This window comes from Mycolicibacterium sphagni, from assembly GCF_002250655.1.
GTDB lineage: Bacteria > Actinomycetota > Actinomycetes > Mycobacteriales > Mycobacteriaceae > Mycobacterium > Mycobacterium sphagni.
Genome location: NZ_NOZR01000020.1, coordinates 1 through 57332, shown reverse-complemented (window position 1 = coordinate 57332; position 57332 = coordinate 1). Strand labels below are relative to the sequence as shown.

55 protein-coding genes, 1 tRNA gene and 1 pseudogene (1 of these 57 running past the window's edge) are annotated in these 57332 nt (G+C 66.0%); 25 read left to right on the top strand and 32 right to left on the bottom strand.

From position 1 onward, the window contains the following. The 4 genes in view from CG716_RS21135 to CG716_RS21120 are tightly spaced (each overlapping or abutting the next) and all read left to right on the top strand, a layout consistent with a single transcriptional unit that may run on beyond the window. Positions 1-526: the end of an MCE family protein gene (locus tag CG716_RS21135; RefSeq protein ID WP_094483072.1), read on the top strand. It extends 902 nt beyond the left edge of the window; only the last 526 of its 1428 coding nucleotides appear in the window; the start codon falls outside the window, past its left edge; the stop codon is at positions 524-526. Next, a complete protein-coding gene (locus tag CG716_RS21130; protein WP_094483071.1) occupies positions 523-1716 on the top strand; it encodes an MCE family protein in 1194 nt (397 codons plus the stop codon). Before CG716_RS21135 ends, CG716_RS21130 begins: the two co-directional genes overlap by 4 nt. After that, complete coding sequence (locus CG716_RS21125; RefSeq protein ID WP_094483070.1) at positions 1717-3273, top strand: MCE family protein; 1557 nt, start codon at positions 1717-1719, stop codon at positions 3271-3273. Continuing rightward, complete coding sequence (locus CG716_RS21120) at positions 3270-3776, top strand: Rv2253/PknI dimerization domain-containing protein (protein ID WP_094483069.1); 507 nt, start codon at positions 3270-3272, stop codon at positions 3774-3776. The genes CG716_RS21125 and CG716_RS21120 overlap by 4 nt, the downstream gene beginning before the upstream one ends. Positions 3777-3788: 12 nt before the next feature. On the opposite strand, the gene CG716_RS21115 is transcribed toward CG716_RS21120, so the two are convergent. Both CG716_RS21115 and CG716_RS21110 read right to left on the bottom strand, forming a co-directional pair. Beyond that, a complete protein-coding gene (locus CG716_RS21115) occupies positions 3789-4988 on the bottom strand; it encodes a cytochrome P450 (protein WP_094483142.1) in 1200 nt (399 codons plus the stop codon). 47 nt (positions 4989-5035) lie between these two features. Then, complete coding sequence (locus tag CG716_RS21110) at positions 5036-6256, bottom strand: CaiB/BaiF CoA transferase family protein (RefSeq protein ID WP_094483068.1); 1221 nt, start codon at positions 6254-6256, stop codon at positions 5036-5038. Positions 6257-6377: 121 nt separating this feature from the next. On the opposite strand from CG716_RS21110, the gene CG716_RS21105 reads away from it, so the two are divergent. Genes CG716_RS21105 through CG716_RS21075 form a run of 7 tightly spaced genes read left to right on the top strand, consistent with a single transcriptional unit; the run spans position 6378 to position 13769 of the window. After that, on the top strand, positions 6378-6809 hold the full coding sequence (locus tag CG716_RS21105) for a Zn-ribbon domain-containing OB-fold protein (protein WP_094483067.1): 432 nt from the start codon (positions 6378-6380) through the stop codon (positions 6807-6809). Continuing rightward, positions 6806-7942, top strand: coding sequence for a thiolase family protein (locus CG716_RS21100; protein ID WP_094483066.1), 1137 nt, complete (start codon positions 6806-6808; stop codon positions 7940-7942). The genes CG716_RS21105 and CG716_RS21100 overlap by 4 nt, the downstream gene beginning before the upstream one ends. A 12-nt stretch (positions 7943-7954) precedes the next feature. Continuing rightward, on the top strand, positions 7955-9463 hold the full coding sequence (locus tag CG716_RS21095; protein ID WP_094483065.1) for an aldehyde dehydrogenase family protein: 1509 nt from the start codon (positions 7955-7957) through the stop codon (positions 9461-9463). 52 nt (positions 9464-9515) lie between these two features. Beyond that, positions 9516-10376, top strand: a complete 861-nt coding sequence (locus tag CG716_RS21090) for a mycofactocin-coupled SDR family oxidoreductase (RefSeq protein ID WP_094483064.1) — start codon at positions 9516-9518, stop codon at positions 10374-10376. Between the two features lie 46 nt (positions 10377-10422). Further along, positions 10423-11265 carry an LLM class F420-dependent oxidoreductase gene (locus CG716_RS21085; protein ID WP_094483063.1) on the top strand — a complete coding sequence of 281 codons (843 nt, stop codon included), beginning with the start codon at positions 10423-10425 and terminating at the stop codon, positions 11263-11265. Positions 11266-11293: 28 nt separating this feature from the next. Then, on the top strand, positions 11294-12400 hold the full coding sequence (locus CG716_RS21080) for a Zn-dependent alcohol dehydrogenase (RefSeq protein ID WP_094483062.1): 1107 nt from the start codon (positions 11294-11296) through the stop codon (positions 12398-12400). Position 12401: 1 nt separating this feature from the next. Beyond that, a complete protein-coding gene (locus tag CG716_RS21075; protein ID WP_094483061.1) occupies positions 12402-13769 on the top strand; it encodes a lipocalin-like domain-containing protein in 1368 nt (455 codons plus the stop codon). A gap of 603 nt (positions 13770-14372) precedes the next feature. On the opposite strand, the gene CG716_RS21065 is transcribed toward CG716_RS21075, so the two are convergent. The 3 genes from CG716_RS21065 to CG716_RS21055 all read right to left on the bottom strand — a co-directional run bounded on the left by CG716_RS21065 (position 14373) and on the right by CG716_RS21055 (position 17178). Next, on the bottom strand, positions 14373-15539 hold the full coding sequence (locus tag CG716_RS21065) for a cytochrome P450 (protein WP_094483060.1): 1167 nt from the start codon (positions 15537-15539) through the stop codon (positions 14373-14375). 83 nt (positions 15540-15622) lie between these two features. Then, positions 15623-16189 carry a TetR/AcrR family transcriptional regulator gene (locus CG716_RS21060; RefSeq protein ID WP_094483059.1) on the bottom strand — a complete coding sequence of 189 codons (567 nt, stop codon included), beginning with the start codon at positions 16187-16189 and terminating at the stop codon, positions 15623-15625. Beyond that, positions 16186-17178, bottom strand: coding sequence for an NAD-dependent epimerase/dehydratase family protein (locus tag CG716_RS21055; RefSeq protein ID WP_094483058.1), 993 nt, complete (start codon positions 17176-17178; stop codon positions 16186-16188). The genes CG716_RS21060 and CG716_RS21055 overlap by 4 nt, the downstream gene beginning before the upstream one ends. Before the next feature lie 80 nt (positions 17179-17258). Here CG716_RS21055 and CG716_RS21050 point away from each other — a divergent pair, with 80 nt between their 5' ends. Further along, the gene (locus CG716_RS21050) at positions 17259-18071 is read left to right on the top strand and encodes an SDR family NAD(P)-dependent oxidoreductase (RefSeq protein WP_094483057.1); all 813 of its coding nucleotides are present in this window, start codon (positions 17259-17261) and stop codon (positions 18069-18071) included. Positions 18072-18086: 15 nt separating this feature from the next. On the opposite strand, the gene CG716_RS21045 is transcribed toward CG716_RS21050, so the two are convergent. From CG716_RS21045 to CG716_RS21020, 6 genes and pseudogenes are all read right to left on the bottom strand, one after another. After that, entirely contained in the window at positions 18087-18890 is an 804-nt protein-coding gene (locus tag CG716_RS21045; protein ID WP_094483056.1) for an SDR family NAD(P)-dependent oxidoreductase, read from the bottom strand. A gap of 14 nt (positions 18891-18904) precedes the next feature. After that, positions 18905-19564 (bottom strand): TetR/AcrR family transcriptional regulator, encoded by a 660-nt coding sequence (locus tag CG716_RS21040; protein ID WP_094483055.1) that lies wholly within the window; start codon positions 19562-19564, stop codon positions 18905-18907. Positions 19565-19587: 23 nt separating this feature from the next. Next, complete coding sequence (locus CG716_RS21035; RefSeq protein ID WP_094483054.1) at positions 19588-20733, bottom strand: sulfotransferase family protein; 1146 nt, start codon at positions 20731-20733, stop codon at positions 19588-19590. Further along, a complete protein-coding gene (locus CG716_RS21030) occupies positions 20730-21932 on the bottom strand; it encodes a DUF1214 domain-containing protein (RefSeq protein WP_094483141.1) in 1203 nt (400 codons plus the stop codon). Before CG716_RS21030 ends, CG716_RS21035 begins: the two co-directional genes overlap by 4 nt. 319 nt (positions 21933-22251) lie before the next feature. Continuing rightward, complete coding sequence (locus tag CG716_RS21025; protein WP_094483053.1) at positions 22252-22599, bottom strand: VOC family protein; 348 nt, start codon at positions 22597-22599, stop codon at positions 22252-22254. A gap of 71 nt (positions 22600-22670) precedes the next feature. Then, positions 22671-23072: pseudogene (locus CG716_RS21020) on the bottom strand (RtcB family protein); the annotation flags it as partial. On the opposite strand from CG716_RS21020, the gene CG716_RS21015 reads away from it, so the two are divergent. Continuing rightward, positions 23068-23373, top strand: coding sequence for a hypothetical protein (locus CG716_RS21015; protein ID WP_207760732.1), 306 nt, complete (start codon positions 23068-23070; stop codon positions 23371-23373). The pseudogene CG716_RS21020 and the gene CG716_RS21015 sit on opposite strands and share 5 nt — an antisense overlap. A gap of 44 nt (positions 23374-23417) precedes the next feature. On the opposite strand, the gene CG716_RS21010 is transcribed toward CG716_RS21015, so the two are convergent. Beyond that, positions 23418-23504: transfer RNA gene (locus tag CG716_RS21010), tRNA-Leu, on the bottom strand. An 880-nt stretch (positions 23505-24384) separates the two neighbouring features. Here CG716_RS21010 and CG716_RS21000 point away from each other — a divergent pair. Both CG716_RS21000 and CG716_RS20995 read left to right on the top strand, forming a co-directional pair. Continuing rightward, positions 24385-24777, top strand: coding sequence for a hypothetical protein (locus tag CG716_RS21000; RefSeq protein ID WP_094483052.1), 393 nt, complete (start codon positions 24385-24387; stop codon positions 24775-24777). Beyond that, on the top strand, positions 24774-25127 hold the full coding sequence (locus CG716_RS20995) for a DUF3817 domain-containing protein (RefSeq protein ID WP_094483051.1): 354 nt from the start codon (positions 24774-24776) through the stop codon (positions 25125-25127). Before CG716_RS21000 ends, CG716_RS20995 begins: the two co-directional genes overlap by 4 nt. Here the strand turns inward: CG716_RS20995 and CG716_RS20990 are convergent. Genes CG716_RS20990 through clpS form a run of 12 tightly spaced genes read right to left on the bottom strand, consistent with a single transcriptional unit; the run spans position 25124 to position 34012 of the window. Further along, positions 25124-26572 (bottom strand): MFS transporter, encoded by a 1449-nt coding sequence (locus CG716_RS20990; protein ID WP_094483050.1) that lies wholly within the window; start codon positions 26570-26572, stop codon positions 25124-25126. The genes CG716_RS20995 and CG716_RS20990 overlap by 4 nt on opposite strands. A gap of 48 nt (positions 26573-26620) precedes the next feature. Beyond that, positions 26621-27232, bottom strand: a complete 612-nt coding sequence (rdgB, locus tag CG716_RS20985; RefSeq protein WP_094483140.1) for an RdgB/HAM1 family non-canonical purine NTP pyrophosphatase — start codon at positions 27230-27232, stop codon at positions 26621-26623. Next, positions 27229-28008 carry a ribonuclease PH gene (gene rph, locus CG716_RS20980; RefSeq protein WP_094483049.1) on the bottom strand — a complete coding sequence of 260 codons (780 nt, stop codon included), beginning with the start codon at positions 28006-28008 and terminating at the stop codon, positions 27229-27231. The genes rdgB and rph overlap by 4 nt, the downstream gene beginning before the upstream one ends. Before the next feature lie 18 nt (positions 28009-28026). Continuing rightward, positions 28027-28800 carry a cyclic nucleotide-degrading phosphodiesterase gene (locus CG716_RS20975; protein WP_094483048.1) on the bottom strand — a complete coding sequence of 258 codons (774 nt, stop codon included), beginning with the start codon at positions 28798-28800 and terminating at the stop codon, positions 28027-28029. Positions 28801-28857: 57 nt separating this feature from the next. Continuing rightward, positions 28858-29679 carry a glutamate racemase gene (gene murI / locus CG716_RS20970; protein ID WP_094483047.1) on the bottom strand — a complete coding sequence of 274 codons (822 nt, stop codon included), beginning with the start codon at positions 29677-29679 and terminating at the stop codon, positions 28858-28860. Beyond that, a complete protein-coding gene (locus CG716_RS20965) occupies positions 29676-30347 on the bottom strand; it encodes a rhomboid family intramembrane serine protease (protein WP_094483046.1) in 672 nt (223 codons plus the stop codon). Before CG716_RS20965 ends, murI begins: the two co-directional genes overlap by 4 nt. Positions 30348-30366: 19 nt before the next feature. Beyond that, positions 30367-31338, bottom strand: coding sequence for a PLP-dependent cysteine synthase family protein (locus tag CG716_RS20960; RefSeq protein ID WP_094483045.1), 972 nt, complete (start codon positions 31336-31338; stop codon positions 30367-30369). A gap of 12 nt (positions 31339-31350) precedes the next feature. Beyond that, the gene (locus CG716_RS20955) at positions 31351-31623 is read right to left on the bottom strand and encodes a MoaD/ThiS family protein (protein ID WP_094483044.1); all 273 of its coding nucleotides are present in this window, start codon (positions 31621-31623) and stop codon (positions 31351-31353) included. A gap of 20 nt (positions 31624-31643) precedes the next feature. Then, entirely contained in the window at positions 31644-32057 is a 414-nt protein-coding gene (locus CG716_RS20950; RefSeq protein ID WP_094483043.1) for a M67 family metallopeptidase, read from the bottom strand. Positions 32058-32083: 26 nt separating this feature from the next. Further along, positions 32084-33118, bottom strand: a complete 1035-nt coding sequence (locus CG716_RS20945; RefSeq protein WP_094483042.1) for a P1 family peptidase — start codon at positions 33116-33118, stop codon at positions 32084-32086. Continuing rightward, complete coding sequence (aosR, locus tag CG716_RS20940) at positions 33115-33702, bottom strand: oxidative stress transcriptional regulator AosR (RefSeq protein WP_094483041.1); 588 nt, start codon at positions 33700-33702, stop codon at positions 33115-33117. The genes CG716_RS20945 and aosR overlap by 4 nt, the downstream gene beginning before the upstream one ends. 4 nt (positions 33703-33706) lie before the next feature. Next, the gene (gene clpS / locus CG716_RS20935) at positions 33707-34012 is read right to left on the bottom strand and encodes an ATP-dependent Clp protease adapter ClpS (protein ID WP_094483040.1); all 306 of its coding nucleotides are present in this window, start codon (positions 34010-34012) and stop codon (positions 33707-33709) included. Positions 34013-34117: 105 nt separating this feature from the next. On the opposite strand from clpS, the gene CG716_RS20930 reads away from it, so the two are divergent. The 3 genes from CG716_RS20930 to CG716_RS20920 all read left to right on the top strand — a co-directional run bounded on the left by CG716_RS20930 (position 34118) and on the right by CG716_RS20920 (position 38921). After that, positions 34118-35374, top strand: coding sequence for a nicotinate phosphoribosyltransferase (locus CG716_RS20930; protein ID WP_234817940.1), 1257 nt, complete (start codon positions 34118-34120; stop codon positions 35372-35374). A gap of 20 nt (positions 35375-35394) precedes the next feature. Continuing rightward, the gene (locus CG716_RS20925; RefSeq protein ID WP_094483139.1) at positions 35395-37392 is read left to right on the top strand and encodes an ATP-dependent DNA helicase; all 1998 of its coding nucleotides are present in this window, start codon (positions 35395-35397) and stop codon (positions 37390-37392) included. 86 nt (positions 37393-37478) lie between these two features. Beyond that, on the top strand, positions 37479-38921 hold the full coding sequence (locus CG716_RS20920) for a neutral zinc metallopeptidase (RefSeq protein WP_094483138.1): 1443 nt from the start codon (positions 37479-37481) through the stop codon (positions 38919-38921). A gap of 21 nt (positions 38922-38942) precedes the next feature. Here the strand turns inward: CG716_RS20920 and CG716_RS20915 are convergent, their stop codons facing one another. Then, positions 38943-39674, bottom strand: a complete 732-nt coding sequence (locus CG716_RS20915; RefSeq protein ID WP_094483038.1) for an MspA family porin — start codon at positions 39672-39674, stop codon at positions 38943-38945. Positions 39675-39795: 121 nt separating this feature from the next. Continuing rightward, entirely contained in the window at positions 39796-42384 is a 2589-nt protein-coding gene (glgP, locus tag CG716_RS20910) for an alpha-glucan family phosphorylase (RefSeq protein ID WP_094483037.1), read from the bottom strand. A gap of 251 nt (positions 42385-42635) precedes the next feature. Here glgP and CG716_RS20905 point away from each other — a divergent pair, with 251 nt between their 5' ends. After that, positions 42636-44723, top strand: coding sequence for an alpha-1,4-glucan--maltose-1-phosphate maltosyltransferase (locus CG716_RS20905; protein WP_094483036.1), 2088 nt, complete (start codon positions 42636-42638; stop codon positions 44721-44723). Between the two features lie 25 nt (positions 44724-44748). Beyond that, the gene (glgB, locus tag CG716_RS20900) at positions 44749-46944 is read left to right on the top strand and encodes a 1,4-alpha-glucan branching protein GlgB (protein ID WP_094483035.1); all 2196 of its coding nucleotides are present in this window, start codon (positions 44749-44751) and stop codon (positions 46942-46944) included. Positions 46945-46947: 3 nt separating this feature from the next. Here glgB and CG716_RS20895 read toward each other — a convergent pair whose 3' ends face one another. From CG716_RS20895 to CG716_RS20885, 3 genes are read right to left on the bottom strand one after another with little or no spacing between them, the layout of a single operon-like run. Then, positions 46948-47844, bottom strand: a complete 897-nt coding sequence (locus CG716_RS20895; RefSeq protein WP_094483034.1) for a tetratricopeptide repeat protein — start codon at positions 47842-47844, stop codon at positions 46948-46950. Positions 47845-47857: 13 nt separating this feature from the next. Further along, the gene (locus tag CG716_RS20890; protein ID WP_094483033.1) at positions 47858-48232 is read right to left on the bottom strand and encodes a DUF3817 domain-containing protein; all 375 of its coding nucleotides are present in this window, start codon (positions 48230-48232) and stop codon (positions 47858-47860) included. Positions 48233-48282: 50 nt separating this feature from the next. Then, the gene (locus CG716_RS20885) at positions 48283-49464 is read right to left on the bottom strand and encodes an acetyl-CoA C-acetyltransferase (protein ID WP_094483032.1); all 1182 of its coding nucleotides are present in this window, start codon (positions 49462-49464) and stop codon (positions 48283-48285) included. A 93-nt stretch (positions 49465-49557) separates the two neighbouring features. Here CG716_RS20885 and mce point away from each other — a divergent pair, with 93 nt between their 5' ends. Next, the gene (gene mce / locus CG716_RS20880) at positions 49558-50028 is read left to right on the top strand and encodes a methylmalonyl-CoA epimerase (protein WP_094483031.1); all 471 of its coding nucleotides are present in this window, start codon (positions 49558-49560) and stop codon (positions 50026-50028) included. Between the two features lie 103 nt (positions 50029-50131). Here the strand turns inward: mce and CG716_RS30850 are convergent, their stop codons facing one another. After that, positions 50132-50425, bottom strand: a complete 294-nt coding sequence (locus CG716_RS30850; RefSeq protein ID WP_094483030.1) for an Rv1322 family protein — start codon at positions 50423-50425, stop codon at positions 50132-50134. Then, complete coding sequence (gene nucS, locus CG716_RS20870; protein ID WP_094483029.1) at positions 50425-51099, bottom strand: endonuclease NucS; 675 nt, start codon at positions 51097-51099, stop codon at positions 50425-50427. Before nucS ends, CG716_RS30850 begins: the two co-directional genes overlap by 1 nt. A gap of 49 nt (positions 51100-51148) precedes the next feature. Here nucS and CG716_RS20865 point away from each other — a divergent pair, with 49 nt between their 5' ends. Together CG716_RS20865 and CG716_RS20860 are read left to right on the top strand one after the other, a co-directional pair. Further along, a complete protein-coding gene (locus CG716_RS20865; protein ID WP_094483028.1) occupies positions 51149-52753 on the top strand; it encodes an adenylate/guanylate cyclase domain-containing protein in 1605 nt (534 codons plus the stop codon). A 136-nt stretch (positions 52754-52889) separates the two neighbouring features. After that, positions 52890-53531 carry an HD domain-containing protein gene (locus CG716_RS20860; RefSeq protein WP_420093213.1) on the top strand — a complete coding sequence of 214 codons (642 nt, stop codon included), beginning with the start codon at positions 52890-52892 and terminating at the stop codon, positions 53529-53531. Here CG716_RS20860 and CG716_RS20855 read toward each other — a convergent pair. Beyond that, the gene (locus CG716_RS20855) at positions 53477-55063 is read right to left on the bottom strand and encodes a methyltransferase regulatory domain-containing protein (protein ID WP_094483026.1); all 1587 of its coding nucleotides are present in this window, start codon (positions 55061-55063) and stop codon (positions 53477-53479) included. The genes CG716_RS20860 and CG716_RS20855 overlap by 55 nt on opposite strands. Before the next feature lie 141 nt (positions 55064-55204). Between CG716_RS20855 and CG716_RS20850 the strand changes: the two genes are divergently transcribed. Together CG716_RS20850 and CG716_RS20845 are read left to right on the top strand one after the other, a co-directional pair. Further along, entirely contained in the window at positions 55205-56695 is a 1491-nt protein-coding gene (locus tag CG716_RS20850) for a DNA-3-methyladenine glycosylase 2 family protein (protein WP_094483025.1), read from the top strand. Then, positions 56695-57201: a methylated-DNA--[protein]-cysteine S-methyltransferase gene (locus CG716_RS20845; RefSeq protein WP_094483137.1), complete on the top strand. Its 507-nt coding sequence runs from the start codon at positions 56695-56697 to the stop codon at positions 57199-57201. The genes CG716_RS20850 and CG716_RS20845 overlap by 1 nt, the downstream gene beginning before the upstream one ends. Positions 57202-57332 lie beyond the last annotated feature (131 nt).

Genomic DNA, 57332 nt, shown 5'->3' with positions numbered 1-57332 from the left:
CATCTACGGTCCCGACAATGGCGCACCTCTTGGCGCCTTCGTGTTCAACAACTTCTCCAACCCGGTCCAGTTCATCTGCTCAATAATCGGTGCGGTCCAGAACACCACCGCAGACGCAACGGCCAAGGCCTGCTCGCAATACCTCGGCCCCGCGCTGCGGCTGTTGAACTTCGATTACCTGCCGTTTCCGGTCAATCCGTATCTGATGAAGTCCACCGATCCCGACAAGCTCATCTACACCGACCCGAAGCTGGCCCCCGCCGGTAGCGGACCCCAGCCCGGACCCGTCGAAGAACCCCCGGCAATCTCGGCCTACACCGGGCTGAACGGAGACGTTCCCGCGCCGCCGGGTCTGGGCCAACCGCCCGCCGTCGCCCCCGGATCGTCTGCGCCCGATCACCTTCCGGCCTCGCCGTCCCCGGCGTTGTTCCCGGGAGCGCCGGTTCCGCAGGGAGCGCCCCCTGGCCCAGCACCGGCGGCAAACCTGCCCGCAATGCTGCTACCCGCCGAGGGATCAACGCCATGAGCGAACTCAGGCCGGCACGCCGCATCGTCGCCGTCGCCACCGCCGCGCTGATCACCGCAGGGTGCGGCTTTCACGGACTCAATTCGCTGCCGCTGCCCGGTACGGTCGGGCAAGGGCCCGGCGCCGAGGTCTACCACGTCGAAATCGCCAACGTGGGCACCTTGGAATCGAATTCGCCGGTGATGATCAACGACGTCGTGGTCGGCAGCGTCGGGCAGATGAGATTCACGAACTGGCATGCCGACGTTGAAGTTTCGCTCCGTCCAGGCAGCGCGGTGCCGGCAAACGCGGTAGCCCGGGTCGGTCAAACCAGCCTGCTGGGATCGATGCACCTGGCCCTTGACCCGCCCGCGGGCCAGTCCCCGCAGGGACGCCTGCAACCCGGCAGCACCCTGACGTTGAACCAGTCCTCGACCTATCCGTCCACCGAACAGACGCTGTCGGCGTTGTCAGCTGTGGTCAACGCGGGCGGACTTGGCCAAATCGGTGACATCATCCACAACTTCAACGCCGCATTGTCGGGCCGAGAACCGCAGATCCGAGATCTGCTGTCCCGCCTGAACGACTTCATCGGCACCCTGGCGCGTCAGCGCGATAACATCATCGCCACCATCAACGGGCTGGACCGGCTTTCGGGCACCCTAGCTGGCCAAATCGCCGACATTGACACTGCCTTACACAAGATTCCGCCAGCCCTGGATGTACTCATCCGCGAGCGCCCCAAGATCACTGATGCTTTGGACAGGCTGCGTGTGTTCAGCGATACGACCACCACTCTCGTCAACGACACTCAGGCCGACCTGGTGCGAAACCTGACCAACCTCGGCCCCACCATCGCGGCCCTCGCCGACGTCGGCCCCGGCCTGCCCCGGGCATTGGCGTACCTGTCAGCCTTTCCCCTGGGCCAGGACCTCATCGACCGGGGAGTCAAGGGTGACTACATGAACCTGTTCACCATCCTCGACCTCACCGTTCCCCGGCTGAAGCGCTCCCTGTTCCTCGGAACCCGCTGGGGTGATGCCAATGCGCAACTGGTCGCTGCGCCGGGTGAGCCTGGGTATTTGAACTACACCTACAACCCACTGGGTGTCGGTGTGCTACCGCCGGACGCGCCACCACCGCCATCTCAGCCGCCGAGCCAGGCACCGGCCCCGCCCGCTATCGCGCCGACCGACGAAGGCGGCCACTAGATGCTCACCCGTTTCGTCCGCATCCAGCTGATCATCTTCACGATCGCCTCGATCGTCGGGCTGACTGTGATCGGGGTCAAATATCTGCAGGCCGCGACACTGCTAGGGGTGGGCCGACTCACCGTCACCCTGCAATTGCCCGCGAGCGGCGGACTCTATCGGTTCAGCAACGTCACCTACCGCGGTGTTCAAATCGGCAAGGTCACGGACGTCAAAGTGGTCGACGGCCGGCGCGTGGATGCCACTCTCTCGCTGGATGATTCGCCGCGGGTGCCCGTTGATCTGGTGGCGCATGTCCGCAGCATCTCCGCGGTCGGCGAACAGTTCGTCGACCTGCAGCCCAACACCGAGGGGCCGCCCTACCTATCCGACGGATCAGTGATCCCGCTGAGCAAAAGCACTGTCCCGCAACAAGTCGGGCCGATGCTCGATCAGCTCAGCAACCTCGTGAGCAGCATTCCCAAAGAACGAATGCAGGACCTGCTCGACGAATCCTTCAAAGCGTTCAACGGTGCCGGATACGATTTCGGGTCGCTGATCGACTCCGGCACCACGCTGACGCATGCCCTCAGCGGTATCGCCGACCGCAACCGCACCCTCGTTGATGACAGCGCTCCGCTGCTGCGCTCCCAGGCTGACAGCGTCGACGCGATCCGGACCTGGGCGCACAGCATCGCTGGCCTGACCGGCCAACTCGCCCAGAATGATTTGCAGATCCGCACCGTGCTGGAGACCGGCCCCGGATTCGCCGATGAGGTATCCCGACTGCTCGCCGAAGTCAAGCCGACCCTGCCGGTGCTGCTGGCCAACCTGACCACGATCGGCCAGATCGGCGTCACCTACCACGCGTCGATCGAGCAGCTGCTGGTTCTGCTCCCACCCACGGCGGCCAACTACATCTCCATTACTCCGAGCAACAACCCCACTGGGCTTCCCATGGGTGATTTCGGCATCTCGATCGGCGACCCGCCGGCCTGCACGGTCGGATTTCTGCCGCCATCGCAATGGCGTTCCCCCGCGGATCTGACCACCGTCGACACCCCTGATGACCTGTACTGCAAGCTGCCCCAGGATTCGCCGATCGCCGTTCGCGGCGCGCGTAACTACCCCTGCATGGGCCATCCCGGCAAGCGGGCACCGACCGTGCAAATCTGCGACAGCGACAAGCCGTACGAGCCGCTGGCGATGCGTCAACACGTGGTCGGCCCCTATCCGCTCGACCCGAATCTGATCGCGCAGGGCGTTCCGCCCGATACCCGAGTCAACCCCGATGACAACATCTTTGGGCCATTGCAGGGCACTCCCGCGCCAGGCGGCCCTGCCCCGGACCCTGCGCCGGCCGCCGCACCGCCGGACCCGACACCGCCGACCGCGGCACCATCGGCGGCACCAAGTGCCTTCCATGACAACGCCACCGTCACGCCATCGGTGGCGATCGCCCACTACGACAGCCATACCGGCGCCTACATGGCACCCGACGGCCATCTGTACCGCTCGGCGGACGTGGTGAACGCCGCGCCGAAGGCGTGGACCGATCTGGTGAGTGGGCCTCAATGACCGGCCGCGCGGCGACGATCGCCGTAGCGGTCGCCATGGCGATGGGCGAGGCAGCAGCGCCCGCAGGTGCGCAGTCGAGCGCACCGCTCAACGGTCGGTACATCGCGATCTCCAACGGCGACTGGGCCCAAACCAACGACTCCTATCACAACGAGGTCACCGTGCGCAGCACGTGGACGATCAGCTCGACGTGCACCCAGGGCGACGAATGCACCGGACAGGTCAGCAGCGACCTGGGCTGGACAGCGCCGCTACGCAAGCAGAACGACACCTGGATCGTCGACCGCGATCTTCCCGACTGGGAGACGTGTGCCGATGGCACCACCGCCCCCGGCCACCAGAAGATCCGGTTCTGGCGAGTCAACGCCGCTGGCATGCAAGACTACTCCGACCAGTCACCGATCTTCGCCGGCGAAGACAAGACGGTCGGACCCAGCGGCGCCTGCGGCAAGAATCAATGGCTGACTATTCGGATGCCGTTCTCGCTCCAGCAGATTGACTAAGGCGGGCAGCGTCTAGCGCAGCACCCGCACCGGCGCGTGGTGCCAGCCGACCACGTTGGTCATCGCCACTCGCGTCAGACGATCGCGGTCAACTTCGAAGCGCGGCATGAAATCCAGCAGCTTGTCCAGCGCGATCACGCATTCCATGCGGGCCAGCGCGGCGCCCAGGCAACTGTGTATGCCATAGCCCAGTCCTAGGTTCTGCGCTTCGGTACGGCCGCGGGTGATGTCAAAACTGTCGGCGTTGGCGAACGCGCGCTCGTCGCGATTGGCCGAGCCCAGGCACAGCAACACCGGATTGTTCGCCGGAATGATGTTGTCGTGCAAGGCGATATCACGGGTGCTGTACCGCACGAGATACTGCGCGGGCGCCTCCCAGCGCAGGAGCTCCTCGACTGCGTTGGGGATCAGGCTGCGGTCGTTGCGCATCATCTCCCATTGGTCGGGATGATCGGCGAACGTCACGATGGCATTGCCCACCAGCTTGGTGACTGTCTCGGCGCCCGCACCGCCGAGCAAGGAGGCGAAGCCGGTGATCTCGATATCGTCGAGTTTGGTCATCTCGCCGTCGCGGTCGAGTTCGACGTTGATCAGGTCGGTGATCATGTCGTCCTGCGGGTTGGCGCGATGTTCCTGAATGACCTCGTAATACATCATGCCGGTCTCGATTCCGGCAGCGATACCCTCTTCGGGCATCTCCACTTTCCCGTATTCCCTGGCAAGTTGCTTATCGAGCAACAACCGAACCTTTTGTCGCAGCTCGACGGGGACTCCCAGCATCTCGGTGATGACCTCGACGGGAAACAACGCCGAAAAGTCCTGCACCACATCGAAATTCTCCGGATCGACGGCGCCGAGGAACCGGTCGATCTGGGTGACGACGGTCTGGCGCTGCCGTTCGATGGCCCGCGGGGTGAACACCTTGTTGACCAGGCTGCGCATCCGCCGATGGTCCGGCGGGTCCATCATGATCATCAGCGGCGGAACCGGGTCATTGGACCGCACCATCTGCAGGTCGATGCCACGGGCCGAGGAGTAGGTGACGTGATCCTTCATGGCCGCCGACACGTCGGCGTGGCGGGTCAGCGCATAGAAGTCGTACTTCTCGCTGTAGTACACCGGCGCTTCGTCGCGCATCCGCCGGTAGGTGTCGTAGGGCGAGTTGAAGAAGTCATCCGAAAACGGGTCAAAGACCACTGTCGATGTTGTCATCATGTCCTCCTACTGCGCTGCGCTTTTCGACGTTGAGATTACGGTGGTCATAGGATCGCCCCGGCCTCTTTGGCCTTCTCGATGTCGTCCCAGTCGATGCCGAGCTCCATCAGAATCTCCTCGGTGTGCTGGCCGTGTTCGGGCGAACGGGCCGGCGGTGGCGGAGTCTCGTTGAATTGCACGGGTGCGGCGACTGTGCGGTATTCGGTGCCACGATCATCGACGTTGGTGATGACGTACCCGTTGGGTTCGACCTGAGGGTCGTTGAGGGCTTCCCGCGAGGTGGCGTAGCTCGCCCACACCCCGGGTTCGTCGGCGAGAGCCTTCTGCCAGTGCTGCAGGTCTTCCTCGGCGAATCGCTTGTTGAGGATGTCGATGCCCTCGGCGCAGTTGGCGAGGAGGTTGGCCGACGGGACGAACCGCTCATCGGTGGCGAGCTCGGGCAGTCCGATGCGATGGCAGAAGCCGGCCCAGAACTTGTCGGGTTGCAGGAACACCAATTGCAGCCAGCGCGCGTCGCGGGTTTTGTACCGGTTGACCACCGGGTTGAAGGCAATCCCCGGCGGTGCGCTGGGGATACCGTCGGCATCGAAGAGGTCGGCGACCGCGATCGACGGCGCGCCCGCCCACATCGCTTGTGCCAGAAGGGAAGAATCCACTATCGAGCCCTCCCCGGTGCGCTCCCGGTGAAACAGCGCCGCGCACACACCGCCGGCCAGGGTCGCCCCGGCCTGCAAGTCACCGAAGGCCGGCCCCTGACTGGCGGGGTATTCGGCGCCGAAGGGTGTGAGCGTGTAAGCGACACCGCCGCGGGCCAGGTAGGTCGCCCCGTCGAAACCGCCTTGATCGCTGTCCGGCCCGCGAACACCCAGGCCAGAGCCACGGGCGATGATGATGTGGGGATTGAAGGCACGGATGTCGTCGACGGTGAGCCGGGCTCGTGCCAGCGCTCCCGGCAGCCAGTTGGTGAGCAAGACGTCGGCGGTGCCCAGGAGTGTGCCGAACAGTTCACGACCCAACTCGGACTTGAGATCCAGGGCCAGGCTGCGCTTTCCGCGATTGCCCAGTTCCATCATGAAATCGACGTCGGCCCTGGCAGCGTCGCGGGTGAAGCCACCGACGACCAGCGCCCGGCTCGGATCGCCGAATTCGACGCTCTCCACCTTGATCACGTCGGCGCCCCAGTCGGCCAACGCGGCACCGGCGGATGGCACATAGGTCCACGACGCCATCTCCACAACTCGAATCCCGGCGAGCACCCCTGGCATAGACATCCCTTCTCCGGTGAGCGTTGACACAACGTTACCGTAAGACATACGGTTGCAATCCACAACGGTGGTGGTCGCTGAATCATGCGGCTCCGCAGGTGGAACGAGCTAAGGACGGGGCATGGAACTGAACGTCAAACCCGTTCCGATTCCCGACCCGGTGAGTGCCTTCTACTGGGAGAACGCCAAGAACGGCAGGCTCACCGTGCAGGGTTTCGAGGGCCTCGACATCCGCCAGCATCCGCCGGGGCCGACCCCCGAGATTCCCGGCGGCGGACCCGCGGGGGCCGTCCCGATCGCGGTCGAGGTCAGCGGTCGCGGCACGCTGTATTCGTTCACGGTGCTTCGCCAGCCGTTCCACCCGGGATTCCTGGACGCGGTCCCGTTGCTGATCGGGCTGACCGAGCTCGACGACGCCCCCGGCGTCCGGATCATGACCAACATCGTCGAGGCCGATCCGGACGAACTGGTCATCGGCATGCCGATGGAGGTGGTGTTCGAACCGCGCGCCGACATGGCGATACCGCAGTTTCGACCGGTGCGGACACCGTGACGCACGACAGGGCCGCTATCGTCGGCATCGGCTATTCGAGTGTGCACCGGTCCAAGGGGGTTGACGGGCGGGGCCTCGCCGTCGACGCCGCCCGGGCCGCGATCGCCGATGCGGGTCTGCGGATCTGCGATGTCGACGGGATCTTCGAGTACGCCGGAAACGAACAGTCCTACGACATCGCCAAGATGCTGGGCGTCGAAAACCTGGCCGTCTTCGGTGATTTCGGCCCGTGGGGCCCCTCGGCGATGAGTTCGGTGGCCGGGGCCCACATGGCGGTCCAATCCGGCGCCTGCGAAGTCGCGCTGGTGGTGCGTTCAGTCACCAGAGAGTGGGGCCAGCAGTCCGCGGAGAAGATGCTGCCGCCACCGTCCGGCATGTGGCAGTGGGATCTGCCCTACGGCATTGCCGGCGGGATGATCCCGGTGATGGCGATGAAGATGCGCCGCAGATTCCACACTCTCGGCGGCACACCGGAAGACTACGGTCATATCGCGGTCAACGCGCGGCGCTGGTCGAGCCTCAACGAACGCGCCGTTCTTCGGGACCTGATCACCATGGACGACTACCTGAACTCGCGGATGGTCTCGGATCCGGTGCACCTCTTCGATTGTGACTATCCGGTCACCGGTGCGTGTGCTGTCGTCATCACCTCCGCCCAGCGGGCTCTCGATACATCCAAGGCACCGGTGTGGATCGACGCGATCGCGATGGGCACCGGGTGGAAACCGGACTGGACCTACACCGACGACTTTCTCTTCGGCGGAACCCAACGCTGTGCCGAGACCATGTGGAAGCGCTCGTCGGTGACAGCCGCCGATGTCGACGTCGCGCAGCTCTACGACGGATTCACCCACATCACCGTGTCGTGGCTCGAGGCGATGGGGTTCTGCGGCATAGGGGAATTCGGCGATTGGGTCGACGGGGGCTCAGCGATCGGGCCCGGCGGCGTGCTGCCGCTGAACACTCAGGGGGGTCAGCTGGCCGAGGGCCGGCTGCACGGTTTGAGCTTCCTGGCCGAGGGGGTGGCTCAGCTGCGCGGCGAGTGCGGCACCCGCCAGGTCCCCGACGCCCAGGTAGCCGTCGTCGCCAATGCCCATGGACCACACTGCGCCTCACTGGTGCTGACCACATAACCAGGAGCAGCAATGACAACGACGTCCACCGAATCCACCGCGTTGAACCAGCGTGCCGCCGGGCGCGCGGAAACGCGGATGTACATCGACGGCGAACTCCGTGATGCCCGCTCCGGCAAGCAGTTCGACAACACCAGCCCCGCCACCGGCGAGCTGCTGGGCACCACCAGCGCGGCGGGTCCCGAGGACATGGTGGCAGCCATCGCCGCGGCGCGGCGCGCGTTTGACGAGACCGAGTGGAGCACCAACCACGGCCTGCGCAAACGGTGTCTGGTGCAACTGCAGGAGGCGCTAGAGAGCGAGTCCGAGGAGCTGCGCGAGGAAATCGTCGCCGAAGTCGGCGCTCCGCTGATGACGACGATGATGGCGCAGGTCGATTGGCCACTGGCCGACGCACTGCGGTTTCCCACCGAGCTCATCGACTCATTCGCGTGGTCGCGCGAGCTGGGTGTCGGCAAGGCCGGCGATGGCCAGCGCCGCGTGGTCAAGGAGCCCGTCGGTGTGGTGGCGGCGATCGCCCCGTGGAACTACCCGTTCGAGATCGTGTCCAACAAGTTGGGTCAGGCGCTGGCGACCGGGAATACCGTTGTGCTCAAACCGGATCCGAACACGCCGTGGACCTCGACGCGGCTGGGCCGGCTGATCGCCGAGCACACCGACATCCCGGCCGGGGTGGTCAACGTGGTCCCGACACCGGACAACGAGGTGGCCGAACTGTTGGTCAGCGATCCGCGGGTCGACCTGGTGTCCTTCACCGGTTCGACTCAAGTGGGGCGCCGGATCGCCGGCAGGGCTGCCGAAACACTGAAGCGGGTGTTCCTGGAATTGGGTGGCAAGTCCGCACTCGTCCTGCTCGACGACGCCGACCTGGACGCGGCCATCCCCTCGACCCTGCAGGTGTGCTTCCACGCCGGTCAGGGCTGCGCGATCAACTCGCGCCTGCTGGTGCCGGCGCACCGCTACGACGAGGTGGTCGCCCGGGTGGCCGAGCTGTTCGAGATGATCAGGCCCGGCGACCCGGCGCGCGGCGATACACTGCTCGGTCCGGTGATCAATACCCGCCAGCGCGATCGCATCCTCGGATTCGTCGACCGCGCCAAAGCTGCTGGCGCTCAAGTGCTCACGGGCGGAGCGGCTCCGACCGATCTGCACCCTGAGCTCGCCGGCGGCAGCTACGTCCTGCCGACGTTGGTCGCCGGGACAGACAACTCCGCGGAAATCGCCCGGCAAGAGGTGTTCGGCCCGGTGATGGTGGTGCTCCCCTACTCCGACGACGCCGAGGCACTGGCCGTGGCCAACGACAGCGACTACGGGCTGTCGGGGTCGGTCTTCACCTCCTCGCCGGACCGGGGCATGGAGTTCGCCAATCGGATCCGGGCCGGATCGTTCAGCGTCAACGGCGGGCTGTTCTACGGGGCCGACGCTCCGTACGGCGGCTACAAGGCCAGCGGCATCGGAAGGCAGAACGGCATCGAGGGCTTCGAACAGTATCTCGAGACCAAGACCATCGGCTACCTGTGAGCCATCGAAAGCACAGTAAATAAACAGCATTCACCGACATTAGGAGAACCCCATGGGACGAGTTGAGGGCAAGGTCGCCATCATCAGCGGCGCAGCACGCGGCCAGGGCCGATCGCACGCGCGGTTGTTGGCCGCCGAAGGCGCCGACATCATCGCGATCGACATCTGCGCCGACATCGAGACCAACGACTACCCGCTGGCGCGGCCTGAAGACCTCGACGAGACGGCTCGCCTGGTCGAAAAAGAAGGCCGCAGCGCGTATGCCGCCATCGTCGACGTCCGCGACCGCAATGCAGTGGCCCAGGCAGTGGACGCCGGGGTGGCCGAATTCGGCAAGCTCGACATCGTCGTCGCCAACGCCGGTATCGCCCCGCTGACCAAAGGTGGCCCCCGCCAAGCCTTCGTCGACGCCGTCGACGTCGACCTGGTCGGCGTGCTGAACCTGGTGCACGCCAGCCTCAAACACCTCACGGCGGGTGCATCGATCATTGCGACGGGATCACTGGCCGCGTCGCTGGCCTCGCAGAACACCAGCGGGATGGACGCCGGACCCGGCGGCGCCGGCTACGGGTTCGCCAAACAGGTGGTGGCGCACTACGTCAACAACCTTGCGCTGCAGCTGGCCCCGGAATTCATCCGGGTCAACGCCGTGCACCCGACCAACGTCAATACCGCTATGCTGCACAGCGCGCCGATGTACGCCGCGTTCCGGCCCGACCTGGAGAACCCGACCCGCGAGGACGCCGAGCTGACGTTCCCGTTCCTCAACGCCATGCCGGTGCCCTACGTCGAGCCCGAGGACATCAGCGAAGCGGTGCTGTATCTGGCTTCCGATGCGGCGCGCTACGTCACCGGCCAGCAGCTGCGCATCGACGCCGGAGGGACCATCAAAGCGGTTGCCTGGTCGGGCTAGCCTCCCCATCACGAGCGCACCTCTCGAGCGACAGGACACCACAGCAGTGAAGTTCGGCATCACCCTGGCCAGAGCGAACCCGGGGATCTGGAGCACCCTGACCCAGCGTGCGGACGAACTGGGCTTTGAATCCGTCTGGATCCCAGAGCATCTGGTACTGCCGGCGAACATCAGCGGCAGCCCGCACCATGGGGCCGAACATCCGCCGATACCGCCGCAGACGCCGGTCTTCGACGCGCTGAACTACCTGTCGTTCCTGGCCGCCCAGACCAGCTCCATTCGGTTGGGCACTCACGTCTACAACATCGGGTTGCGCCACCCGTTCGTCAGCGCCCGCGCCGCGGCCACCCTCGACGTGTTGTCGGCGGGCAGGCTGGAATTCGGGATCGGGGCAAGCTGGCTGCGTGAGGAATGGGACGCGGTGGGATGGGACTTCGACACCCGCGGCGCCCGCGTCGACGAGGCACTGGAGATCTGCCGGGCATTGTGGACCGAGCCGAAGGTGGCGCTGCAGGGCCGGTTCTTCAGCTTCGACGAGGTTATGTTCGAACCCAAGCCGGTGCAGCCCGGCGGTCCGCCGATCCACGTCGGGGGCGACGGCAAGGCGGCTCTGCGGCGCCTGGCCCGCTACGGCGACGGCTGGATACCGATGAATCACACCCTCGACATGCTGCCGGCATCGTTGCGCACGCTGGATGAGCTGTGGATCGAACACGGCCGGCTGGGTCGCCCCCAGGTCACCATGAGCTACACGGTGACCAGCCGCGACGACGTCGAACGGCTCGCCGATGCCGGCGTCGACCGGGCGATCGTCGACCCATGGCAGCGCACCAGCGGGGCACTTGACGGAATTGCCCGGTTCGCCGACGAAATCATGAGCAAGATGTGAGGGCACCGATCCGACTGAGGGGGCGGCAATGAGTGAACACGGCGCGATTCTGCGCGCGATTTCCGAACCCCTTCGACTCGAAGAGATCCACCTCGCCCCGCTGGCAGCCGGCCAGGTCCGGGTGCGCATCGCCGCAAGCGGTGTCTGCCATTCCGACCTGTCTCAGGCCACCGGCGTGCTGCCTGCCGGTACACCGTGCGTGCTGGGCCATGAGGGTGCCGGAATCATCGAGGATGTCGGGTCGGAGGTGACCCACGTCAAGCCCGGCGACCACGTCGCAATCGCCTGGATCGCGTCGTGTGGCCGGTGCTGGTATTGCTATCGCGGCGAACTCCACCTGTGCCGCAATGCGATCCGCGATGTCTATTCAATGCCGTACGCCACCGACACCGAGGGAACGCCGTTGTTCACGTCGATGGGAGTGTCGAGTTTCGCGACAGCCACCAACTGTCTGGCGCGGGCGGTCGTCAAGATCGACGACGACGTTCCGTTTGATATCGCCGCACTGGTGGGCTGCGGCGTGGCCACCGGCGCGGGGGCCGCACTCAATACCGCTCCGGTCGAACACGGCAGCGCGGTGGCGGTGATCGGCCTTGGCGGAGTGGGCCTTGCGGCTTTGATGGGCGCACGGGTACGGGGCGCAGCCGAGCTCATCGCGGTCGACCCGGTGGCGTCCCGCCGCGAGATCGCCATCGAGCTCGGCGCCACGCACGTGATCGATCCGAGCACCGAAGATGTTGTCCAACAAATCAAGGCGATCACCGGACGCCGCGGTGCCGACTACGTGTTCGAGGCCGTCGGGCGCGCCCCGACGATCGAGACATCCTTCCTCGCCACCCGGCCTGGCGGCGTCACCTGCGTGGTGGGTGCCGCCTCGCCGACCGAAAAGATCTCCCTCTCGGCAAATGACCTGTACATCCAGGGCAAGACCGTGGTCGGCTGCCAGTACGGGTCGATGGTGCCGGGGCGCGATTTCCCGATGCTGCTGAATCTGTGGCGCTCGGGCGCACTGCCGTTGGACAAGCTCATCACCCGGCGTATCGGGCTCGGCGAGGTCAACTCTGCGTTCGACGACCTGATGAGCGGCAGCGGGATTCGATCAGTGATCGTCAACGACGAAGTGAAGGCGAACTGAGATGAGCGATTCGTGGCGGAGCTACCCCTACGAGTTGGTGCCCGGCGAGCCACTGCTGCAATTCCCGGCCGCCGAAGGCACCCATCCCGAATTCCAGTCCGACACCTGGTATCTCGCCGGACATCTGACCGGAACCGATTCGGACCGCCGCTTCGCATTCATCACGATCTTCAACCGCAACCGGCCAGCCGGGGACGTGGTCGCTGACTTCTACACGTTCGCGCTGTTCGATACCGACCACGGCGTATACGGCACCTACACCGACTACGACATGCCGCCGAAGAACATGGTGGCGGGCGCGGTTCCCAAGTTGACCAGCGCGCAGGGCCATCTCGATCTGCGTTACGACAGCACCGCCGGCACCGTCACCTGGTCGGCCAACCGCGACGGTGACGGCGAATTGGTGCCCTATACCTACGATTACAACGCGGTCGGCACCGACAGGGACGGTGCGCCCATGCAGCTCACCCTCCATCTCAGCCCGACGCAGGGTCCCGTGCCGGTCGGTGGCTCGGTGCACAACGGCCGGATCGACGCGTGTCTACAACCAGACACCTACTCCTACTTCCAAACCGGGCTGACCATGACCGGCACCTTGCGGTGGGGCGATATCGAGGAACGGGTACACAGCGATTCGGCCCACATCGACCGACAGTGGTTCCCCCGCTATGCCGGCGGTGGCGGTACCGGCGGGGACCCGCGTGGGCAGGCTCATGAATGGCACACCATCGCCCTGGACAACGGTGTCGATCTCAGCGTGTGGCGTCAGTACGACCGGCGCGGCGCGAATGTGTTGGTGCCCTTCACCGGTATAACCGCGACGTACGAGGATGGGACAGAACCGGACTGCGTCGACGACCTCGACGTCACCACCACCAGCTACGTGCGCTGGCCCGACGAGGTACGCAGTCTGATGAAGCCGATCGCCAAAGCGCGGTATATGCCCGAACGCCACGTCGTCCGCTCCAAGAGCCTCGACCTGGAACTCTTCGGCGAACCGCTGGTGCGGGCACCCGGGCACGCCCTGCCCATTGAATACCTGGAGGGCCCTTACGCCTACATCGGCACCATGGCAGGTGAACCGGTCACCGGCGTCGCGTTGTATGAAGCCTCCAACGCCATGTATCGCGACTGGGAACTCATCGACGTCCTCGACACTCAAATCGCCCACCACCAAGCCGAATCCACGACACTTAGTGATGGCGTGACGACGGCCCGCACGCTGATCGCCGACGGGGACACCGCCGCGACGGTGGCACATCTGGAAACGCTGCGACCGCAATTGGCCGCACTGGACGCGCCCGCGTCGACCGAACTGCTCGAGCTGCTCGACGGCCTCATCGAGGCTGTCCGCAACGAGATTCGCTAGCCGAGAGGTCTCGCAGCGCATGCCGACGCTCCCGCGGTCCCAGCTGGCACGCCTCTGTTCATCCGTTCACCCCACCACGAGAACCCCTGGGCAGGGTGACGTGCACGCGATGATCGCCATTGTCGATGACGTCGCCGATGCGGTCCGAGATGCCGGCGGATGGATGTGTGACCGCGTCTGGGCTGGGTGGGATGTCACCGCATGGGTGCCCTCCGGATGTGACACAACTCCCCTGCGAATCCTTGGCGTGACAGCGGTGCCGCTGGAAGGAGAACTGACTGATCTCTGGCCAAGCCGGCGGCCCGCCGCGATCGCCATCGGAAGTGACGTGACTTCGCTGCCGTCTCGGATTCGCACGCGGGTCGATGCGTTAATGCGTGATCCCGGAACTGAAGTCACCGTGTGGGGCGCTTGTCGATCTGTACCCGGCGACCGCCTTCACGACGTACACCACCGACTCAGTGCCGCCGCGATCGCGTTCAAAGCCCATGCCATGCATGCCGCGTCGCTGTCTGAGGCTTGCGGGCCGACCGAGAGCTTTCGCAGTCGCGCGCCCTGGTTTCCGCTGCCCGCCGGGGCAAACCGGCAACGCGCCACCGGCTCCTAACTGTTGGGCTGCAACAGGATCGGCAGTCTGGTGATCTCTCGCAGCAATGTCGAGGCACCGACTTCCACACCGTCGAGGATCTGGTAATTCGGCCAGCGGCGCAGGATCTCGGTGAACACGACCTTGGCCTCCAGCCGAGCCAGCTGGGCTCCCAGGCAGAAATGCTCGCCGATGCCGAAGGCTAGATGCGGGTTCGGCGAGCGAGTCACGTCGAAGGAGTCGGCGGTCTCACCGAAGACGGTCTCGTCACGATTGGCCGCGGTGTACAGCATCACCAGATAGGCGTCTTGCGCGACAGCTGTGCCCCCGAGGTCGACGGGGCACGTGGCGGTACGCCCCATCGCCAGAATCGGTGTGACCCAACGCAGCATCTCTTCGACGGCCGTCGGGATAAGCGACTCATTGGCGGCCAGCGCGGCACGTTGTTCGGGGTGCTCGGCCAGAGCCACCAGCCCGCCGCTGATCAGGTGCCGAGTGGTCTCGTTGCCTGCCACCAGCAAGCTCATGCAGAAGCCGAGCTGTTCGGCGCGGGTCAGTTCGGCGTCGGCAGTGATGGCCGTCAGAAGATCCTCGGGCGGGTCGGTCTCGGCTGTCCGGGCGTCGAGTTTGGCGTTGAAGTAGCCGAAGAAGTCGATGGCGGCCATAGCGCGCGGATCGGTCGGATCCGTGGCGGCGATGGCGATCGCGTCCGACCACTTGCGGAAGGTCGGAATGTCCTCGCCTGGCACCCCGAGCATGTGGGCGATGATCAGCAGCGGCACCGGGGCGCTGATCGCGTCGACGGCGTCGACCGGCTCGGTCGGATCGATCTCGTCGAAGACCGTGGCCACGATCGACTCCGCTAGCTCGGCGAGCTGGGCCACTCGGCGAACAGTGAAGCCCCTGTTGACGATTCGGCGCATTGTGACGTGTCGAGGCGGGTCGACGTAGAGGATCGAGTCATTGCCGGAGACTTCACGTTTGACGTCGCCGATCAGCACGCCCTTGGACGAGATGAAGGTGGCAGGGTCCTTGCTCATCTCGGTGATCTGCGCGTGTCCCGTGACGGCCCAGAACCCGGCGTCGGGCAGTTCGGCGACCGGGCAACGACGACGGAATTCGGCCAGTTCGCGGTCCGGGCCGCTGCGCCAGAAGTCCGGGTCGTCGATCTTCGGAGCCGTCATCAGGTACCCTCCTCGGGGCCGAGCTCATCAACCGTATTGATTACGGTAAGCATACAAAACGGCGTCGGCGGCCGACAGGGGTGCTAGGTCGTCGGCAGCCCGACGATCGCGCGGATCTGCCGGCGCGCGGCCGCGGCGTCCTGGTCGGGAAATGTGTAGTGGCTCAGCACCGTGCGCGCGATCGCCGCAGCGAGGTCCCGCGGAGCGGCCGCCAAGGGCATACCGTCGCGCTGACACCGCCGTATCACGCCAATCAGCCCTTCGGTGATCACCGGCAGCGCCCCGACGATCTGCTCGTGAGCGAAGCGGGGATCCAGATCCACGATGCGCCGGGGCGGTTGATCCTGCAGCACCGTGGCCACCACATCGAGGGCGGCCTCCATACGAGCCTGGCCGGCCAGCCCCTCGATCGCACGCTCCATCGCGGCGTTGAATCGTTGATACTCGTTCCGACCGAGCGCATCGATGAGTTCTTCCTTGGACAGGAAGTATCGATAGATGCTTTGTCGCGACACTCCGGCGACGGCAGCCACTTCGGTCAGGGACAGCTTGCGGGTCCCGGACTGCAGCACCAGGCGGCGGGCGGCGTCGAGGATTCGTCCGGTGAGATCACCATGATCCGACCGGGCGTTCTCAGCGGCGCTTGTCATGTCAATCGACCGATATTACGCAACCAGGAGATATAGGCGCGCAGTCCATCGTCGAACGACATCGGGTCGTAGCCGAGCCGGCGACTGGTGGGGTTGTCCGGTGAGCGCGGCGATCGAACATCCTTGGCTGCCGCCTCGGCGATCGCCATCAGCGTCGGACCGAACTCGGCGGTGAGCCGGTCGGGATCGGAGCGGTAGTCGAGATCCTCGACCCGGTGCTCAACCCCGGCGATCTCGCACGCGCGGTTGATACCGGCAGCGGTGCTGATGGTGTCCTCGGGGCGCCCGATCAGCAGGTAACGCTCGCCTGCGATGCCGCGGTCCAGCGCCGCGATCGAGCCACGCGCGACGTCCGCGCCGGCCACCCAGGTGACCGGGAACGCCAGGTAACGGGCGATACGACCTCGCATCCCCGCCAACAGAACACGGTTGAAGCTGGTGCGGTGCAGCGCCCGCTCGACGACGACACCGGGCCCGAAGATCGCACCGGGGTGGCAGGTGAGCACGTCCTCGCCGGACGCTGCGCGCTGTTGAGTCTCAAGGAAGGCCGCCAGCTTGGTGACCGTGTACGGATCGTCAGGCGGATCGGCGAGCACCGGAGCCTCTTCGAACTGTTTGTCGGTGGTCAGGTCGATGAAGGTGGCGGTGCTCAACGCGACGACACGACGCATGCCCAGCTTCTTGCCCGCGTCGAGAACATTGGTGGTGCCGGTTATGTTGACTGCCCGGAAATCGTCGAGGTCCTGGCTGGCTCCGCCGAGCAAGGCCGCGCAGTGGATGGCCGCTTCGGCGCCGGCGGCCGCGGACAGGACGTCGCCGGCATCGCTGATATCACCCTTGACCAACTCCACGCCGAGGTCGGCCAGGGCCTGAGCCTCGTCGGGGTTGCGGACCAGTGCCCGTACGTGATCGCCGCGTTCGATCAGCTGCTCACACACGTTGGCACCGGTCTGGCCGGTGCCCCCTGTGACAAAGATCGTCGCGCTCATCCGAGCCTCTCAGCATTACACATGTGACATTTGTCGTCCTGAATGTAACAGCTGATCTGGCCTTGGTCTACAGTCCTCGTATGACCATCGATCCTTCTCAGATTCTGCTGACCGACCGGGTCGCCGTCGTCACCGGTGGCGGAGCGGGTATCGGCCGCGGCATTGCGGCAGGGCTCGCCGCCTTCGGGGCCCGGGTGGCGATTTGGGAGCGTGACGTCGACAGCTGCGCGTCAGCGGCGCAAGCCATTGGGGCACTCGGGATTCCGGCCGACGTACGCGACAGCGCCCAGGTCGACGCCGCCCTGAAGCGGACCGCGGCGGAGCTGGGCCCAGTCACCATCCTGGTGAACAATGCGGGCGGAGTGTTCTACTCAAGCATCCTTGAGACATCCGAAAATGGTTGGGATGCTTTGTACAAAGCCAATCTGCGTCACGTGTACCTGTGCACGCAGCGAGTGGCCAAGGGCATCGTGGCGCAAGGGTTGAAGGGCAGCATCATCAACATCACCTCGATCGAAGGTGTGCGCGCCGCACCTGGCTATGCGACATACGCCGCGGCGAAGGCCGGAGTGATCAACTACACCAAGACCGCCGCGCTGGAGCTGGCGCTAAATGGTATCCGGGTCAACGCATTGGCACCCGACATCACGCTCACCGAAGGGATTATGCAGGTCGCACCGCCCGGTGGCGAGCAGCGCTTCGGATTCACGGTGCCGATGGGCAGGGCCGGTCATGTCGACGAAATGGCCGGCGCTGCGGTATTTTTGGCGTCCGACCTGTCGAGCTATATCACCGGCCAGACCATCCACGTCGATGGCGGAACCGAGGCCAGCAGCGGCTGGTACCACCACCCCGAGACTGGGAACTACGCACTGGGGCCCAGCTCGCACTGACTGGTCGCGGACGGCTCAGACGAAGTCCGAGCCGCCGTCGACATTGACAGTGGCACCGGTGACATATCCGTTGCGCCGAGACGCCAGGTACGTGGTGATCGAGGCGATCTCCTCGGGCAGACCGGCCCGGCCGAGATCGCAGGGCTGGTGGAAGTTGTCATCGATCCACGTCATCACGTCCACGGGATTGCTGGCATCCAGACCGTCAGCGGCCAGGATGTCTTTGAGGTTTTCGGTGAAACTCGACGTGACGATCGTGCCCGGGCATACGCAGTTGACCAAAATGCCGTCTTTGGCAAGGCTTTTCGACAGGTTCTTGGTGATGCTCGTGAGCGCGGCCTTCGACGCGGTATAGGCCACGATGCGGGGGTTCTGGCGCTGGATCGAGTGCGCCGCGAACGTCACGATCCGGGCCCAATCAGCCTGGCGCAGGCTGGGCAACGCGGCACGGATCGAGCGCACACCGGACATCGTGCCGAGCCCGAATGCCGAGTCCCAGTCCGCATCGGTCATGTCTTCGAAGTAGCCGTCCCCGGGGCCGATGGTATGCACCAGGCTGTTGAGACTGCCCCACCGCGCGGCAACCTCGGCGAATGCGGCGGCGATGGAGTCTGCGTCGTTCATGTCGACGGAAATCCCTATCGCATCAGGAGATCCGGCCGCGAGCAGTGACTCCGCGGCGGCATCCAGTGGGCCTTGGTCGCGGGCCATCACCGCCACTCGGGCACCCTCTTCAGCCAGTGTCCGGGCGATCGCCAGCCCCATCCCCTTGCTTCCGCCCGTGACCACCGCGGTTGCTCCAGCCAGTCCCAAGTCCATTGGTGTTCCTTTCGTCAGGTTTGATCAAAATCCCGTAGTACGTCCGCGATGGCCTGCGGCGCCACCCCCAGCCCGCGCAGGCAGAACCGCAAGACGCGCTCACGCAGACCGGTCAGCTCGCAATCCCCGGTGGCCCAGTGCCGTTCGACATTCGCCCATACCGTGCCCTGAATGCACAGCGCCTCGGCGTCAGGATCGATGTCGGGGAAAGCGCCGCTCTCACTGCCGCGCTCGAGCTGCTCGCGGAGCGGCAGCAGGATCTCGGTGTAGGCGGGGCCGACGAGTCCGGGTTCGGCGAACATCTGCGACTGGGCTTCAAGAGACATCGTGCGCAGATCCGAGCGAATCTGTTCGTTGAAGGCCAGATCCAGCCGACCGTCGATCCACTCGGCCACCGCACGGACCGGGTCGTCGTAGGCGTCCATCCGATTGCGCAACCGCAGCTTCTCGACACGAGCCATCTCGACGAACACCGCGGTCACCAGCTGATCCTTGGAGTCGAAGTGACGGTAGAACGCTCGTGTGCTCAGGTGGGCGCGCCGCAGCACGCCGGCGATACTCAGTGCTCCAACGCCCTCTTCGCGCACCAACTTCGATGCGGCAGAGAGGATCGCGATGCGGACGCGCGGGTCGGGGTCAAGCTTCTTGCGCCCAGCCGTGGTTGTCGGTTGCATGTCCAGTAATTACCACGGTGCCGCTACGCCGAGGCGTCGTAGGCACCTAGATAGTCGCTGAACACCTCGTGCACCTGATCGGGTGTCAGGCCGTAGTCGGCGAGGTCGTAGCTGTGGGTTCCACGCTGTCCCGGCTGGTGACCATCGGCCCAGTGCTGAACCCGGGCACGCGACTCGGCCGAGAATTCCAGGCCGAGCTCGCGGTAGCTGTTGGCCACCGTGCCTACCGGATCGCTTTGGAGATCGGCGAACGACACGTCGACGAAGCGGTCGTCACCGAACTTCGTCCGGAAGTCCATGGCCCGCTTGATGCCTTCGGACCACCACGCCAATTGTTCGGCGCCCAGTTCAGCGTTGTTCTTGTAGTCGCTACTCCAGCTTCGGACGTACGCGATGAGACTGCAGACCGATCCGAGCACCTTGGCCGGATCCCGATGGCTCCACAGGAATTTGGCACCTGGATACGTTTCGACGAAGGCGTCGAGCGCGAACATGTGCACCGGTGTGCGCAGCAGCCAGAGGTTCGGCTTGCAATGCCACTGCAGCAGTTTGAGCGCCTGTTTGTGGAAGGCGTACGTCTCACGCATGTCGCAGTCCAGCAGCCACTCGACGTAGCCGGGCACCCGAACCACACCATCGAAATGGAAGGTCCGGAAGCTCATCCCCATGAGGTCCTGGCATTCGGTGGCTGCTTCGGCTTCGGAGTTGATGATGGCCTTGAAGTCGGGGAACATCTGCTCGATCATCCCGATGCCCTCGGCCGCCTGCGCGATCCGGGGATCGGTGCGCTGGGTGGCCGCCTCGGGTGGCGGGGTCGGCGCTTGAGACTCCCAGGTGCGCAGGAACCGGAACTGCGGGTCGGCCGAAACCAGTTGGCCCAGAGCAGTTGTCCCGGTGCGGGGCAGACCGAGGACCACGATGGGTCCGTCGACGACCTCGTCGGCGATCTCCGGATTCTGCTTGACGGTGTCGATGATCCGCAGCCGTTGGATCAGCGCGTTGCTGATCGTCGCATGCTGCATCACCCGCCCGAGGTCGTTGAGCTCAGCTTCGGTGTTGAGGCCGTCGACGGTGCGTTCGAGGCCCTCGCGGTAGTAGGGCGAACCAAAATCCGACAGACCGGTGGCAGCGCGGGCACCGGCTTCGAGTTCATCGGCGGAAAAACTCATCGAGAGAACCTTTCGTGGACGGCGCGACGCCGGCGCGCGATGACGTCGGCACGTTCGGCTTGGGTGGTCATCGTGGTGCCGGCGGGCAGCTCCGCAAGCACTTCATTGGCGGCCACCACACGAGTCGCAGGCACAGGTGCGGTCTCGGTGCGGACGCAGCGCAGCAGGATGGCCCCGTTGCTGTGGCCTGCGGTGTCCAGCCAGTTGGCCACTCCGGGGTCGTCTGCGGACAGCACGAAGCGGGCGATCCCGTCGGGGTCGACGACTGCCTGGTGGCCGTTGAGGCTGGACTGATGCCGCCCGTAGTGGATGGTCTCCAACCAGGGGTTGCCCAGCGAGATGCCCCAGTACACGCCCGTGGGCGGCTCGAACTCGACGATCAGCGCCTGCCCCGGTTCGAGCGCGAACCGTCCTATGACAGGCCGGTTTTCGGCCGCCGCACCCATAGAGCTCATGTCGGCCGGCTCAAGGAAGCCGTTGCTGGGCGGCATCGCGCCGAAATCGAGGAAGAACTTCAAGTTGTCGTAGATGAAGTCGCCCAGGGCGAAAATCTGACGGGACACGAACGTCGTCGGCTCCACGGCGGCGTTCTCGACATCCACCTTCGGGCTGATTCGTTCGATGCGCAGTGAGGCGGGTTCTTCGGTGTCCCAGTCGTAGAGGAAGTTGCGCACCGTCAGCGTCGGATGCTCACCGATGAGTTTGATCCAGTTGCCCTCGTGTTCGTCCCCGGACAGGACGGCCTCGAAGGTGCCGTCCGGATTCACGTCGAGATCGTCGACCAGGTAGTTGGCGGTCGCGGCGATGCCGTCCATGGCTTGGATGCCCACGTAGCGGGCGGTGCCCCGGGATCCGTACAGGCGGTAGGTCTCCCCCGCACGCAGGCTGGAGTTCAGGTAGACGCAGTCGGGGCATTCCAGGCCCCATGTGACGATGTCGTCCATGCTGGCGCGTTGGACAGCGAGCACCGGATCGGGATCGACGCGCAACGCCATATCGATACCGACGGTCAGCAGGATCATCAGGTGCCGCATGCCGGCGGCGAAGTCAATGTTGTTCTTGTTCACCGGATCTGACATCACCAGCTGCGCGGCGGCTTCGAGCCGCTCTTGCAGATGGGCCCACGCTGCCGGCAGTTCGACATCGTTGCCCGTGCCGGACAAGGCCGCCTCGGCAATGGCGTGCGGCAGCCAGGACAGTGGGTTCTTCCACGCTGGCTGGTCCGGTTCGGCGGCCACGGCGCCCTCCTTCGATCCAGCAACTCGGCGTCGAGATTTTGAAAACGCCATTTTCGATTTAACGAGCTGATCGTTACACCGGGAGGTCGTCGTGTCAATGGGCCAACGGAAATCGCTCGATAGAACACCTGGTGAGCGCCGCACCAATGCTGTTAAATCACAGCGATATTGAACGACATCGACCCACAAGAACGCCGGGCTGCCCCGTCAGCGAAGGCGGGGCAGCCCGGTGACGGCGCGGCCTAGCCCGCGCCAATAAATCTGGGTAGAAACTACCAGGTTACGTGCGTGGCGCGACGCAGAAGGCATTCCCCTCGGGGTCGGCGAGCACCACCCACCCGAAGTCACCGAAGCTGTTGCGACCGGTCTCGGTGGCTCCGAGCTCGACGAGCCGCGCGACTTCGGCCTCGACGTCATCGGTGGAAAAGTCGAGATGCACCTTGTTCTTGCCCGGCGTCGGATCCTCGACCTGTTGGAAGGCCAGCCCCGGCCCTTCGGTACGGCTGACGACGACGAAGAAAGGTGGGGCGATGGGCGTTACGTCACTATCGAGCGCGCGGGCCCACCACGCGGCGAGTCCTTCGGGATCGGTGGTGTCGAACGTGATGTTCTCGGTCTTGAGTGCCATGGTCCGACGCTAGCCCCGGCATGTGACAGGTCTCCATGATGCGGGCGTACCGCACCATGGAGAGTCCGCCACTAGGTGCCCTTGACGTTGAGCACCTGCCTCAGCTCGTGCACGACCTCCACCAGGTCCGCAGCATCGGCCTTCACAGCGTCGATGTCCTTGTAGGCGTCGGGGATCTCGTCGACCCACTCGTCGCCGTGCCGGTACTCGATACCCTGCATGCGCGCGGCCAGGTCGCCGGCCGTGAAACGCCGTCGTGCCTCGACCCGGGAGAACCGTCGCCAGCGCCATGCGGTGCCGAGCACAATCCCTTCGGGTTGCCCTTGCCCCGCACGATGTACGAACGCGTGCCCATCGAACCAGGAATGATGGCGAGCCGGCCCTCGTGAGCGGTCGATCGCACCCGTACGGGTCAGTCACACATCCTTGCCGCCATGCTTCTCCTTGGCGGTGTAGTTGTGGTGCGTATTGACCGTCGTCTCGACGAAATCGCTCGCATCACCCTGCGTCCTACCCGTCGACGCCTTCCGCATCCGTCATGACATCGTCGACGCCTTCGGCAAACTCACCCTGCGACACGGCAGCCGCCTGCACCACCTCGGCATCGGACGCGCGCACGCCCAGACACCCGTACTGATCCTGGTCACCACCAGCACCGTCACCGTGATCAGCAAAACCCGCCACCACGACCTAGCCAGCCACGAGATCAATCCCAACAAAAATTACTGGCCCAACAAACACAAAAACCCCGGCCAAAGGCCGGGGAATCTGTAACCCATGACGCGACTCATCTGTAACCGATGACCCGACTCATGACATGGTGCGGGCGGGGGGACTCGAACCCCCAAGCTCTTCCGAGCACCGGCACCTAAAGCCGGCATGTTTGCCAATTTCATCACGCCCGCGGTCGGGACGATTCTAGCGTCGGCTGCACGGCTTTCTTGTCGGTGGCGGCTCATACGTTCGTTCTGGGGCACCAAGACAGGACGCAACGTGCGCTCAGCCAAGGAATTCGAGATCGTACGCGGCCTCATCGCCGCTGGTTTGAACGATTGCGCGATCTCGAGACAGACCGGGATTCCCCGGCGCACAGTGCACGTTTGGCGTACCCGATCTCCCAGGTGGGATCGCAAACAGCAGTCGGGTGTCTGTGCTGGCGCCCACGACTTCGACAATCTGCCGGCCAGTGATTACTGCTATCTGCTGGGTCTGTATCTCGGAGATGGCTTCATCTCGAATGCCGGACGCGCTTGGATGCTCAGGATTACTTGCGATACGCAGTATCCCGGAATCATCAATGGTTGTCGCAGAGTGATCGACACCCTGATGCCGGGACAACGGGCCGGCGTGTGGACGAGGCCGAGCGGCACGTGCGCGGATGTGTACCTCTACTCCAAACACTGGCCATGTCTCTTCCCTCAGCACGGACCCGGCCTCAAGCACCGCCGGCCGATCACATTGGAGCCGTGGCAAGAGCAACTCGTCGAGCAAGCACCCGAGGACTTCATCCGCGGACTGATACACAGCGACGGGTGCCGCGTTGTCGCCAACGACCGCGGCGTGAAGAGCATCCGCTACCACTTCACGAATCACTGGAGAGGACATCCTCGGCCTCTTCACCGGCACGCTCGATCAGCTGGGCATTCCGTGGACCAGGTTCGACGAAGTACGTCGTCTCGATCTACCGCAAGGCGGCTACCGCGAGACTCGACAACTTCATCGGCCCGAAGTGCTGAGCGTCACGCGCGCGTGAACCTATAACCGCTGGCACGGTACCGTTGTTGTGTGTCCACGACGCGCCGACGCCGGTTCGCGCTGATCATCGGAGTGATCATCGCCGCCTGCGGCTGCCTTGCTCTGGGCTGGTGGCAATGGAACAGATTCGAGTCGACGTCAGGCACCTTCCAGAACCTCGGCTACGCCCTGCAATGGCCGATGTTCGCGGGGTTCTGCGTGTACGCGTACCGCAAGTTCATCCGCTACGAGGAAGCCTCGCCCGAGCCGCCGTCGACAGCGGAGTCCCTCACCGAGGTCCCCGCCGGACTGTTGCCCGAACGGCGAACGGCGCCAGCCACTTCCGATGACCTCGACCCTGCACTGCGCGAGTACAACGCCTACCTCGCCGAACTAGCCGCCGCCGACAAGGCCCAAGAAGATCAGAACAGGACCACCGCATGAGCGCACCCGAGTCGCCCGAAGCCCCAACGGGCGTCCCGAACGAGACGATCCGCAAAGCCCTTCTCGGCTACCGGGTCCTGGCCTGGACTACCGGGCTCTGGCTCATCGCGCTGTGCTACGAGATCGTGCTGCGCTACGTCGTGAAGGTCGAGGACCCGCCCACCTGGATCGGCGTGGTGCACGGCTGGGTCTACTTCGTCTATCTGCTGTTCACCGCCAACCTCGCGGTGAAGGTGCGCTGGCCGATCGCCAAGACCATCGGGGTGCTGTTGGCCGGCACCATCCCGCTGCTGGGCATCATCGTCGAGCAGGTACAGACCCGGGAACTCAAAACCCGGTTCAACCTCTAGACCGGATCGGCCTCGAGCTCGAGTTCTTCGGCAGACCACTCCGGGACCGTCGCCTTGGCGGGAGCCGGCAGCGTCAGCGCGATCACCGCAGCCAGCGCCGCGACACCGGCGGCGATGAGCAGGGCGATCCGCAGACCGTGCAGCGATGGCATCACGTGTCCGGCGTAGGTGATCGTCATCGTCGCGAGCACCACGCCGATCACCGCGCTCGCTATCGAAGTCCCCAACGACCTGGCGAGAGCATTGATTCCATTGGCTGCCGCGGTCTCCGAGATGGGCACCCAGGCGTTGATGAGCGCGGGCAATGACGAGTACGCAAATCCCACGCCAAGGCTGATGGCGATGTTCACCACCATCACCGCCGCCGGACTGCCGAGCAACCACACCGCGCCCAGGTAGGCGGCCGCAATGATCGCGGCACCGCAGACCAACGTGAACTTGGCGCCGCGGCGGCCGGCTATGCGTGCCGCCAGTGGTGACGCGACCATCATCGCCAGCCCACCGGGCGCCATCCACAGCCCCGCCTGCAACATCGACTGTCCCAACCCGTATCCAGTTCCCTTGGGCAGCTCGAGCACCTGCGGAGCGACCAAGGAAAGCGCGAACATCGAAAAGCACACCAAGATGGCCGCAATGTTGGTGGTCAGGACGGGCCGGCGCAGGGTCGTCCGCAGATCAACCATCGGCGCCGCCGTCCGAAACTGCCAACGAGCGAAGACTGCGAACACCACGACGGAGACGACGAACATCGACAGCGTCGTCGAACTCGTCCACCCCCACGTCGAACCCTTCGTGATCGGCAGAAGCAGCGTCACCAACCCGGTAGTCAGCAATACGAAACCCAGCGGGTCGAACCGATCGGCCGAAGTGGCCGGAATGTTGGGCACCAGGAAATAGAACAACAGCATGGCCATGATGCCGAGAACGCTTGCGCCCCAAAACAATGCGTGCCAGTCAGTCTTTTGGGCGACCACCGCCGACAGCGGCAGACCCAGCGCGCCACCGACCCCCAGTGACGAACTGATCAACCCCATCGCAGAGCCGACCCGGTCGGCCGGTATCGAGGCTCGCAGCACGCTGATCGCCAGCGGGATGATCGGGATGCCCAGACCCTGCAGGCCGCGGCCGATGATGAACGGCAGCAGCGAGCTGGTCATCGCCGCGATCAACGACCCGACCGTCAGTGTCGCCGCGCAGACCATGAGCATCGGCTTGGGCCCATAGATGTCGCCGAGCCGGCCGAACACCGGAGTCGTCACCGCGGCGGTCAGCAGCGTCACCGTGATCGCCCACGACGCATTCGACGGGCTGGTGTGCAGCAGCAGCGGAAGTTCGGGAATCAGCGGGATCATCAAGGTCTGCATGAGCGACACACTGATTCCGGCGGCTGCCAAGACAGCGATCAGGACACCGGGGTGCGCCGCCCGGACCGAATGACGACCCACCCGAGCATCATGACACAGTTAGATGCGCTAGAAAAACACGGCAGATACTCAGCTGACCAGCGCACGCAGCGCTGGAATCAGCGCGGACAGCGCGCGGCCGCGATGCGAAGCCCGGTCTTTCTCCTCGGGACTGAGCTGCGCCGCGCTGCGGGTCTCCCCGTGCGGGACGAAGAGCGGGTCGTAGCCGAACCCGCCGTCGCCGCGCGGCTCGCGGGCGATCGCGCCGGACCACTCGCCGCGCACGACGGCTCCGTCGGCGTCGCCGGGCCCGTAAACCAGGGCGCAGGCCGACACGAACGACGCCGAACGCCGCTCGTCGGGCACGTCCCGGAGTTGGGCCAGCAGGAGCGCGTTGTTAGCGGCATCGTCACCGTGCACGCCGGCCCAGCGCGCCGACAGCACACCCGGCATCCCGTTGAGCGCGGCGACCGCGAGCCCCGAGTCGTCGGCGACGGTCGGCAGTCCAGTGGCGGCATAACCGTCGCGCGCCTTGGCCACCGCGTTCGCCTCGAAGGTGGCGCCGGTTTCGGGGGCCTCCTCGAACGGCGGCACATCGTCGAGCGACACCAGGGTCAGCCCGGACACGCCTGCGGCGTCGAGAACCCGGCGGAGTTCGGCCAGCTTCTTGGCGTTGCGGCTGGCGACGAGTAACCGAGTCAGGACCCGAAGGCCTTCTTCGAGGGCGCACCTTCCGGGAGCACGCCGGGATAGGGCAGCTCCAACGCTGCGCGCTGCACGGTGAACAGCGTCTCGCAGGCGCCGAGGGCGGCGTCGAGCATCTTGTCCAGCGTCGAGCGCGGGAACGTCGCCCCTTCCCCGGTGCCCTGGACCTCGACCAGCGTCCCGGTGTCGGTGGCGACGACGTTCATATCGACCTCGGCGCGCGAATCTTCTTCGTAGGGAAGGTCGACGCGCACCCGGCCGTCTACGACGCCGACGCTGACCGCCGCGATCGCACACGACAGCGGCCGCGGGTCGGACAGCTTGCCGGCCGCCGCCAGATACGTGACGGCATCGGACAGCGCCACGTAGGCGCCGGTGATCGCGGCGGTGCGGGTGCCGCCGTCGGCCTGCAGCACGTCGCAGTCGATGGCGATGGTGTTCTCGCCGAGTGCGGCCAGATCGATGCAGGCCCGCAGGGAACGCCCGACCAGCCGGCTGATCTCCTGGGTGCGCCCGCCGAGGCGGCCCTTCACCGATTCGCGGTCCGACCGGGTATGGGTGGATCCGGGCAGCATCGCGTACTCGGCGGTGAGCCAGCCCTGCCCCGAGCCCTTGCGCCAGCGCGGCACGCCTTCGGTGACGCTGGCTGTGCACATCACCCGGGTCTCGCCGAAGGCGATCAGGACCGAGCCAGCCGGGTTGGAGGTGAAGCCGCGGGTGATGGTGACCGGCCGCAGCTCGTCGTCGAGCCTGCCGTCTTGTCGTCGGGACACGAATGAACCCTATCGGAGTCAGTGCCGACTGACGTCGATCGTCTCTCCGCATACGACCGCGTGGACCGGGCCGTCGAACTCCGCCTTGGCCTCGCTGATCACGTCCTCGCGTGAGGTCCAGGGCGGGATGTGGGTCAGCAACAGTTCGCCGACGCCGGCGCGCTTGGCGATCCGCCCGGCCTCGGTGCCGGACAGATGTAGGTGCGGCGGGCGGTCCGGCGCGTGGGTCCAGGACGCTTCACACAGGAAAACGTCCGCGCCGCTGGCCAGTTCGACGAGCGACTCGCAAACACCCGTGTCGCCGCTGTAGACCAGGGTGGCGCCCGACGGGTCGGTGATCCGCATGCCGAACGACTCGGTCGGATGCGTCACCAGTCGCGGCAGCACCTGCAGCGCGCCGAACTGCACCGGCTGGTTGTCCTGCCAGTGATGGATTTCGAAGATGTCGGAGAAGTCATCGAGCTCGCCGCCCAGCGGCGAAGACGCCGCGGCCAGCCGGCTCCAGGTGTCACTGGGCCCGTACATGACTCCGCGGCCTTTAGCCGGGCTCGGATGATAGCGACGCCAGACGAACAAGCCGGGCAGATCCAGACAGTGGTCGGCATGCAAATGCGACAGCAGGACGTGGACCTCGTTGGGGTCGGCGTAGCGCTGCAATGCGCCGAGTACCCCGCCGCCGAAATCGAGAACGAGCGGCGGCGTATCGGGTGCCGTCAACAGATAACCGGACGCCGGCGAATCAGGCCCGACAACGCTGCCGGAGCAACCAAGGATGGTGATTCGCACAGCCACTAGCTTGCCATGCCCGATTGCCGCAAGAGGAAAACATGACGGGTTTGGATGTGAGAATCACTTCGCCGCGCCGACGTGACGCTGAACAGGGTGTACACCAGTGATCGCCGGCCCCAGGAAGCGAGACGCCAGGGCTGTGAAAGCCTCCGGATCGCCCGTCGCCTCGAACACCCGCGTCACCGGCGGAGCCTCGTGCGGGCGCAGCAAATCGTTCTCGGTCAGCACTTTCAGCAAGTCTTTGGCGGTCTCCTCGGCGCTGGATACCAGGGTGACCGAATCTCCCATGGCCAGCTGAATCAGACCGGACAACAACGGGTAATGCGTGCAGCCCAGAACCAGGGTGTCGACCTGCGCGCGCTGCAGCGGCTCGAGATAGCCCTCGGCCAGATTGAGCACCTGCCGGCCGCTGGTGACGCCGCGCTCGACGAAGTCGACGAACCGCGGACACGCCACCGCAGTGATGTCGACGTCGCGGGCCGCGGCGAACGCATCTTGGTAGGCACCCGAGGCGACGGTCGCCTGCGTCCCGATCACGCCGATCCGCCCCGTCCGGGTAGTCGCCACGGCGCGTCGCACCGCCGGCAGGATCACCTCGACAACGGGCACGTCGTACCGTTCACGGGCATCGCGCAGGCACGCCGACGACGCGGTGTTACAGGCGATGACGAGGGCCTTCACTCCGCGCTCGACGAGGTCGTCGCCGATGGCGAGGGCATGCGCGCGGACCTCGGGGATGGTCAGCGGGCCGTACGGTCCGTTGCCGGTGTCACCGACGTAGATGACGTCCTCGTCGGGCAGCTGGTCGATGATCGACCGGGCCACCGTGAGCCCGCCCACGCCGGAGTCGAAGATGCCGACCGGCGCGAAACGGTCGCTCATGAGGTGAGGCCGGGAAGTTGGCCGGTCTTCTTGCGTTCCCTGGCTTTGCGTTCCGGGCCGGACAGCCAATAGGCCGCCAGTACCCCGGCGATCCCCCCACACAGGTGCCCCTGCCAGGACACACCGCCACAGCGGTTCAGCTCGGGCACCGCCCCCCACAGAACACCGCCGTAGACGAGCAGCACGACGAGGCCGGTCACGATCTGCCAGACGTGCCGGGTGAAGAAGCCGAACACCAGCAGGAAGGTCAGCCAGCCGAAGATCAGCCCGGAGGCCCCGATGTGGTTGGTCGGCAGCGGGCAGCCGCCGACATCCCCGATCAGCCAGGTGCCGAAGCCGCCGACGATCCAGATGATCGCGGTGGCCCAGACGAACCGCGCCATGCCGGTCAACGTCACCAGGAAGCCGAGCACCAGGGCCGGCAGCGTGTTGGCGGCCAGGTGCTGCCAGCTGGCATGCAGCAGCGGCGCGAAGATGATGCCCCACAGGCCGTCGGATTCCAACGGCCGGATGCCGTTGCGATCCAGCGAGTGACCGGACAGCTGGTCGATGAGCTCGATGAGGTAGAGCAGAGCGACGAACGACAAGATGGTGGCGCCGCCGACCTTCCAGGCCGCGGGCTTCTTGGGCTGCGGCGGGGTCGGTGAGTAGCCCAACGGCTGGTTCATCCGTCCTCCGCGTTCGCTGTCACGCCCAGAGCTGGCCTTCCAAAGCCTCCTCGGCTTCGTCCAGGCTACCGGCGTAGGCGCCGGTCGACAGATACTTCCACCCCGCGTCACACACCGTGAACGCGACGTCAGCGCGCTGACCGGCCTTCACCGCCTTCGCCGCGACCCCGAGTGCGGCGTGCAGGATCGCCCCGGTCGAGATGCCCGCGAAGATGCCCTCGACCTGGATGAGCTCCCGGGTGCGCCGCAGTGCATCGATCGAGCCGACCGAGAACCGGCTGGTCAGTACCTCGGGGTCGTAGAGCTCAGGAATGAAGCCCTCGTCGATATTGCGCAGGGCGTAGACACCCTCGCCGTAGCGCGGCTCGGCGGCGACGATCGCGATGCCGGGGACGTGCTCGCGCAGGAACCGGCCGGTTCCCATCAGCGTGCCGGTGGTACCGAGTCCGCCGACGAAATGCGTGATCTCGGGTAGGTCTTTGAGCAGCTCCGGCCCGGTGCCGTAGTAGTGGGCGGCGGCGTTGGCCGGATTGCCGTACTGGTAGAGCATCACCCAATCGGGGTGTTCGGCGGCCAGCTCCTTGGCCCGGGCGACCGCGGTGTTGGAGCCACCCTCGGCGGGTGAGTAGATGATCTGGGCGCCGTACAACTCGAGGATCTGCCTGCGCTCGACGGACGTGTTCTCCGGCATCACGCAGATCAGCCGGTAGCCCTTCACCAGTGCGGCCATCGCCAGCGAGATGCCGGTGTTGCCGCTCGTAGGTTCGAGGATCGTTGTCCCCGGCGTGAGCAGGCCGTCGCGCTCGGCCTGCTCGATCATCCGCAGCGCAGGGCGATCTTTGATGGATCCGGTGGGATTGCGGTCCTCGAGTTTGGCCCACAGCCGCACGTGTGGACCGTCGTCGGTGTCGTCCCAGCGCGGCGACAGCCGCGGCAACCCGACCAGCGGGGTGTCGCCGACCGCCTGGATCAACGAGCCGTAGCGAGTCAATGCGCGTCCAGCTCAGCCGCCGGCCACGGCGGGCAGGATCGTGACCGAGTCGCCATCACCGATCTCGGTGGCCAGGCCGCCGGAGAAGCGGACGTCCTCGTCGTTGACGTAGATGTTGACGAACCGGTTCAGCTTTCCGTTGTCCACCAACCGCTCTGAGATCCCGGAGTAGTTGGCCTCCAGGTCGGCGATCACGGCCTCTAGTGTCGCGCCGTCGGCGGTCACGCGCTTTTCGCCGCCGGTGTGGCTGCGCAGGATGGTCGGAATCGACACCTCAACAGACATGGGTGGCTCCTTCTTCTGCTCTAGTACTGCTCAACGATGGTGACAGGTTCTTCGGTGACCACACCCTCGAGAATCCGATAGCTCCGCAGTTCGTGCTCGGCGGGATCCCGGGTCGACACCACGACGTAGTGCGCATCGGGCTCGGAGGCATACGAGATGTCGGTGCGGCTGGGGTAGGCCTCGGTCGCGGTGTGCGAGTGGTAGATGACGACCGGAGCCTCGCCCAGATCTTCCAGGGCCCGCCACACCTTGAGGTGCTCGCCGGAATCGAACCGGTAGAACGTCGGCGAGCGCTCGGCGTTGATCATCGCGATATGCCGCTCGGGACGGTCGGATCCCTCCGGCCCGGCCAGCACACCGCACGCTTCGTCGGGGTGGTCGGCACGGGCGTGGGCGACCATGGCGTCGACCAAGTCGGCACGGATCACCAACACGGCGGGGAGTCCTCCTGTGGTCGAGCTCAGTGGGCCGATGCGTCGAATGCACCGGGCAACATGTCGCGGTAGGTCGGTATTCCGGCCGCCGACTCGGCGGCCAGCACGGCGACCACCACCGCACGCGCCAAACAGTCTGCTCCGGCCGCGCCGAGCTTCGCGAGCGGCTTGGTCTCCGGCAGCATCTGCGCCGGGGTGTCCGGCGCCGGTTCGAGCTCGATGGCGCCGGTGGCCAACGCGAAGACCGTGTCGCCGTCCAGCGGGGTGTGCGCCGGCCGGATGGTGTGCGCCAAACCGTCCTGGGCGGCCACCGCGAAACGCCGGCAAGCGGCCGGCGAGAGCGCGGCGTCGGTCGCGACCACCGCGATCGTGGTGTTCAGCGGGCCGGATTCGGCGTCCAGGGCGGTGAGCGCGGCGATCTGCTCAGCGGGCGGATTGACCAGCCCGAATTCGTTGATCAGATGGTTCATCCATGGCAGCCCGGTGGCCGGGTCGACGACGTTTCCGGCGCTGTTGACGATGACGATCGCCCCGACGGTTATCCCGGAGTCAAGCGTCATCGACGCGGTGCCGACACCACCCTTGAGCACGGCGGCGCGCGCACCGATGCCTGCGCCGACGGTGCCGACCGCCACGTCGACACCCGCGGACTGAGCCGCCACGTAGCCGAATTCGGCGGTCGGCCTGCACCCCCAGCCGCCGACCGGAAGGTCAAAAATCACCGCGGCCGGAACTATCGGGACAACACCGCCCTCCATCGCCACGCCGCGGCCCTGTTGCTCGAGCCACGTCATGACGCCGTCGGCGGCGGCCAGCCCGTACGCACTGCCCCCGGTCAGCACCACCGCATCGACGTGCCGGACGCTGTTGGACGGGTCGAGCAGGTCGGTTTCACGACTGCCGGGCGCACCGCCGCGAACGTCGACCGCTCCCACCGTTCCCGGCGGCGCGACGATCACGGTGGTGCCGCACGCCCAGCCCGAGCCGAGGGTCGCATCGGCGTCGAGGCGCCCGTGATGACCGACCAGGATGCCCGCGACATCGGTGATCGAACCCGTCATCGGATGGGCTTGCCCATCAGCCCGAGCACCAGATACTCCTGCAGCACCGTCAGCCACTGGTACACATCGAGGTGCCCGGCCAGCGGGTGGTCGACAGGCAGCCGGTCGGGACCCTCCGGTCCGATCTCGAGCATGGCGCCCAGGGCCAGCCGAACGTCATTGATCGCAGAGATCCAGGCGTTGGCGTCGTCCTCGGTGATTTCGAACCGGCCGCCACCGTCGGGCACCGTGTCCAGAACACGCTGTGCCGCAGCCTTTTTAGCGTCGATAATGGTGGGCTCGTGCAGGCTGCGCAGGGCGCCGTTGAGACTTTCGGCGGCGGCCGAGCCGGCTGGGTGTTCACGCTGCGGTTTGAAGAAGTCGGGCAGCAGCCGGCGCATCGTGGTGTCCTCGGGCGGCTGCGGGTTCCCGGCGCGGATACCGGTGATCTGCTCCAGCGGATCCGACGGTGTCGAGGCTTCCCGCTCGTCGAGCATGTCCTGCACCGAGGAAACCATGTTCTTCAGCAAGGCCGCTTCGTGCGGGGCCAACGCCGAACGGAACCGAGGCCCCTCAGCGGTGTCGACCCGCTTCCATTTCCGCACGCGCTCAGCGGTCCTGCTGCATGGTCGCCCACAAACCGGCGGCATGCAGTTTGGACACGTCTACCTCCATGGACTCCCGGCTACCTGCCGATACCACCGCCTTGCCCTCCTGATGAACCTGCAGCATGAGCTTGGTTGCGTGCGGTTCGCTGTAGCCGAAGAGCTTCTGGAACACGTAGGTCACGTAGTTCATCAGATTGACGGGGTCGTCCCAGACGATCGTGACCCAGGGGTTGTCCAGAGCACCGAGTGAATCAGTGCGTTCCTGTCCGCTGGCGTCCGGTCGGGTCGGAGCTGCTTGCGAGCCCATGGGGACAAGGATAGCGAGCCGGTCCTTTGGCTATCCAGCCCGTGGGGCGGCCGATACGGTTGCGCTGTGACCGCCGCCCTGCTGACGGACAAATACGAGCTGACGATGCTGGCCGCCGCGCTGCGCGACGGCTCGGCCGAACGCACGACCACCTTCGAGGCGTTTGCCCGTCGACTGCCCGACGGCCGCCGCTACGGCGTGGTGGCCGGAACGGGCCGATTCCTGGAAGCCTTGGGCGAGTTCGTCTTCGACGACGAGGCGCTGGAATCGCTGGCGTCGTTCCTCGACGCCGCCACGCTGGACTACCTTCGCGACTTCCGTTTCACCGGCGATATCGACGGCTACGCCGAAGGCGAGCTGTACTTCCCCGGCTCCCCCGTTTTGTCGGTTACCGGCACATTCGCCGAATGTGTATTGCTGGAGACGCTGGCACTGTCGATCTTCAATCACGACACCGCGATCGCTTCGGCTGCTGCCCGGATGGTCAGCGCGGCTGCCGGCCGGACACTGATCGAGATGGGTTCGCGGCGCACCCACGAACAAGCGGCGGTGTCGGCGGCCCGCGCGGCCTACATCGCCGGTTTCACCGGGACGTCGAACCTCGAAGCCAACCGTCGCTACGGCATACCCGCGATGGGGACCAGCGCGCACGCGTTCACGATGGTGCACGCAGGCGCCGACGGGCCGGACGAGAAGGCGGCGTTCCGCGCCCAGGTCGACGCGCTGGGCGTCGGGACGACGCTGCTGGTGGACACTTACGACGTGACGACCGGCGTGGCCAACGCGATCGCCGTCGCCGGGACCGAACTCGGCGCGGTCCGCATCGACTCCGGCGACCTCGGCGTGCTCGCTCGACGGGTTCGGGCTCAGCTCGACGAGCTGGGCGCGACCGGCACCCAGATCGTCGTATCGGGCGATCTCGACGAGTTCTCGATCGCGGCGCTACGGGCCGATCCCGTCAACACCTACGGCGTCGGCACATCGGTGGCGACCGGCTCGGGCGCCCCAACCGCCAGCATGGTCTACAAGCTGGTCGAGGTCGATGGCATACCGGTGGAAAAGCGCAGCAGCCGCAAGGAATCCCACGGCGGCCGTAAAGCCGCGCTGCGGCTGTCCCGCGCGACGGGCATCGTCACCGAGGAGGTGATCTATCCGGTGACCGCACGCCCCGAGGTGACCGAACCCGCCCGGCCGCTGACCGTGCCGCTGATGCGCGCCGGGCAACCGGTCGCCGGACCCGACCTGGCCGCAGCCCGCGCCTTGGTGGCCGACGGTCTGCGCAGCCTGCCGTGGGAGGGCTTGGCGCTGTCGCAGGGCGAACCGGCGATCCCGACCCGGCAGGTGGCGGTGCGACCGCGGTGAGCTCAGACGAATTGCCGCCGGTGACCGACTTGCTGGCGACGGCGGTGGCCGCTTTGGGCGGCGCGGAACGGCCGGGTCAGGTGCAGATGGCCGAGGCGGTGGCCCGTGCGTTCGAGGGCGGCGAACATCTGGCCGTGCAGGCCGGCACCGGCACCGGCAAGTCGCTGGCCTACCTCATCCCGGCGATCGCCCGGGCGGTCGCCGAGGAAACCCCCGTCGTGGTGTCCACCGCGACGATCGCCCTGCAACGCCAACTCGTCGACCGCGACCTCCCGCGGCTGGTCGACGCCCTGGCCGCCGTGCTGCCCCGGCGGCCCAAGTTTGCCCTGCTAAAAGGGCGCCGAAACTATCTGTGCTTGAACAAGATTCACAACGGCGGCGGCGAGGAGAACGCCGAGGCTCCGCAGGAGGAGTTGTTCGAGCCGGTCGCGGCCACCGCGCTGGGACGCGACGTCGCCCGGTTGACGGCGTGGGCGTCGTCCACCGAGACCGGCGACCGTGACGAGCTGACCCCGGGTGTGCCAGACCGGTCGTGGTCACAGGTCAGCGTGTCAGCGCGAGAATGCCTCGGCATGGCGCGCTGCCCGTACGGCACCGACTGCTTCTCGGAGCGCGCGCGCGGCGAAGCCGGCCGCGCGGAGATCATCGTCACCAACCACGCGCTGCTGGCCATCGACGCCATCGCCGACGCGTCCGTGCTGCCTGAGCACCAGTACCTCGTCGTCGACGAGGCCCACGAACTCGTGGACCGGGTGACGTCGGTGGCCACCGGCGAGCTGACGCCAACCCCGCTCGGTGTGGCCACCCGGCGGATCGCCCGGCTGGTCAGCCCCCAGCTGGCCCAACGGATGGAAGCGGCGGTGGCGACGTTCTCCTCCGCGATCCACGACGCACAGCCCGGCCGGCTGGATTACCTCGACGACGAGCTGGCCACGTATCTGACCGCGCTGCGGGATGCGGCCACCGCTGCCCGCGGCGACATCGATCCGTCGCCGAAGGACCCCAAGGCCGCCGCGGCACGCAGCGAGGCGATCGCCGCGCTGACCGAGATCGGCGATACGGCGTCGCGGGCGTTGGACTCGTTCGTGCCGGCCATCCCGGACCGCACGGAAGTGGTGTGGCTAGACCACGAGGACGGATCGGCGGGCAGGAGCGGAGCGAACCGGGGGCCGAGTGCAGGCACGATTCGTCCAGTCCTCAGGGTGGCGCCGCTGTCGGTGGCCGGGCTGCTGCGAACCCGGCTGTTCGACAGCGCGACAACAGTTTTGACATCAGCGACCCTGACCGTGGGCGGATCGTTCGACGCGATGGCGGGCGCGTGGGGGCTCGGCGACGGCCCTAAGTGGAAAGGCCTCGACGTCGGCTCCCCCTTCGAGCACGCCAAGGCCGGCATTCTCTACGTCGCCGCACACCTGCCGCCGCCGGGCCGGGACAGCGCCGGCAACCCGGAACAACTCGACGAGATCGCCGCCCTGATCGAGGCGGCCGGCGGCCGCACCCTCGGGTTGTTCTCGTCGATGCGCGCCGCCAAGGCGGCTGCCGAGGCATTGCGCGCACGGATCGACACCCCGATCCTCTGTCAGGGCGACGACGGCACCGCGGCACTGGTCGAACGTTTCGCTGCCGACCCCGAGACGTCGCTGTTCGGCACCCTGTCGCTGTGGCAGGGCGTCGACGTGCCGGGCCCGTCGCTGTCGCTGGTGCTCATCGATCGCATCCCGTTCCCCCGCCCCGACGACCCGCTGCTGACCGCGCGACAGCGGGCGGTCGCGGCCCGCGGCGGCAACGGGTTCATGACGGTCGCTGCCGCCCACGCCGCGCTGCTGCTGGCCCAGGGAGCCGGGCGGCTGCTGCGCCGCGCGGATGACCGCGGCGTCGTCGCCGTGCTGGACTCGCGAATGGCCACCGCACGTTACGGCAGCTATCTCCGTGCGTCGCTACCTCCGTTCTGGGCGACCACCGACCCCGCACGCGTCAAACAAGCACTTCAGCGGCTACGCGGCACCGTGGATCCGTGAGTTATCCCGGGTCCGGCCGGTACCACGGCGCTATCGTGACAAGTTCGCACGCACGCCGGCCTGACGCCTCGGAGAGGGTGGCCCTCATGCACCGACGACACCTCGCACGCCTGCTCGCCATCGCGGGCAGCGCCGTGGTGCTGGCCGGCTGCGGCACCACCATCTCCGGCAAGGCCGTGTCCGTGTTCGACGACCCGTTCAAGGTCGCCGGCCTGCAAGCGGTGGACGGAGCCAGCGGCCTGCGGTCGGATGCCGAGAAGCCCACCCGCACAGTCTCCGACTCCAACGGCGGCAAAGATGACGAGATTGCCGTGCAGTCGGTGAGCGATCTCGAGGAGTTCTGGAAAGCCAATTACAGCGGCACCTTCGACGGTGAGTTCAAGCCCGTCAAGGACCTGATCTCCTGGGACTCCAACGCCTATGACGGCACCTTCTGCGATGACTCGACTTCCGGACTGATCAACGCCGCGTTCTGCCAGGACGACAACACCATCGGCTGGGATCGCGGCGTCCTGCTGCCAGCATTGCGAGAAGCCAACGGCGACATGGCAATCACGATGGTCCTGGCGCACGAATACGGGCATGCGATCCAGAAGATGGCCAAGCTCAACAAGAAGGGCACCCCCACGCTGGTGGCCGAGCAGCAGGCCGACTGTTTCGCCGGCGTCTACCTGCGCTGGGTAGCCGCGGGGAACTCGAAGCGATTCACTCTGAGCACCGGTGACGGGCTGAACAACCTTCTGGCCGCGATGATCTCGTTCCGGGATCCGCTATTGAGCCAGGACGACTACTCCGGCACCGGGGACGAACACGGGTCGGCCTTCGAACGGATCTCGGCCTTCCAGTTCGGGTTCACCGACGGTCCGTCGTCCTGCGCTGCCATCGACGCCCAGGAGATCGGTCAGCGCCGCGGCAATCTTCCCATCGAACTTCAGCAGGACCAGACCGGCGAGTTGCCGGTCAGCGAGGAGTCCGTCCGTTCGATCATCGAGGCGATGAATATCCTCTTCTCGCCGAAGAATCCGCCGACACTGAGCTTCGATGCCGCGTCGGCGGCGAAGTGCCCCGACGCCCGCCCCAGCGCGCCGGTGTCCTACTGCCCGGCCAGCGATACCATCGCCGTCGACCTGCCCGGGTTGCAGAAGATGGGCGCCTCGACCGAGGGGCAGGACACCGTGCTGGTGACCGGAGACAACACCGCCTACTCCGTGTTGGTGTCGCGCTACATGCTGGCCGTGCAACACGAACGCGGAGGCCTGGTGCTCGACAACGCCGAAGCCGGTTTGCGCACCGCATGCCTGACCGGGGTGGCCACCACCAAACTGTCCAAGGAAGTCACCACATCCGACGGCAACACCGTCGCACTCACCGCGGGCGATATCGACGAGGCAGTGTCAGGTCTGCTGACCAACGGCCTTGTGGCCAGCGACGTGAACGGTGAGTCGGTGCCTGCCGGCTTCAACCGTATCGACGCGTTCCGCATTGGCGTGCTCGGCGATCAGGACCGCTGTATCAAGCGCTTCCCGTAGCGCTCGCCGGTCTCAGCGCGGCTAGATCTTTTTCGTCACTCCGTACCAGGACAGGATCGCGTCGCCTTCGTCGGTGGACTTGGACAGCGTCGCGTAGGAGCGGATGAACGACTCCCCCACGCAGCCGTCGATCTTGACGTGGAAGTTGCTGATCGACACCCACGGGGCGTCGCCCTTGTACTCCTTTTTCGTCACCGGAACGGTATTGATGATGCCCGGCTTCAGACCGACGGTGATACCGCCGCCGATGTTGCCGCCGATGCCGGGAAGCAGACCCTCGGCGGCATTGTTCGGGAAGTCCAGGCCGATGATGCCCAGCGATGCGTTGACACCCATGGTGCCCGCCAGCGCGACACCGTTAGACGTGCTCATGTCGATGCCGCAGCCGATCTGGTAGCCGACCTCGAACACACCCTTGGGCGAGCCACTGGGTCCGTCGAGCTTGCCGTTAAAGATGCCGCCGACGGTGTATTCGCGGGAGGAGATCGCGGTGGTCAACGGGGCGATCGGCATCTGCACCTCGTCCTTGGCCGAGATGGTCAACGTCCAGCCGTCAGGTGACTTGGTCGTGGCCGGCGGCGTGGACGCCACCCTCCCGTCGTCGACCGGCGGGTCAGGGTCCACGACAGCGGGGTCGGCGGCGACGGGCTGAGCCAGATCGGGGCCGCCGGGATCGGGGGCGGCCGACGCCGGCACCGGCACCGCCAACAAGGTGCCTACCAGCGCTATCAGCGCCGCACGACGAACAACCACTGGCCCCGAACGCCTTCCCGGCCGCCGATCAGCCGCCCCGATGCGGCACGTGCTCGACGCTCCTTTTGGGAACCTACAGGTGGCTCCCATGCCCTGCTAACCGGTTTCGGAAGCCCCGGCGTTACGCCAGCGTCACCAGCCCGAGTTCGTTGTCCCCGGCGAGCAGCGGGTGATGCGGCAGCACCCGTACCGTGTAGCCGACGGATCCGGCCACCGGCAACGGGGTCGTGGTCGTGAAGAGTTCGATGCCGCCGGCGCCGGAGCCGGTATGTGCCATGGCGACGGTGAGCGGGTCCTGCAGGGCATCGGCGGCATCGACACGACCCAGCACCGCCTGCACCACCACCTCGTCGGGTTGCAACCCGGCCAGCTGCACAGCCGCGGTCAATGTGAGCTCCGATCCCAGCAGCGGGGTGTCCGGCAGGCCGGTGCTGTCCACGTCAGTGATCTGGATGTTCGGCCAAGCCTCCTTGGCGCGCAGCCGGTAGGAGGCCAAGTCGCGGGCGGCACCGAAAGGCAGCCCGTCCAGGGGTGCGCTGGTCCTGCAGAACGACTGGGCCGCGGGCGCGTAGTACTTCTCGGTGTATTCGCGGACCATTCGCGATGCCAGCACCTTCGGGCCGAGTACCTCCAGCGTATGCCGGACCATCTCCACCCACCGGTTCGGTACACCGTTGTCGTCGCGGTCGTAGAACCGTGTCGTAACCGAGTTCTCGAGCAGGTCGTAGAGGGCCGCCGCCTCTAGATCATCGCGGCGCCCCTCGTCGGCCAGCCCGTCGGCTGTCGGTATCTCCCAACCATTTTCGCCGTCGTACCACTCGTCCCACCAGCCGTCGCGGATGGAGAGATTGAGTCCGCCGTTCAGCGCGCTCTTCATACCCGAGGTGCCGCAGGCCTCGAGCGGGCGCAACGGATTGTTCAGCCACACGTCACAACCCCAGTACAGCTGGTGCGCCATGGACATGTCGTAGTCGGGCAGAAAAGCGATGCGGTGCCGCACTTCTGGCCGATCGGCGAATTTGACGACCTGCTGGATGAGGGCCTTTCCGGCGTCGTCGGCGGGATGGGATTTGCCGGCCACGATCAGCTGCAGCGGCTTGTCCTCGTCGAGCAGCAGCGCCTCGAGCCGTGCCGGATCCTGCAGCATCAGCGTGAGGCGCTTATAGGTGGGTACCCGCCGGGCGAAGCCGATGGTCAGCACTTCCGGGTCGAAAGCCGTTGCGATCCAGCCGAGTTCAGCCTCCGATGCACCGCGCTCCAACCATGACCGGCGCAGCCGCAGGCGAACATCCTCGACCAGCGATGCGCGCAGCTGCGAGCGGATCCACCAGATGTGGCCGGTATCGACCTGCTGCAGCTTCTGCCAGACGCTGGGCTCCCGCAACGCCTCGGTGGAGCCGGCCAGTTCGCGGCCGAGCTGAAGCCATTGCGGCGCCGCCCAGGTGGGTCCATGCACACCGTTGGTGATCGAGCCGATCGGTACCTCGGACGGGTCGAAGCCGGGCCACAGCTCGTCGAACATCGTCCGGCTGACTCGGCCGTGCAGCAATGACACCCCGTTGGCGCGCTGGGCAAGCCGCAACCCCATGTGCGCCATGTTGAACTTCGAGGGATCGTCCTCGGCGCCGAATGCCAGCACGCGTCCGACCGGAACCCCGGGCAGCAGCCCGGTCTTGCCCTCGTCGCCGAAATAGCGCTGCACCATGTCAAGAGGGAACCGGTCGATACCGGCCGGCACCGGGGTGTGCGTGGTGAACACCGTGGCCGCCCGGACCAGGGTCAGCGCGGTGTCGAAGTCGAGGTTCTGCTCGGACATGTACTCACGGATCCGCTCCACGCCCAGGAAGCCGGCATGCCCTTCGTTCATGTGGAACACATCCGGGGCGGGCCGGCCTTCGATCGCGGTGAACGCGCGGATCGCCCGCACCCCGCCGATTCCGGCCAGCAGCTCCTGCTTGATGCGATGTTCCTGGTCGCCGCCGTACAGCCGGTCGGTGACGTTGCGCAGGTCATGCTCGTTCTCGGGGATGTCGGAGTCCAACAACAGCAGCGGTATCCGGCCGACCTGGGCCACCCATACCCTGGCCCGCAGCACCTTGGCGTCGGGCATCGCCAGCGCCACCAGTACCGGCGCCCCGGCAGCATCGGTGAGCAGCCGCAGCGGAAGACCCTGCGGGTCCAGCGACGGGTAGTTCTCGTGTTGCCAGCCGTCGGCGGTCAGTGACTGCCGGAAGTACCCGGACCGGTAGTACAGGCCGACGGCGATCAGCGGCAGGCCCAGATCCGAGGCGGACTTCAGGTGGTCGCCGGCCAGGATGCCCAGACCGCCCGAATAGTTGGGCAGCACCTCGGCGACGCCGAACTCCATCGAGAAGTAGGCGATGCCGGTCGGCTCGGGATCGGGCAGCGGAGCCGCGGACTGAAACCACATCGGCCGACTGAGGTAGTCGTCCAAATCGGCGGCGAGCTGATCGAGGTCGCCAAGGAACTGCCCGTCGGTGGCCAACTCGTCGAGGCGTGCCGGGGTGACCGCACCCAGCAGGGCCACCGGATCCTGACCGGTCTGCAGCCATAGCGGCCGATCGATCGAGGCGAACAGGTCCTGCGTGGGTTTGTCCCACGACCAACGCAGATTGGTGGACAGCCGGCCGAGCGCTGAGAGCCGATCGGGCAGATGGGCGCGGACCGTGAACCTGCGGAGGGCCTTCACGTGTTCCCACCTTACTGAGGTCGGGCGGTGCCGAAAGGAGACCGAGCGCCTTCTTCCGCGAGCATTCATTCGGACTACTACGGTGTGAATAGCGCGCGATGCGGTTACCCCGAGGGGCAAGGAGTCTCACGACCGGTGCAGAAGCGAGAGTGACTGCACTCCCAAGACAACGAAGACCGACAACAACGAGAAGACCGACGGAGCCGGCGCTGGGCAGACCACGCCGCACAAGTCAGGAATGGAGTGGTTGGGTGCCCGGTCGTATCGAGATCGATGACGTCGCGCCCGTCGTGTCCTGCGGTACCTACCCGGCCAAAGCGGTCGTCGGCGAAGTTGTGCCGATTTCCGGGTCGGTGTGGCGAGAAGGTCACGACGCCGTCGCGGCGACATTGGTGGTGCGCTACCTCGGAACGTCCTACCCCCAACTAGGGGCAAGCCCGACCCGCCGGGTCAAGGCCCTGGAAGGCGGCGATCTGGCCGACGCGGCGCCCGCCGCCAGCCGGGTCAAGCCGCAGCTGTACGCGATGGCGACCGGCCGCACGCCAGATCTGTTCCACGGCCAGTTCGTGCCCGATCGGGTGGGGCTGTGGACATTTCGGATCGACGGGTGGGGCGACCCGATCACCACGTGGCGGCACGCCGTCACGGCGAAACTGAACGCCGGCCAGGGAGAGTCAGAACTCGACAACGATCTGCTGGTCGGTGCCCGGCTGCTGGCGCGGGCGGCCACCGGGGTGCCGCGTGATCGGCGCGCACCGCTTCTGGACGCCGCGGCCGCGCTGCGCGAGCCCGGCGACCCGTTGACCCGCGCCGCATTGGCGCTCTCACATGAGATCACCGGCGTGCTGGCCCAATACCCGCTACGCGAGCTGGTCACCCGGGGCGGCACCTACGGGATCTGGGTGGACCGGCCGCTGGCGCGCTGTAGCGCCTGGTACGAGCTGTTCCCCCGATCCACCGGCGGCCGGGACGAGAATGGCGAGCCGGTGCACGGGACATTCGCGACGGCTGCGGCTGCCCTGCCCCGGGTGGCGGGAATGGGCTTCAACGTCGTCTACCTGCCACCCATTCATCCGATCGGCAAGGTGCACCGCAAGGGGCGCAACAACAGTGTGACCGCCGAGGCCGGTGACGTGGGGTCGCCGTGGGCGATCGGCAGCGACGAGGGTGGGCACGACGCGGTTCACCCCGAACTCGGAACGATCGATGACTTCGACCGGTTCGTGGCCGCCGCACGCGACAACGGCCTCGAGGTGGCGCTGGACCTCGCCTTGCAATGCGCCCCGGATCACCCGTGGGCCAAGAACCACAGGCAGTGGTTCACCGAACTGCCCGACGGCAGCATCGCCTACGCGGAGAACCCGCCGAAGAAATATCAGGACATCTACCCGCTGAACTTCGACAACGATCCCGCTGGCCTCTACGACGAGGTGCTGCGCGTCGTGCGGCACTGGATGGACCACGGGATCAAGGTCTTTCGGGTCGACAACCCCCACACCAAACCCCCGAACTTCTGGGCGTGGCTGATCAGCCAGGTCAAGTCCATCGATCCCGACGTGCTGTTCCTGGCGGAGGCGTTCACCCGGCCGGCCCGGCTGAACGGCCTGGCGAAACTCGGCTTCACCCAGTCGTATTCGTACTTCACCTGGCGCACCGCCAAGTGGGAGATCGAAGAGTTCGGCCGCCAGATCGCCGAGCACGCCGACTACACGCGGCCCAACCTGTTCGTCAACACCCCGGACATCCTGCATGAAAGCCTTCAGCAGGGCGGCCCGGGCATGTTCGCGATCCGGGCCGTGCTGGCCTCGACGATGGGGACGTCGTGGGGGGTGTATTCGGGTTTCGAATTGTTCGAGCACCTGCCGGTGCGGGAGGGCAGCGAGGAATACCTGAACTCCGAGAAGTACGAGCTGCGACCGCGTGACTTCGAGGCCGCACTGGCAGAGGGCCGCTCGTTAGAGCCATTCCTGCAGCGCCTCAACGAGATCCGCCGCGTCCACCCGGCGCTGTGCCAGATGCGCACCATTACGTTCCACCACATTGACAACGATGCACTACTGGCCTACAGCAAGTTCGATCCGGTATCCGGGGACACCGTGCTGGTGGTGGTGACGCTCAACGCCTTCGGCGCCGAGGAAGGCATGCTGTGGCTGGATATGGGCGCATTGGGTATGCACCCCTATGACCGATTCTGGGTCCGGGACGAAATCACCGGAGAGGAATATCAGTGGGGGCAGTCGAACTATGTGCGCCTGGAGCCGTCCCGGGCCGTCGCACACATCCTGAACATGCCGTTGGTACCGCAGGAGCAGAGAGCAGCTCTGCTACGGCGGGAATGACGGGAACGACGAAGGAGCCTTGGCAATGACGAGAACGAACGGACTCGCCAGCCCACATCTGGCACCCGATCCCGGCGAGATCGCCCGGCTGGTCGCCGGCGTGCACCACAGCCCGCACAGCATTCTCGGCGCCCACGAGTACGACGACCACACGGTCATCCGCGTCCTCAAGCCGCATGCCGAAGAGGTGGTGGCGTTGGTCGGCGCCGAGCGTCACGCCATGTCGCACGTCGATTCCGGCGTGTTCGCGGTGGCCCTGCCGTTCACCAATTTGGCCGACTACCGCCTCGAGGTGACGTATCCGGGCGGGCACACCATCACCGTCGCCGACGGCTACCGTTTCCTGCCCACGCTGGGCGAGATGGACCTCTATCTTTTCGGTGAGGGACGCCACGAACGGTTGTGGGAGATCTTGGGCGCTCACCCAAGGTCGTTCAACACACCCGACGGCGTGGTGGAGGGTGTGTCGTTCGCGGTATGGGCGCCGAATGCCAAGGGCATCAACCTGATCGGTGAGTTCAATCACTGGGACGGCAACGACGCCCCGATGCGTGTGCTCGGGTCCTCGGGCGTGTGGGAGTTGTTCTGGCCCGGCTTCCCCGCCGACGGGCTGTACAAGTTCCGGGTCCACGGGGTCGACGGTTCGGTCATCGACCGGGCTGACCCGTTCGCCTTCGCGACGGAAGTCCCACCCCACACCGCCTCCCGGGTGTTCACCTCGGACTACACGTGGGACGACGCCGGCTGGATGACCCAGCGGGCGGCGCAGAACCCGGTGTTCGAACCGATGAGCACCTATGAGGTGCACCTCGGTTCGTGGCGGCCGGGCCTAAGCTATCGCGAGCTCGCCGAGCAGCTCACCGAATACGTTCTGGCCCAGGGTTTCACTCACGTCGAGTTTCTGCCGGTCGCCGAACACCCGTTCGGCGGCTCGTGGGGCTACCAGGTGACGTCGTACTACGCGCCGACGTCACGATTCGGGTCACCCGACGAGTTCCGGTTGCTGGTGGACGCTTTGCACCGGGCCGGCATCGGCGTGATCGTCGACTGGGTGCCCGCGCACTTCCCGAAAGACGCATGGGCCCTTGGCCGCTTTGACGGCACTCCGCTCTACGAGCACTCTGACCCGCACCGGGGCGAGCAACTCGATTGGGGTACCTATGTCTTCGACTTCGGCCGCGCCGAGGTCCGCAACTTCTTGGTGGCCAACGCCCTTTACTGGTTGCAGGAATTCCACATCGACGGCTTGCGGGTGGATGCGGTCGCGTCCATGCTCTACCTCGACTACTCCCGCCCGGCCGGCGGCTGGACGCCCAACATCTACGGCGGCAGGGAGAACCTCGAGGCGGTGCAGTTCCTGCAGGAGATGAACGCAACCGTCCACAAGATGGCGCCGGGCATCGTCACGATCGCCGAGGAGTCCACGTCGTGGCCCGGGGTGACTCGACCGACAAACCTTGGCGGGCTTGGCTTTTCGATGAAATGGAACATGGGCTGGATGCACGACACCCTGGACTACATCAGCCGCGATCCCATCTATCGCACCTATCACCATGGCGAGCTGACATTTTCGCTGCTCTACGCATTCAGCGAGAACTTCGTGCTGCCGATCAGCCACGACGAAGTGGTGCACGGCAAGGGCACGCTGTGGGGGCGCATGCCGGGCAACGACCACGTGAAAGCCGCCGGGCTGCGCAGCCTGCTGGCCTACCAGTGGGCCCATCCGGGCAAGCAATTGCTGTTCATGGGTCAGGAGTTCGGTCAGCGCGCGGAGTGGTCGGAGGAACGCGGGGTCGACTGGTATCAGCTCGACGAGAACAGCTATTCCGACGGGATCCTGCGATTCGTCGCCGATATCAACAGCCTCTACCGCACGCGGAGGGCGTTGTGGAGCCAGGACAGCCGCCCGGACGGCTATTCCTGGATCGACGCCAACGACTCGGCCAACAACGTGCTGAGTTTTTTACGCTACGGCGATGACGGCTCCGTGCTGGCGTGCGTGTTCAATTTCTCCGGCGCCGAGCACACCCGCTACCGGCTCGGCCTGCCGCACGCCGGCACCTGGCGCGAGGTGCTCAACAGCGACGCGACTATCTACAACGGTGCGGGGGCGGGCAACTTCGGTGCAGTCGAGGCCACCGATGACCCCTGGCATGGCCGGCCGGCGTCGGCGACGCTGGTACTGCCACCCACGTCCGCGATCTGGCTGGAACCCGCGTAGGCGTCAGTACAGCGCGTTGGCGAGGTTCCGCCGACCGCTGATCACATCGGGGTCGGCGGGGTCGAACAGCTCGAACAGTTCGATCAGCCGGGTGCGCACCTTGGTGCGGTCGTCGTCGGACGTCTTGCGCACCAACGCGATCAGCCGGTCGAACGCCGGAATCACATCCTGATTGAGGATCTGCACATCGGCCGCGGCGAAGGCGGCGTCGATGTCGTCGGGAGCGGCGTCAGAGACAGCCACCGCGTCGGGACCGTGGGCGGTGGCGCGCTCGAGGAAGGTCATCTGCCGCAGCGCGCCCTTGGCCTCGGCGTGCTGCGGATCGCCGTCGAGGATGGCCTGGTAGGCCGCCGCCGCGGCCGCGAAATCACCGTTCTCCAGAAGCTCACGGGCTTGCGTCAGCACTGGGTCGACGGGCGGCTCGTCTTCGGAATCGGCCCCGCCGGAGAGCTTCCCGGCCGTCGCCGACAACAGCGAGTCGACCCAACGGCGCAGCTGCTCAGGAGGCTGGGGACCTTGAAAGCTGGCCAGCGGCTGTCCCCCGGCAAGGGCCACCACCGTCGGCACGGCCTCGATGCCGAACATCTGGGCCACCCGCGGAACCACGTCGACGTTCACCGTGGCTAGCGACCACTTCCCGTTGTCGTCGGCGGCCAGCGCGCCGAGCGCCTCGGCCAGCTGTACCGAGGCGTCGCTGCGCGGCGACCAGAGGACCACGACAACCGGCACCTGACCGGAGCGGACCAGCACCTCGGCTTCAAAATTCGCCTCGGTGACCTCTAGACCACCGCTGGGGGCGGCGGCAGCGCCGCCCGCAGGCTGCTGGGCCCGCTGCTTGAGTACGGAGAGATCGACGGCACCGGCCATTGCGGGACCGATAGAAGGGCGTGGACGCGTCACGCTCCCAAGTCTGTCACGTCGTCGAGGGTGCCGAATCCAGTGGTTGAGAAGAAGCCTCAGAAGCCCCGGCAGCGCCTAATTTGGCCGTCCGATCAGCCCATATGAGGAAGATCACACTTCCGAGCGGCACGATGCTGCCCAGCAACGCCAGCAACCATGCGGCCACGCCCCACGAATAGGCGATCCCGGCCAGCAGCGCGGTGACGACGAACGCGATGAACACCAGCCCGTGCGCCATGCCGAAGACCTTGACGCCGATCTCGGTGCGCGGGCTGCCCAGGTACTTGAAATACATCCCGACCAGCAGCCCAACCCAGCTCACCGCTTCGGCCAACGCCACCAACCTGAACCGCCCAGCCGTGCTGCGGATATCAAAAGTGCTCGTCATGCCGCCATTGTGCCGCAGCGGCCAGCCAGCTACTACGCTGCGTCGTTGTTCTAGCCTGCGCGCAGGATCAGCGCATCACCCTGGCCACCCGCGCCGCAGAGCGCAGCCACGGCATAGCCCGAACCGCGCCTGGCGAGCTCGAGCGCCGCGTGCAGCGTGATGCGTGCACCCGACATGCCGATCGGGTGGCCGACTGCGATGGCGCCGCCGTTGCGGTTAACCCGCTCGGCGTCCACGCCGAGCTCACGGGTGGACGCGAGCGCGACCGCGGCGAAGGCCTCGTTGATCTCGATGACGTCGAGCTCGTCGAGGCTGATGCCCTCCCGCGCGACGGCCTTCTTGATCGCGTTGGCCGGCTGGGACTGCAGGGTGGAATCCGGACCGGCTACCACGCCGTGGGCACCGATCTCACACAGCCAGGTCAGGCCCAGTTCCTGCGCCTTGGCCTTGTTCATCACCACGACGGCACAACCGCCATCGGAGATTTGGGACGCCGAACCGGCGGTGATGGTGCCGTCCTTGCGGAACGCGGGCTTGAGACTGGACAGCGACTCGGCGGTGGTATTGGCGCGGATGCCCTCGTCCTCGGCGAACTCGATCGGATCACCCTTGCGTTGCGGGATCTTGACCGGCACGACTTCGTCGGTGAATACCCCGTCTTTCCACGCTGCGGCGGCCTTCTGATGCGAGATCGCGGCGAACTCGTCCTGCTCAAGACGGGTGAACTTGTCCTCGTCGTTGCGCTGCTCGGTCAGCGCACCCATTGGCTGGTCGGTGAAGACGTCGTGCAGGCCGTCGTAGGCCATGTGGTCGAGCACGGTGACGTCGCCGTACTTGTAGCCCTCGCGGCTGTTGACCAGTAGGTGCGGCGCCTTGGTCATCGACTCCTGGCCGCCGGCAACGACGACGTCGAACTCACCGGCCCGGATCAGCTGGTCTGCCAGCGCGATCGAGTCGATCCCGGACAGGCACATCTTGTTGATGCTCAGGGCCGGCACATCCCAGCCGATGCCGGCGGCCACCGCCGACTGGCGGGCGGGCATCTGGCCGGCGCCTGCGGTCAGCACCTGGCCCATGATCACGTACTCGACGAGCGACGCGGGCACGTTGGCCTTCTCCAGCGCCGCCGTGATGGCGATCGCGCCGAGGTCGCTGCCCGAGAAATCCTTGAGCGAACCCATCAGTTTGCCGATGGGAGTGCGTGCTCCAGCAACGATCACCGACGTCGTCATAACTACCTCCAAGAGCGTTTCGAGCCGCTTCGATGCGGCTATTCACGGATCCCGCAGTAGTTGAATCCGATCTGATTAGGTTACCTTTGCGTTATGACCGCCGAGCAAGTTGACGCCCGTCCAGTCCTGGCAGGTTCGCTCGTCACCGCTGTCGACCATGTCGGCATCGCCGTGCCGGATCTCGACGCGGCGATCCAGTGGTACCACGAGCACCTGGGCATGATCCTGGTGCACGAGGAAATCAACGAGGACCAGGGCATTCGCGAGGCCATGCTGTCGCTGAAGAACGCGTCCGCCGACTGCGCCCAACTCCAGCTGATGGCCCCCCTCGACGAGACGTCGACGATCGCCAAGTTCATCGACAAGCGCGGCCCCGGCATCCAGCAGATGGCCTACCGCGTCAGCGATCTTGACGCCATTTCCGAACAGTTGCGCGACCAAGGTGTTCGGCTGATCTACGACGCACCGCGGCGTGGCACTGCGAACTCGCGTATCAACTTCATCCACCCCAAGGATGCCGGTGGCGTCCTGGTGGAACTCGTCGAGCCTGCTAGCGCGCACTGAGACTCGCACGCTCGTCCCAACGTCGCCTAACCCCGTCGCCGGCCGACCGTTGAGCGAGTCGCCCGTCGACTAAACCCACCCGGATCGCGGTCCTGCGAATCGTCTAGGACCACCGTCGGGTCGGACCGCGGTTGCTGCGGTTGGCCCAGCACGGCGTATGCCAGTGTCGCCGGTCTTCGCCGCCGCTTGAGTCATCCACCCGCCACGCCACCACATGTGCTGTGCCCGATCGGATTTCGTGATCACATCCAGGGCACCGATAGTTCTTGACGGCACGCGCCCCCGGTACCGGCCGTACCTCGTAGTCGAACCCGTCGCTACCAACCTCGATGCGGCGCTGACCGGGCAGCGGCGGTAGATCGCCCCCTTTCGGGCGGTCCGGTCGGCGCCGGGGCATCAGAAGAGCCGGAACTCGTCGCTGTCCATGCCCCGCATGACGTTGTAATCCAGAGTGAGACAACGTATCCCGCGATCCGTCGCCAGCGTGCGCGCCTGTGGCTTGATCTGCTGAGCGGCGAATACCCCACTGACGGGCGCGAGCAGGCTGTCCCGGTTGAGCAGCTCGAGGTAGCGGGTCAGCTGTTCGACACCGTCAATCTCGCCCCGGCGTTTGATCTCCACCGCCACCGTGCGGCCCTGGTCGTCGCGGCACAGGATGTCCACCGGGCCGATCGCGGTCATGAACTCGCGGCGAACCAGTGTGTAGCCGTCGCCGAGAAGCTCGATATGCTCGGCCAGCAATTCCTGTAGATGGGCTTCTACGCCGTCCTTCACCAGACCGGGATCGATCCCGAGTTCGTGGCTCGAGTCATGTTCGATGCTCTCGACTGTGATGCGTAGCTGCTCACCCGTCTTGTTCTCGACCACCCAGACGGGCAAAGAATCGTCCTTGATCTCCTCGACGAGCCAGCAGGGCGGGCTCATCCAGTTCAGCGGCTTGTAGGCGCGGTCATCCGCGTGCACACTGACCGAGCCGTCGGCCTTGATCAACAGCAGCCGGCGGGCAGAGGGCAGGTGGGCGGTGAGGCGACCGACGTAGTCGACGGTGCATTGAGCGATCACGAGGCGCACCGCACAAGCTTAGGGTCTGGCGCCCGCGACGAATTAGGCTGACGCCACCATGAGTTCCCACCCCAGCGTTGCGCAGCGGTTGGGCCGGGTTCTGGAACGGGTCACCCGGCAGAGCGGTCGGCTGGTCGGCACACCGGCCTACGGGTCACTGCTGCTGGGCAAGGTGACCGAAAGCCCGGGCCGTCGGCGGGTCCGGATCCAGACGCTGGTGACCGTGTCATTGCTGACGGTCAACCTCATCGGGATCCTGGTGGCGGCATTGCTTGTCACGGTGGCCTATCCAGTGCCCAGCGTGTTCACCGACGCGCCGCCCTGGCTCACGTGTGTCCTGGCGCCTTCCTATGCCGTGTTCGCGCTGGCGTTCGGCACCTGGTGGATCACCACCCGCACGGTCAACGACCTCCGATGGGCGGCCGAGGGACGCGCGCCGACCCGGGCCGATCAGCGCAACGCGTTCTTCACACCGTGGCGGGTCGCGCTGGCTCAGCTCACGCTCTGGGCGGTGGGCACCGTTGCGTTCACCATCTTGTACGGGCTGTACGACACCGACTTCATTCCCCGGCTCGCGCTCGCGGTGGGCTTCGCCGGCGTCTTGGTGTCCACCTTCGCCTATATGGCCACCGAGTTCGCGTTACGCCCAGTAGCCGCGCTGGCGCTGGCGGCCGGGCCGCCGCCGCATCGACTGGCGCCCGGGATCATGGGCCGCACGATGACGGTGTGGATGCTCGGCTCCGGTGTGCCGGTGATCGGCATCGGGCTGACCGCGCTGTTCTCGCTGATCCTGGAGAACCTCACCAAGACTCAATTGGAAGTCGCGATCCTCATCACGTCGGTCGCCACATTGGTGTTCGGGTTCATCCTGATGTGGATTCTGGCGTGGCTCATCGCAACTCCGGTACGGGCGGTGCGTTCGGCGCTCAAACGCGTCGAAGACGGGGATCTGAGCGCCAATCTCGTCGTGTTCGACGGCACCGAACTCGGTGAGCTACAAAGGGGTTTCAACTCCATGGTGACCGGGCTGCGGGAACGTGAGCGGGTCCGCGATCTGTTCGGCCGCCACGTCGGCCGCGAGGTCGCCGCCGCCGCAGAATTGCAACGGCCCACGCTCGGCGGCGAAGAGCGCCATGTAGCAGTGCTTTTCGTCGATATCGTCGGGTCGACTCAGCTGGTCAGCGCGCTGCCACCGATCCAGGTGGTCGAACTGCTGAACCGCTTCTTCGCGGTGATCGTCGACGAGGTCGACCGCCACCGCGGGCTGCTGAACAAGTTCGAAGGCGACGCGACGCTGGCGATCTTTGGTGCCCCCGTCACGCTGGACAACCCCGAAGGCGACGCGCTGGCCGCGGCACGCACGATTGTGAAGCGGCTCGAGCGGGAGGTCCCGGAATGCCCCGCCGGTATCGGCGTGGCGGCCGGGCAGGTGGTAGCCGGCAACGTGGGAGCCAACGAGCGCTTCGAATACACCGTCATCGGCGGACCGGTCAACGAGGCCGCACGCCTGTCGGAGCTGGCCAAAGCAGTCGACAGCCGGGTGCTGGCTTCGGCGGCGGCAGTCGAGAATGCCCCTGAGCAGGAGCGCGCCCGGTGGGTGATCGGCGACGCGGTGACACTGCGCGGCCACGACCAGCCGATCCGGCTGGCGGTACCCGCCTGAGCGGTGCGCCGTGGCCAGATCTGTGGGTTAGTCGACCTTTCAGCCACTGGTGTGTTCCGTTCGTGGTGGGCACTGTGGTGAGATGACCGATTGGGCCCAATGGAACTTGCCGGACTCTGATATCTGTTCAGCAGCAATGAAACTGGCGATTGACGTCTCCCCGGCATTCATCGCCAACCACTGCGTCCGCAGCTACCTGTTCGGACGCGAACTGGCCGCCGCCGACGGCCAGCGCGCCGGTGTCGACTACGACGACGAACTCGTCTTCCTCAGTTGCCTCCTACACGACCTGGGTGTAACCGCCCACGGCGGCGGAGATCAGCGCTTCGAGGTCGACGGAGCCGACGCCGCTGCCCGCTTCCTGCGTGAGCACGGCACCGGCGAGGTGTCAGTGCAGACCGTGTGGCAGACAATTGCGCTGCACACCAGCGCGGGACTGGCACACCGATTCGGTCCGGTTCAGGCGCTGTCACAACGTGGAATCGTGTTGGATATCAACGGGTTCGACAAGCACCGGGTATCGGCCGGCTTCGCCGAGCGAGTCCACGACACGTGGCCACGCCACGATCTCGGATACGCGATCGCCGAGGCCATCGCCCGCGACGCGCAGGTCAACCCGACGAAAGCTCCGCCGCTCTCGTTTCCCGCCCACCTGAATCAGCTGATCAACGATGCACCGGCGCCGACCTTCCTGGATCTGGTGGCCAACTCGGGCTGGGGTGATCAACCGCCACAGAGCCGCATCGTCGCCAATCGCTCAGGGAGCGTGTCGACCTGAGCGCGAAGCTCCTCGTCGTCGATCTCGATCTGGCCCCGACGGACAGCAGCCCGAAGCGCATCCAGGAGCTTGTCGCGCTCGAACTCGCCGCCCAGCAGCGGAAGAAGATGCCGATCGACGGCCGAGAGCGAAAACATTTCGTGCCAACGATTGAACGTCACCGCCTCGGCCTCTCCGCGGCCCAGTTCTGCCATGAGCCTGGACGGTTTGTCGATCCGTGCCGTCGAGGTCGAACCGATCGACACCGGGTCGAGGCGGTAACGCGCCGACCCGTTGAGGATCAGCACGGTCAGCAGGTCGTCGATGCGTGCCGCCAAGTCGTCACCGGCCGGATAGCCTGCGTCATCGAGACGAGTTGCGGTCTCCTGCTGCAGTTCTGCCCATGAAAGTGTCCCGGGCCAGCGCGAATTCAGTACGTCGAGCGCCACCTTGAGGGCCGGGTCACTGGTGAACACCATCGGTTCACCTGGCGCACCGAATGTTTGACGCGAGGTGTCCAGCGCGATTGTCCCGTCCACCGAAGGCATCCGCGCGGCGATATGTAGCCGCGGGTAACGTTGGCGATCAAGGTGATAGCGAATCTGCGGTGCGCACTCGGCGTTGATCAACAGCGATTGCCGGAAAGTGCGGTTGCTGACGAAGTCCAGACACTGCTCCAGTGCGAGTTGGCTATCCCCGCAGGCGTCGAGCAGTCGCTGTGCCACTTCGGTGCCGTAGTTTCCCGCGAACATCACCTGTAGTCGCGCTTCAGCCAGATAAATCAGGCCATGATCGTTGGCCCGCTCGACCATTTGCAGGAAGTAGCACGGTTCGTTAAAGGTGGATAGCTCGTCGTGCAACATGTAGTAGTCCCTGGCGGCGCCGACGGTGGTCTCGTAGTCGGCGAGCACCTTCGCCAATACCCCGTCGGCGGGAGCCACATCCCCGAGAAGGTCGATCAGGCCGCGCGCGTCTCGCACATCCTGATCGACGTCCGCCCCGCCGACGCCGAATAGCGTCATCGCGTCGCGCACGATTTCCTTGTTTTTCCAGCCCGGGTAGACGTTATAACTCAGGTAGGCAATTCCGTTGGGGGCCAACAGTTGCCGAATGATGGCCAGAATCGCATCAGCGACGGTCGTTGACACCCAGCTGTAGACGCCGTGGCAGATGATGTAGTCGAATTCACCGAACTCGGCGGTGTCGATCTGCGTCACATCGCCCACGCGCAAGTCGAGATTCGTCAGGCCGAGGTCCCGCACGCATTGTCGTCCGATCTCGATCTGCACCGGTGAGAGGTCGATCCCGACGACGCGGGCATCGGGATGAAAGGCCGCAAACGGCAGGAGGTTACTGCCTGTCGCGCAACCGATTTCCAGTACGCGTGCGGTGGCGACGTCAGGGACGCCGTCGAGCCCGAGCAGGTAGCCGGTGACGGCCAGGTGGCCAGGCGCCGACTGCGGATAGGAATGGAATCCGTACGGGGCGGAATCGTATTCGCTGCAGACCCGTTCGAGCGCGTCGTCCGTTGGGCGGCACTGTGGGCGGATCACGACAAGTAGCTAACGTTGCGAACATTGAGATTCACACCGCCAGGCCCTGTGTGTTTACCAAGACGCCATGCAGCGGACAGCATGACCACGATGTCGGTTTTCCGCTAGTACTGTCGGTGCCCGCGTGTAAGGGTTTGAGGTGTGCATGACGATTTCGACCACTGCTACCGGGCCGTCCAGTCCAGGGACTCCCGGTTCGACGGCTGGTTCGTCACCACGGTCCTGACCACCGGCATCTACTGCCGGCCCAGCTGCCCGGTGCGGCTGCCATTGGCCCGCAACGTGCGCTTCTACCCCAGCTCAGCGGCCGCGCAGCGGGCCGGCTTCCGGGCCTGCAAGCGATGCCGCCCCGATGCATCACCTGGGTCACCCGAGTGGAACGTCCGTGGTGACGCGGTCGCACGGGCGATGCGGCTGATCGCCGACGGCACCGTTGACCGGGAGGGCGTGGCGGGACTGGCCGCACAGGTGGGCTACACCACCCGCCAGCTCGAGCGCATGCTGCAGGCCGAGGTGGGCGCCGGGCCGCTGGCCCTGGCCCGTGCACAGCGAGTGCAGACGGCTCGGGTGCTCATCGAGACCACCGAGATGGCGTTCAGCGATATCGCGTTCGCCGCGGGGTTCGCCAGCATCCGACAGTTCAACGACACCATTCGGGCAGCATGCGACACCACCCCGACAGCACTGCGGCACAAGACTATCCACCGCGATCGGCACGACAGTGCACCGGGCGGGCAAGCGCTGTCCCTGCGGCTGCCCGTGCGGACGCCCTTCGCCTACGAAGGCGTGTTCGGGCACCTGGCGGCCGGCGCCGTGCCGGGCTGCGAAGAGGTGCACGACGGCGCCTTCCGCCGCACGCTGCGCCTGCCGTCGGGATATGGGGTGGTCAGCCTGACACCGCAGCCCGACCACGTCCGATGCACGCTGGTGCTCGAACAGGTCCGAGATCTGGCGACCGCGATCGCGCGGTGCCGCCGGTTGCTTGACCTTGACGCCGACCCGGAGGCGGTCATTGACGTGCTGAGCGCCGACGTCGACCTGCGGGAGCTGGTCGCCAAGGCACCCGGGCAGCGCATTCCGCGGACCGTCGACGAAGAAGAGCTGGCGATACGGGCCGTGCTCGGCCAGCAGGTGTCCACCAAGGCTGCGCGTACCCATGCCGGCCGGCTGGTCGGCGCCTACGGCAGCCCGGTGACCGATCCGCACGGCGGGCTGACCCACACCTTTCCCAGCGTCGCCCAGCTCTCCGCGATCGACCCGGCCCATCTCGCGATGCCAACGGCTCGACGACGGTCCCTAACCACGCTGATCGCGGCGCTGGATAGCGGTGAGCTGACGCTCAACCCCGGCTGCGACTGGGAGCAGGCTCGTCAGCAGCTGCTGGCGCTGCCCGGGATCGGGCCGTGGACGGCCGAGATCGTGGCTATGCGGGGGCTGGGCGATCCCGATGCCTTCCCTGCCAGCGATCTCGGTGTGCGCCTTGCGGCCGAACAGCTCGGCCTGGCCAGCGATGTGCGCGCGTTGACCACACGTAGTGCACGCTGGCGACCCTGGCGGTCATATGCCGTGCAGCATCTGTGGACAACCCTCGACCATTCCGTGAATCAGTGGCCGCCGAAGGAGACGATCTGATGACGACAATCCGGTACCGAATCATCGATAGCCCGGTGGGGCCGCTCACCCTGGCCGGCAGCGGATCGACACTGAGGCACCTGCGAATGGTGGATCAGACGCACGAGCCGGACCGATCCGATTGGCGGCCAGCCGACGACGAGCCCTTTTCCGAGGCCGTCGAGCAGTTGGCGGCTTACTTCGCCGGCGAACGCACCGAATTCGACCTCGAACTCGATCTCGGCGGCACTGAATTCCAACGCAAAGTCTGGGCCGCTCTTCGCACCATTCCGTACGGCGAGACGCGGTCCTATGGAGAAATCGCCGAACAAATCGGCTCACCGGGTGCTTCACGCGCGGTCGGATTGGCAAACGGCCGAAATCCAATCGGCATTATCGTGCCGTGCCATCGCGTTATCGGTTCCACCGGAAGTCTCACCGGATATGGCGGTGGAATTGACCGCAAACGCGCACTTCTGGCGCTGGAGAAAAGTCGAATACCTGCCGATCTTTCGCTATTCGACTAATACCCCATATACAAATGCCTGTGCCCCCCAATCGGAATTGGGGGGCACAGGTCTTAAATTGTGTTCGGCGGTGTCCTACTTTTCCACCCGTGTTGGGTAGTATCATCGGCGCTGGCAGGCTTAGCTTCCGG

Excerpts from the sequence above, each read along its gene's own strand:
- CG716_RS20930 (WP_234817940.1), top strand. The coding sequence starts at position 34,118 with ATGCTGGCCGCCGCGCTGCGCGACGGCTCGGCCGAACGCACGACCACC.
- CG716_RS20965 (WP_094483046.1), bottom strand. The coding sequence starts at position 30,347 with ATGAACCAGCCGTTGGGCTACTCACCGACCCCGCCGCAGCCCAAGAAG.
- CG716_RS21120 (WP_094483069.1), top strand. The coding sequence starts at position 3,270 with ATGACCGGCCGCGCGGCGACGATCGCCGTAGCGGTCGCCATGGCGATG.
- CG716_RS21130 (WP_094483071.1), top strand. The coding sequence starts at position 523 with ATGAGCGAACTCAGGCCGGCACGCCGCATCGTCGCCGTCGCCACCGCC.
- CG716_RS21075 (WP_094483061.1), top strand. The coding sequence starts at position 12,402 with ATGAGCGATTCGTGGCGGAGCTACCCCTACGAGTTGGTGCCCGGCGAG.
- CG716_RS21060 (WP_094483059.1), bottom strand. The coding sequence starts at position 16,189 with ATGACAAGCGCCGCTGAGAACGCCCGGTCGGATCATGGTGATCTCACC.
- CG716_RS21090 (WP_094483064.1), top strand. The coding sequence starts at position 9,516 with ATGGGACGAGTTGAGGGCAAGGTCGCCATCATCAGCGGCGCAGCACGC.
- CG716_RS21080 (WP_094483062.1), top strand. The coding sequence starts at position 11,294 with ATGAGTGAACACGGCGCGATTCTGCGCGCGATTTCCGAACCCCTTCGA.
- CG716_RS21040 (WP_094483055.1), bottom strand. The coding sequence starts at position 19,564 with ATGCAACCGACAACCACGGCTGGGCGCAAGAAGCTTGACCCCGACCCG.
- CG716_RS30850 (WP_094483030.1), bottom strand. The coding sequence starts at position 50,425 with ATGCCCCGGCGCCGACCGGACCGCCCGAAAGGGGGCGATCTACCGCCG.
- CG716_RS21065 (WP_094483060.1), bottom strand. The coding sequence starts at position 15,539 with ATGACGGCTCCGAAGATCGACGACCCGGACTTCTGGCGCAGCGGCCCG.
- CG716_RS21110 (WP_094483068.1), bottom strand. The coding sequence starts at position 6,256 with ATGCCAGGGGTGCTCGCCGGGATTCGAGTTGTGGAGATGGCGTCGTGG.
- CG716_RS20920 (WP_094483138.1), top strand. The coding sequence starts at position 37,479 with ATGCACCGACGACACCTCGCACGCCTGCTCGCCATCGCGGGCAGCGCC.
- CG716_RS20890 (WP_094483033.1), bottom strand. The coding sequence starts at position 48,232 with ATGACGAGCACTTTTGATATCCGCAGCACGGCTGGGCGGTTCAGGTTG.
- CG716_RS20845 (WP_094483137.1), top strand. The coding sequence starts at position 56,695 with ATGACGACAATCCGGTACCGAATCATCGATAGCCCGGTGGGGCCGCTC.
- murI (WP_094483047.1), bottom strand. The coding sequence starts at position 29,679 with ATGAGCGACCGTTTCGCGCCGGTCGGCATCTTCGACTCCGGCGTGGGC.
- CG716_RS21035 (WP_094483054.1), bottom strand. The coding sequence starts at position 20,733 with ATGAGTTTTTCCGCCGATGAACTCGAAGCCGGTGCCCGCGCTGCCACC.
- CG716_RS20955 (WP_094483044.1), bottom strand. The coding sequence starts at position 31,623 with ATGTCTGTTGAGGTGTCGATTCCGACCATCCTGCGCAGCCACACCGGC.
- clpS (WP_094483040.1), bottom strand. The coding sequence starts at position 34,012 with ATGGGCTCGCAAGCAGCTCCGACCCGACCGGACGCCAGCGGACAGGAA.
- CG716_RS20945 (WP_094483042.1), bottom strand. The coding sequence starts at position 33,118 with ATGACGGGTTCGATCACCGATGTCGCGGGCATCCTGGTCGGTCATCAC.
- mce (WP_094483031.1), top strand. The coding sequence starts at position 49,558 with ATGACCGCCGAGCAAGTTGACGCCCGTCCAGTCCTGGCAGGTTCGCTC.
- CG716_RS21055 (WP_094483058.1), bottom strand. The coding sequence starts at position 17,178 with ATGAGCGCGACGATCTTTGTCACAGGGGGCACCGGCCAGACCGGTGCC.
- CG716_RS21045 (WP_094483056.1), bottom strand. The coding sequence starts at position 18,890 with ATGGACTTGGGACTGGCTGGAGCAACCGCGGTGGTCACGGGCGGAAGC.
- CG716_RS20860 (WP_420093213.1), top strand. The coding sequence starts at position 52,890 with ATGAAACTGGCGATTGACGTCTCCCCGGCATTCATCGCCAACCACTGC.
- CG716_RS20865 (WP_094483028.1), top strand. The coding sequence starts at position 51,149 with ATGAGTTCCCACCCCAGCGTTGCGCAGCGGTTGGGCCGGGTTCTGGAA.
- CG716_RS20995 (WP_094483051.1), top strand. The coding sequence starts at position 24,774 with ATGAGCGCACCCGAGTCGCCCGAAGCCCCAACGGGCGTCCCGAACGAG.
- CG716_RS21050 (WP_094483057.1), top strand. The coding sequence starts at position 17,259 with ATGACCATCGATCCTTCTCAGATTCTGCTGACCGACCGGGTCGCCGTC.
- CG716_RS20885 (WP_094483032.1), bottom strand. The coding sequence starts at position 49,464 with ATGACGACGTCGGTGATCGTTGCTGGAGCACGCACTCCCATCGGCAAA.
- glgB (WP_094483035.1), top strand. The coding sequence starts at position 44,749 with ATGACGAGAACGAACGGACTCGCCAGCCCACATCTGGCACCCGATCCC.
- CG716_RS21115 (WP_094483142.1), bottom strand. The coding sequence starts at position 4,988 with ATGACAACATCGACAGTGGTCTTTGACCCGTTTTCGGATGACTTCTTC.
- CG716_RS21105 (WP_094483067.1), top strand. The coding sequence starts at position 6,378 with ATGGAACTGAACGTCAAACCCGTTCCGATTCCCGACCCGGTGAGTGCC.
- CG716_RS21125 (WP_094483070.1), top strand. The coding sequence starts at position 1,717 with ATGCTCACCCGTTTCGTCCGCATCCAGCTGATCATCTTCACGATCGCC.
- CG716_RS21025 (WP_094483053.1), bottom strand. The coding sequence starts at position 22,599 with ATGGCACTCAAGACCGAGAACATCACGTTCGACACCACCGATCCCGAA.
- CG716_RS21095 (WP_094483065.1), top strand. The coding sequence starts at position 7,955 with ATGACAACGACGTCCACCGAATCCACCGCGTTGAACCAGCGTGCCGCC.